This is a genomic window from Hamadaea tsunoensis DSM 44101, from assembly GCF_000428945.1.
In the GTDB taxonomy this organism is placed as follows: Bacteria; Actinomycetota; Actinomycetes; order Mycobacteriales; family Micromonosporaceae; genus Hamadaea; species Hamadaea tsunoensis.
In genome coordinates this window covers 1-57,671 of record NZ_AUAX01000036.1, presented here as the reverse complement: position 1 = coordinate 57,671, position 57,671 = coordinate 1, and the positions used below count along the sequence as shown (strand labels likewise).

Genomic DNA, 57,671 nt, shown 5'->3' with positions numbered 1-57,671 from the left:
GGTGTAGTCGATGAGCAGGGTGTAGCCGAGGTTGCGCGCCTCGCGGATGGCGAACCCCGCCAGCTCCGCGAAGTAGGGGTTGTTCAGCTCCGGGATGGCCAGGGCGATCACCCCGGTACGCCCCCGGCGCAGGTGCCGCGCGCTGAGGTTGGGCGTGTACCCCAGCTCGTCGATCGCCTGCTGTACGCGTTCCCGCGTGGCCTCGCCGACCGGGCGGTAGCCGTTGACCACATTGGACACCGTGGCCAGCGACACTCCGGCGTGCTTGGCGATGTCCTTCAGACTCACGCCCACCGAACGGTAACCCCCATCTTCATCGCAACCGCCGAGCCTTGCTGAGATACGTCTGCGCGACCACCACGACGACGAGGAACGCGCCGCTGACGACCGACTGCACCGACGAGGTCAGCGAGCCGATCTGGTTGATCACGTTCTGGATGACACCGAGCAGGAGAACGCCGCAGACCGTGCCGCTGATCCCCCCGGCCCCGCCGACGAGCAGCGTGCCGCCGATGACGACCGCCGCGATCGCGTTCAGCTCGTCCCCCACCCCGATGATGGTCACACCGCTGCCCGTCCAGGCCGCGTTGAGCACGCCGGCGAGGCCCGCGAGCAGGCCGCAGAGCGTATACGTGAGGATCTTGATGCGCGCGACCGGCAGGCCCATCAGGGCGGCGGCGTCCTCGTTGCCGCCCACCGCGAAGAGCGCCTGGCCGTACTTGGTGCGCTGGAGCAGGACCGCCGCGAGCACCGCGAGCAGCACCGCCGCGTACACCGGGTAGGAGATTCCGAAGAGCTTGCCCTGCGCGAGCCGCACGAAGCCGTCGCCGGCCGGGAAGAGGTAGGTCTTCGAGCCCTCGGTGGTGACGGCGAGCAGCAGGCCGCGGGCGCCGAGCAGGCCGGCGAGCGTGACGATGAACGGCGCCATGCCGGTCTTCGCGATGATCGTGCCCTGGACCAGCCCGAACACCGCGCAGACGGCGAGCGGCAGTCCGATCGCGGCCACCGGTCCCCACTGGCTGGCGTAGGCGGCGAGCACGCCGCCGAGCGCGAAGACCGAGCCCACCGACAGGTCGATGCCGCCGCTCACGATCACGAACGTCATGCCCAGCGCGATGATGACCGGGTAGAACGAGTGCACCGCGATGCCCGCGAGATTGTCGCCGTTCGAGAACGTCGGCCAGATCAGCGAGGCCGCGATCACCACCACCGCCAGCACCGCGAGCGCGCCGTGCCGCTGCGCGAGGCCCGCGAACCGCTCGCTGTTCAGTTCTCTTTTCACCGGTACGCCGGGAGCCGCGCCCGGAACGGTCAGTTCGCTCATCGGGTCCTCCGTTCGCGCGCGACGTAGACGGCGACCAGGATGATGACCGCCTGCACCATCTGGGCCGTCGAGTCGGGCAGGTCGTGCTTGATCAGGGTGGCCCGGACAAGCTGCATGACGAGCGCGCCGGCGACCGTGCCGAGGACGCGTACCTTGCCGCCGGACAGGGGGGTGCCGCCGACGACGACCGCGGTGATGGCCGACAGCTCCATCAGGTTGCCGATCGCCGACGGGTCGCTGGCCCGCAGCCGCGCCGTCGCGAGGACGCCGGCCAGCCCGGCCAGCACCCCGCACAGCACGTAGGTCACGATGAGCACCCGGCGTACGGGCAGGCCGGCGAGTCCGGCCGCCGCGCGGTTGCCGCCGATCGCGACCAGTTGCCGCCCGTAGGTCGTCCGCCGGACGAGCAGGCCGGTCAGCAGGGCCAGGACGGCGGCGATCCAGACCACGACGGGCAGCCCGGCGACGTCGTTCGTGCCCAGCGCGATCAGGTCGGCGTTGTGCACCTGCTTCAGCTGGCCGCCCGCGATGACCAGGGCGATGCCGCGCCCGGCCACCAGCAGCGCCAGCGTCGCGACGATGGGCTGCAGGCCCACCACGGCGACGAGTGTTCCGTTGACCAGCCCGGCGGCGAGCCCGATGAGCAGCGACATGATGATCGCCGGCCAGAGTCCGAAGCCGAGATAGAGCGGGATGACGGCCGCGGCGAGCGCCATGACCGAGCCCACCGACAGGTCGACGCCCTCGGTGCCGATGACCAGCGCCATCCCCAGAGCGACGATGATGACCGGGGCAACCTGGACAAGCTGCGTACGCATGTTGCCCATGTCGACGAAGTTACGCGTGAACAAGGCGTTGTACGCGAGCAGCACGACGACCGCGGCGTACACGCCGTAGTTCTGGACGTATCGCGCGAGTTGCCGCCTGTCCCAGCCGGGCCGGGCCGCGAGCTCACTCATCGGGCTCTCCTTCGTGGGCGGCCAGGGTCGCCATGATCGCGTGTTCCGAGACGTCGTCGCCGGCCAGTTCGCCGACGACAGCGCCCGCCCGCAAGACGACCACGCGGTCCGCCCCCTCGACAAGCTCCTCCAGGTCGGAGGAGATCAGCACGACGGCCAGGCCCTCACCGGCCAGTTCGTCGACGAGCGCCTGCACCTCGGCCTTGGCGCCGACGTCGATGCCGCGGGTCGGCTCGTCGAGCAGCAGCAGTTTCGGGTGCAGGCACAGCCAGCGGGCCAGCAGCACCTTCTGCTGGTTGCCGCCGGACAGCTCGGAGACGCGCTGCTCGGGGCTGGAAGCCTTGATACGCAAGCGCTTCATGAAGGTCTCGACGATCCGGTCCTGCCTGGCCCGGCTCACCACGCCGGCCGTCGTCAGCCGGGGCAGCGCGGCGAGGACGATGTTCTCGCGGACGGACAGGCCGGGAATGATGCCCTCGGCCTTGCGGTCCTCCGGCAGCATCGCGACACCGGCCCGGATCGCCTTCTTCGGGGAGTTGCGGCGCAACCGCTTCCCCGCGATCGTCACGGCGCCGGAGTCCACCGGCAGCGCGCCGACGACCGCCTTGGCCGTCTCCGACCGGCCGGCGCCGAGCAGCCCGCCGAGGCCGACGACCTCGCCCGGCTTCACGTCGAACGAGATGCCGTGCAGGACGTGGCGCTTGGTCAGGCCGTCGGCCACGAGGACCGGCTCCGTCGCGGCCGCGTCGCCGTGGCCGGTGAAGCCGGTGACGCCCTCTCGGCGTACCTGGGCGAGGTCGCGGCCCAGCATGTGCGAGATCAGGGTCAGCCGGTCGAGGTCCGCGATCCGTCCGGTGTGGACGACGCGGCCGTCGCGCAGCACGGTCACGTTGCTGCACAACTGGTACAGCTCGTCGAGGCGGTGGCTCACGTAGAGGATGGCGATGCCGCGCGCGCTGAGCTCGCGTACCACCCGGAAGAGGGTCTCGACCTCGCGCGGCTCCAGGGACGAGGTCGGCTCGTCCATGATGAGCACCTTCGCGTCGGTCGCGACCGCACGGCTCAGGGCCACCATCTGCTGCGCGCCCAGGCCGATCGTCCGCAGCGGCCGGGTCACGTCGGCGTCGATGTTGAACCGGGCGAGCGCCTCGGCCGCCTCGCGGTTCATCCGGCCGGTGTCGATGAGGCCTATCCGCGTACGCGGTTCCCGGCCGAGGAAGAGGTTGCGGGCCACGCTCATCAGCGGGATGAGGTTGACCTCCTGGTAGATCGTGCTGATCCCGGCGGTCTGGGCGTCCAGCGGCCGGGCGAAGGTCACCGGCTGCCCCGCGTACGCGATCTCGCCCGCGTCCGCCTGGTAGACGCCGGTGAGGATCTTGATCAGGGTGGACTTGCCGGCGCCGTTCTCGCCGACCAGCGCGTGCACCTCGCCGGGCGCGAGCGAGAGGCTCACCCGGTCCAGCGCGAGGACGCCGGGGAACCTCTTGACCACGTCGCGCGCCGCGATCACGGGCTCTGTCATCGAGTCTCCTGTCGGTGGGACTTCTGTCCACGGTGGGGCCGGCGGGCCCGGAAGGGTCGGTTGGGGCCCGCCGGCCGGCTGAGCGTGGCCGGGCGTCAGTACGCGCTCGCCACCGAGTCCTTCGCGTTCGTCGAGTCGTACGCGCGGTCCGAGATGATCACGTTCTCCTGGATCCCCGTGCCGCCGTAGAAGCTGGTGGCGGTCTGGAAGGCCAGCGGGCCGAAGCGCGGGTTGGATTCGATCACGGCGTTGATGGTGCCGTCCACGATCGCCTGCACCGCGTTGCGCGTACCGTCGATGGAGACGATCTTGACGTCCTTGCCGGGCTTCTTGCCGGCGGTCGTCAGCGCCGTGACGGCACCGAGCGCCATCTCGTCGTTCTCCGCGTACACCGCGGTGATGTCCGGGTTGGAGGAGATCAGCTGCTCCATGACCTGCTGACCCTTGTCCCGGGCGAACTCGCCGGTCTGCTGGGCCACGATCGAGAGGCCCGGCGCCTTCGCCTTGAGCTCGTCGACGAAGCCGCTCGTCCGGTCAGTAGTAACGTTATTTCCGGATGAACCCAGCAGAATCGCCACCTTGCCGGTGCCGCCGGTCGCCGTGATCATGGCGTCGGCGGCCCGCTTGCCCTGCTCGACGAAGTTCGAGCCGAGGAAGGCGAGGTAGTCCTTGCAGGACGTGGCGTTGATCTTGCGGTCGATGGTCAGCACCGGCACGTGCTTGGCCGCCGCGGCCTGCAGCGCCGGCTCCAGGCCGTCGCTGTTCAGCGGGGCGACGATGAGGAACTGCGCGCCCTGGGCGAGCATGTCCTGTATGTCGCTGATCTGCTTGGTGAGCTGCGAGTTCGCGTTCGTCGTCAGCAGCTTCTTCACGCCGATCTTGGCGGCCTCGTCCTTGATGGACTGCGTCTCGGCGATGCGGAAGGGGTTCGCCTCCTTCTCCGACTGGGAGAAGCCGACGATCGCGTTCTTCAGGTCCAGCGGCGCGGCACCGTACTGCGTCAGCGTGCAGCCGGCGCCCGACGGCGAGGCGGAGGCGACGACCTGCTCACCGCCGCTCGCGGAGGTCGACGGGGAGGCGCCGTCCTCGGACTTGGTGCACCCCGCGAGCAGGGCGGCACCCAGCAGCATGACGGCCGAACCGGCCATGACTCGGGACTTTTCCAGCATTTCGAATCTCCTCTGGCGCAAAGGATGGGAGCGATACGAAAGCAGACGTCCGGGGCTCTCCGACATCCGGTAGGACATCGAGCCCTGGAAATTGATACAGGTATTGCGGGGAGCTCGGCGCAAGCTCTATAACGTTATACAGCCCGGTTCACATGTCGACAAGATTTCGTGACCGCGACGTTATGAAGCCTCCGGACATCCGTCTCCCACCTCTCAGGAGCAGCCCGATGAGACTGGTACGCAACCGAAGTCGACTCACCGCCGCAGTGATTTCCCTGGTCACGGCAGTATCAACCGTCCTGATCGGAGGATCGGCCGCCCGCGCGGCGTACGTGCCGAAGACGCCGCCGCTGTCCACGCCCTGGACCAGCCAGGTGTCCACCACGAACCCGCTGCCCGAGTACCCGCGACCGCAGCTCACCCGGCCCGACTGGCAGAGCCTCAACGGACAGTGGCAGTTCGCCCATGCCACCTCGATCAGCAGCCCGCCCACCGGCCAGACGCTCGGCGAGACGATCCTCGTCCCGTACCCGGTCGAATCGGCCCTCTCCGGGATCATGCGCCACGAGAACTACATGTGGTACCGGCGTACGTTCACCGTCCCGAGTGGATGGTCGGGGCGTCGCGTCCAGCTGAACTTCGGCGCGGTGACCTGGCAGGCCGCGGTCTGGGTGAACGGCGTCTCCGTCGGCGGCCACACCGGCGGCTACGACTCGTTCAGCCTCGACGTCACCGGCGCGCTGAACGGCGGGACCAACGAGATCATCGTCGGGGTCTACTCCCCTGTGGACGCCGCCGGCATACCGCTCGGCAAGCAGCGGCTCAATCCGAGCGGGATCTTCTACACCGCGTCCTCCGGCATCTGGCAGAGCGTCTGGCTGGAACCGACGCCGGCCGCCCACGTCACCCGGCTCGACACCACCCCGGACGTCGTCGCCGGTCAGCTCGACCTCGTCCCGCAGGTCAGCGGGTCGGCGCAGGGCGTCCTCGCCGAGGTGCTGAGCAACGGCGCCGTCGTCGGCAGCGCCACCGGCACACCGGGTACGCACATCCGCGTACCGGTGCCGAACGCGCGGCTGTGGAGTCCCGACGACCCGTTCCTCTACGACCTGCGGGTCACGTTGACCGGGACCGGCGGCGGCGACGTCGTCGGCGGCTACTTCGGCATGCGTTCGATCGCCAAGGCGGTGGTCAACGGCTTCCTGCGACCGGTGCTCAACGGCAGGTTCGTCTTCCAGATCGGTACGCTCGACCAGGGCTACTGGCCGGACGGCATCTACACCGCCCCGACGGACACCGCGCTCGCGTTCGACCTGCAACAGCAGAAGGCCCTCGGTTTCAACACCGTACGCAAGCACATCAAGGTCGAACCGGCCCGCTGGTACTACTGGGCGGACAAGCTGGGCCTGCTCGTGTGGCAGGACATGCCGGCGATGCGTACCGGGGTGAATCCGTCCACTGCGGACCGGACGAATTTCGAGAGCGAGCTGCACCGGATGGTCGACCAGCTCCGCGGAATCACCTCGATCGTGCAATGGCAGCCCTTCAACGAGGGCTGGGGCGAGTACGACTCCGCCCGGATCGCCGATCTGGTGAAGAGCTGGGACCCGACCCGTCTGGTGGACAACAACTCCGGCTCGAACTGCTGCGGCAGCGACGGCGGCAACGGCGACACGATCGACGACCACATCTACGTCGGCCCAGGCCAGACCCAGCTGCCCACGGCCACCCGGGTCGCGCAGCTGGGCGAGTTCGGCGGGCTCGGCCTCATCGTCGCCGGGCACGAATGGCAGCCGGGCGCCGGATTCGGCTACGAGATGGAACCGGACTCCGCCACCCTCACCAAGCGGTATGCCGAAGTCACCGACACATTGCAGGGACTCGTCTTCTCGCGGGGCCTGTCGGCGTCCATCTACACCGAACCCACCGACGTCGAGAATGAGCGCAACGGCTTCTACACCTACGACCGCCAGGTCCTGAAGATGGACGCCGCCCAGGTACGCGCGGCGAACCTCGGCGTACAGGCCGCGGCCGGGGGGCTTCGGCCGAACACGCTCATCTCGCTCGGCGCCACCACGTCCTGCTGCACCGACCGGTATCTCCGGCAGAACCCGCTCGGCGTCACGGTTCCCGTATCGTCCACAAGCGACACGGCGACCAAGCAGGACAGCACGTTCTGGCTGCGCGCCGGCCTCGCCGACTCGGCGTGCTACTCCTTCGAGTCGCGGGACTATCCCGGGCAGTACCTGCGGCACTCCAATTACCGGCTGCAGCGGGCGACCAACGACGGCACGTCCCTCTTCGCCAACGACGCCACGTTCTGTGCGCGTACCGGGCACACGGCGCTGGGCGTCTCGTTCGAGTCGAAGAACTTCCCCGGGCGCTTCATCCGCCACTACAACAGCGAGGTCTACATCGCCGCGAACGGCGGGACGAACACCTTCGACTCCGCCACCTCCTGGGCGGCCGACACCACGTGGCAGGTCGCCTCGCCCTGGTGGCGCAGCGCGGCGACGCTCTCCACCGGATCGGCGGTCTCGCTGCAGGCGGTGACGCCCTGCTGCACGACCCGCTACGTCCGCCACTCCGGCAGCCTGGGCTACACCGAGGTCGTCACCGCCGCCAGCGACGCGACCCTCAAGGCCGACGCCACCTGGATCGTCCGTGCGGGCCTCGCCGACTCGTCCTGCTACTCCTTGGAGTCGCGCAACTTCCCCGGGCAGTACCTACGTCATTCGCAGTTCCGCCTGCGCATCGACGCCTCCGACGGCACCACGACGTTCGCGCAGGACGCCACCTTCTGCGCCCAGCCCGGCCGCTACACCGGGGCGGACGTGACCCTGACCTCCTACAACATCGCGACGCGGGCGATCCGGCACTACGCGTCGGAGGTCTGGATCGCGGCCGAGGGCGGCCCGAACCCGCCCTACGACTCGGCGACCAGCTACCCCGCCGACGTCACCTGGCACATCGCCGCCCCCTGGTCCCCGTAACCCCTCCCCCTCCCCCCTCCTTCCTTCCCCTTCCTCCGCGATCTTGCGCGAATGTTCGGGCTATTCGGGCATTCCGGTCAGATTTTGAGGCATTCGCGCAAGATCGTCAGGGGCAGGGCGCGGGGCGGAGCCCGGGGCGCGGGGGCGCGGCGCGGGGGCGCGGGGATATGGGGCGGGCTGCGGGTTTGTGGGGGTCTGGGTTGTCGGCGGCGGAGGGGCCACGGTGTTCGCGTCTGGTCTCGGCTCGTCGGGCCGGGTCGCGGTTCGTCGCGGGCGGCCACCTCGTGATCAAGTGCCCGGAATCCGTAATAGTGGATCTCCATTGCTTGATCAAGTTCCGTGGATCTGCTGAATCGGCCCGTTTTCGACAGCATCAGGGAGCTTGATCAAGCTTTCGCTCCGCCGCGATCGGGCCGGCCGTCGAGTCGCCCCCTCGGCCGCCCTGTCGCGGGTGATCGTTTACCACTATTACGGCAGACCAGGGCGGATCCTCGTGATCAAATACCGTCTATCCGGCGGGGAAGCGCTCTCCTGCCGAAATGGCGGTATTTGATCAAGGCGATCGCCATCGCGGTGCCGTCATGACGGTAAACGATCACCCGCAACCGGGCGGCCGACCCGAGCCGCCGGCTGCCGAGCCCCGAGACGGGGCCGACGATCATGCGACGCGGGTGGTGGGCCTGGGCGGAAAGTAGGCTGCGAGACATGTTCGAGGTACGCGAGCTCACCACCGAGGATGCCGCCGACGCTTACCGCCTGGGGAGTGTCGCCTTCGGCTACCACGACCGGCCGATTCCGGAGTCGTTCCCGGACCGCCCGGGGCGTACGACATTCGGGGTCTTCGAGGGCACACGGCTGGTGGCGAAGGCCGTCGACCTGGAGCGCGGGCAGTGGTTCGGCGGGCGGGTGGTGCCCACGGCCGCCGTGGCCGGGGTCGCCGTGACGCCGGAGGTCCGGGCGAAGGGCCTGGCCCGGATGGTGCTGACGGAACTGCTGCGGCGTGCCCGCGAGCGCGGCGCGGCGATCAGCACGCTCTTCCCGACCACGCCGTTCCCTTACCGAGCGCTGGGCTGGGAGGAGGTCGGCGCGCTGACCTACCTCGCGATCCCGACCGCCGCGCTCGCCGCGAACCGCGACGGCGGCCCGCTCGCTCGCCTGCGGCCCGCGACCGAGGCCGATCTGCCCGCGATCGAGCGCCTCTACCGTGACGTCGCCCGCGCGAGCACCGGCATGATGGAACGCTCCGGCCCGGACTTCGCCGTCGCTGACGTTCTCACCGGCTTCGACGGAGTCACCGTCGCCGAAGATCAAGATCAGGTCATCGGGTACGCGACCTGGGACCGCAGCTCCGGTTACGACACCAGTTCGCGGGTGAAGGCGTACGACGTGATCGGGGAGCGGCCCGAGGCGACCAGGGCGCTGATGGGGATGCTGGCCGGGTGGCAGAGCGTCGCGCCGACGACGGTGTTGCGGCTGACCAGCCCCGATCCGGCGTTCCTCGGGTTGGCCTCGTCCAGCATGTCGGTGGATCAGCGCAAGCCGTGGATGCTGCGGCTGGTCGACGCCGCCCGGGCGGTCGAGGCCCGGGGCTGGCCGTCCGTTGTGGAGGGTGAGGTCGACCTGGACGTCGCCGACGAAGTCTGCCCGTGGCACGCCGGTCCGCAGCGGCTGATCCTGTCCGGTGGGGAGGGCCGGCTGGAGCCCGGCGGCACCGGCACGGTCCGGATCACGTCGCGCGGTCTCGCCCTCTGGTACGCGGGCGCGGCCACCCCGGCGGTCCTGCGGCGGGCCGGGCATCTCGAAGGTGCCGACGCGAAGACCGGGGAACTGCTGGCCGTCGCGACCGCGGGCCCGGCACCGGCACTACACGACTATTTCTGAGCGCTCTTTCCGAGCACCATTTCCGAACACGGAGATCGGGAGAGAGCTGACCCCGGGCGGTACCGCGACGCCCGGGGCAGCTCTGCCATGAACCTATGAGGATGCCAGTCAAAAGTCCATAGAAGACTGCAAGATTTAGACTGAAGCATGCCGGACACTTGCGATCTTCCTCCGGCGGGCCGGCCGGTTCTATGAACGCGGCCGCTGACCGCCCCAGCGCGCCTGGAGAAGCACGAACAGGTCGTCGAGGTCCGCCTCGAACTCCGCGTCCCAGTCCGGTACGCGGTCCAGCACCTCGGCCAGCGCCCGGTGGGCGGGCACCTCGTCCGGGCCGAACTGCGCCCGTTGCGCGCGGGGGTTCACCCGTCCGGCCGCGAATCGGCCGTTGACCTCGGATGTCGCGTACCCGAGAACGAAGGTGGAGATCAGGCGCTCGACGCGGGGCACCTCGGCGTCCGGGACACCGAGTTCGCTGAGCGCGCCGTAGAGCGCGTCGACCACCCGGACGGCGTCCGGGGTCACCGACGGCCGGGCGAGCAGCAGTGCGTACGCGCTGGGGTGGCGCTGCGCGAGCGCGCGGGACGCCCGGCCGAGCGCCTTGAGCCGCTCCGCGGGCGGGCCTTCGGTGGCCGCGGCCGGCAGCAGTTCGGCGAGCAACCGGTCGACGAGCCCGTCGAGCAGGCCGTCCTTGTCCCCCACGTGCGGATACAGGGCCATCGGCGTGACGCCGAGCCGCTGGGCGAGCGCGCGCATGGTGACGGCGGTCAATCCGCGCTCGTCGGCGAGGGCGAGGGCGGCGTCGAGGATGGCGGTCTTGCGGTCGGCCGAAGTCACCTCTACAGTGTAGATCTATACAGCGTAGATCACAAAGGAAGGCACCCATGCTGGAGGCACACGACCTGGTCAAGCGGTACGCCGACCGCACGGCCCTGGACGGCTTCACGCTCACGATCGCGCCGGCCGAGATCTGCGGGCTGATCGGGCACAACGGCGCGGGCAAGACGACGTTCGTCGAGATCGTCACCGGTCTCGTCCGGGCCGACGCGGGCACGGTCACGATCGCCGGCCTGCCCCCGGAGCGGGCCCGGCACCTGACCGGGGTCGGCCCGCAGGAGCAGGCGCTCTACCTGTCGGCGAGCGTCCGGCAGAACCTGCGGCTCTTCGGCGGCCTGGCCGGGCTCGGCGGGCGGGCGCTGCGTACGGCCATCGACGAGACGGCCACCGCCCTGCGGCTGACCGAGGTGCTCGACCGGCCCGTCGGCCTGCTGTCGGGCGGGCAGCGACGGCGTACGCAGGCCGCGACCGCGCTGCTGCACCGGCCCCGGCTGCTCCTGCTCGACGAGCCGACCGTGGGCGCCGACCCGGAGACCCGGGCGGCCCTGCTCGACCTCATCAAACAGGTCGCCGGCACCGGAACGGCGGTCTGCTACACCACGCACTACCTGCCGGAACTCGTCGATCTCGGAGCCAGCCTGGCCCTCTGCGCGGCCGGTCGCGTCATCGCCCGCGGCCGCCAGGACGAACTGCTCGCCGACCTGCCCGGCCACCTCGACGTGACCCACGCGGACGGGCGTACCGAGCACGTGACCGCGGCCGATCCGGCGGCGGAACTGGCCCGGCTGCTGGCCGACGGCGTACGCCCGGCCTCGGTCGACATCCGGCCGGCCACCCTCGACGACCTCTACCACAGCCTGGCGGTGACCCGATGAACCGTTCGACCGTCCTCATGCGACACAACTTCGCCCTCCTGCGGGCCGAGCCCGGTCCGGTGATCAGCCGGATCGTCATGCCGCTCGTCCTGATCACAGCGCTGCGCCCGCTCTACACCGCCGCGCTCGGCCCCGACGGCACCCCGCAGGCCGTCACCGGCCTGCTCGTCCTCTTCTCGATGCTCGGCCTGTCGATCATCGGTGGCGGCATCCTCACCGAACGCTCCTGGCACACCCTCGACCGGCTCCGCGCCACCCCCGCACGACCGTCGCAGATCCTGCTGGGCAAGGCCGTCCCGCTCGGCGCCGTGCTCCTCGCGCAGCAGGCCGCGATCGTCGCGTACGCGATCCTGGCGTTGAACCTGCACGTGCGGCGACCGGACCTCCTGGCGGTCGCCGGGGTGAGCTGGGCGGTGACGCTGCTCTGCGCCGGCGCCGCCCTGGCCACCCTGGTACGCAGCCAGGGCGAGCTGAGCGCGGTGACCGACCTCGGCGGCATGTTCTTCACCGTCCTCGGTGGAGCAATGGTCCCGCTCGCCCTACTGCCGGGGTGGTTGCGCGGCGTCGCCCCAGCATCGCCCGGCTACTGGGCACTGCACGGCCTGCGCGCCGCACTGGACGGCGATCCGGTCGCGACGCTCCGCTCGGCCGGCGTGCTGCTCGCGCTGGCGGCGGGGTTCGGGGCGCTCGCGGCCTGGCGCATGTCGCGCGGCTGGACCCGCTCCCGCCTCCTCTGACCATCCCGCGGAGGTGACGGGTTTCTACATCCCAGCTGCCGTGGATCACGCCCGAGCCGCTCCGCTGCCGCCGGTCGTCCGCGATGCGGGAAAGATCTTCCGGCAGCTGGACGACGGTCGCCGTTTTCTTGATCGTTTACGGGTGAGGTGTCGTTTCGGCCCACACCGCATGATCATTTACGGTTCTGGGGTGCATATACGGCCACTGGTGACACCTGGCGCGTAAATGATCATGCAGTGGGGACCGGAAATCACACCTCACCCGTAAACGATCACGGCGTAAGTGATCGCGTCTCATGAGCCGGATGATCATTCCCTCATCGCGGGCGGCAGGCGGCGGTGGCGCGAATCGCGCGTGATCCACAGCGGCTGGGATGCAAAAACCCGCCTAGGCCCAAGAGCGAAAGCGCCTCGGATGCGGAAAACGTGCCCAGGCTGCACGTCCGCCGCAATCGATCTAGGCCGGGAGTGCGAAATGACATCCCAGCCGTTCTCGATCACCAGTCGGCGAGCGACCGAGGCGGCTCCCGGTACGACCGAGCGATCTTGCCCGCCGCGACGGATCCCCCGCGTGCGGCCGGAGAGGCTTCAGTCCGCCAGCGTCTCCGCCCAGAGGGGGGATTCGACGTAGTGGTTGTCGAACCAGCCCTCGGTCCCCTTCAGGTCGTCGAGCGTCGCGTGCCCCCGGTGGATGTCGTCGAGCATCCGGAAGTAGTCGAACCGCGGCGAGCCCGGCAGGAACGCGAAGAACACGTCCGCGTCCACGTCCACGGCCGGCGCGAACGCGTGCGGCATGAACGGCGGTACGAGCAGGAAGTCTCCCGTGCGCAGGGTCAGGACCTCGTCGCCCAGCAGGACGCGCAGCGTACCGCCGAGGACGTAGAACAGTTCGTCGGACCGCTCGTGATAGTGCGGCGGAGCACCGGTGGAGCCCTTGCGCAGCAGCGATCGGTTCGCGGTGACGACCCCGCCCGTGGTGGCGGTCTCGGCGAGCAGTGTGATCACGCTCGTCGGGTCGCCGTCGAGGACCTCCGCTTCGCGGGCCCGGACCAGGATGCCGCCGCGGGGCTGCCCGGCCCGGACGGCCGATGCCGGATCGGCTGCCCGCGCGGCCTCGGCGGTGTGGAGTTCGAACATCATGGCTCCCCAGATTCGAGACGAGACGGCTTGTCTCGCCAACGGAGATCAGCGTGCAGCAGAGATCATGGGGATGTCAAGACGAGACGGTCCGTTTCGTCTGGCGTATAGTGCACGGCGTGACGCCACCACCGGATCCCCATCGCCGCAACGAGCAGTCGCGCCAGGCGATCGTGCAGGCCGCCGTCGAGCTGTGCGGCGAGGTCGGCTTCGACAAGACGACCGTCGAGGCGATCGCCGCCCGGGCCGGAGTCGGCAAGCAGACCATCTACCGCTGGTGGCCGTCCAAGGCCGCGGTGCTGCTCGAATTCATGAAGGACCTGCGGTCCAGCCGGGCGGATTTCCCGGACACCGGCGACCTCCGGACGGATCTGCGTACGCAGAACGCCGCCCTGGTGAACCTCTTCGGTTCCCGGGGCGGCGTCGTGTGGCGGGGGCTGATCGCGGCCGCGCAGTCGGACCCGGTCGCGGCGGCCGGCGTACGCGAGGTCATCGACGAGGCGGTCGCGGACTGCTCGGCGCGGCTGGCCAAAGCCGTCAACGCCGGACAGCTGCGCGCCGACGTCGATCTCGAACTCGTCGTCGAGCTCGTGTACGGGCCGTTGTACCACGCCTACCTGCTGCGGCCGGATCGCATAGCGGGCTGGCGGCCGGAGGAGGCGCTCGACGCGCTCTTCTCCGGCCTCCAGCCCCGCTGATCAGGCCCGGCAGCCCCGCTGATCAGGCCCGGCAGCCCCGCTGATCAGGCCCGGCCGAACGGATCAGGCACTCCCCGGAGGGATCAGGCCTCGATCTCCGGCGTGGTGTCGACGGTGGACGTGACCGCGATGCGCTGGGCGTCGGTGCCCGCGTACGCGCCCGCCACCCGGACCGACAGCACGCCGGCGTCGTAGGAGGCGCTCAGCGCGTCGGCCTTGACGTGCGGCGGCAGGCCGAACGAGCGCCGGAACGCGCCGTAGCGGACCTCGCGCAGGGTGCGGCCCTCGGGCTCCGGGTCACGGCGTTCGCCGCGGACGACCAGGCGGCCGCGGTCGAGCTCGACGACGACGTCCTTCTCGGTGTCGACACCCGGCAGCTCCAGGCGGACGACGGCGTCGTCGCCGTCGCGGACGATCTCGGCGGCCGGCGTGAAGCCGGGCCGCACACCCGCGTTCGTCCGCGCGTCCGGCCCGAAGGTACGCCGCACGATGGCGTCGAACTCGGCGAAGGGATCACGGCGGGTCCACAGGGAAACGTTGCTCATCGGGTACTCCTTGGTGGCGTGTGGCGACGTCTGGTACTGGCCACAACTTGAGTCGGGTCGACTCAATTCCATCAAGAGTGGCCTGGTGAGCCACTTCACAGGAGCCCTAGAACAGGGGCGGCAGCGGCGACCCGGCCGGGCCGGGCGGCTGCTTGGCGATCAGCGCCCACAGCTCGGGCGCCTCGACGGCCGCCGCGGCGACGACCGGGTCGGTCGTGACCAGCAGGGCGAGATGGCGTACGGCGTGCGTGGCGACCGCGGCGACGTCGACCGTCGCGGGGCTCGGCATCAGCGGGCTGGCCGAGACCACCATCGCGTCCGACGGGACGGGCAGCACGTCGCGCGGCCACGGATCGGGCAGGGCGGCGTAGGTGAGGACGATGCGGTCGGCGGCGTACCGCCAGGACGTCGAATGCAGCAGGGCACCGGGGGTGCACAGGGTCAGGCCGGAAAGGTCGATCGCCAGGTCGTCCGGGTGCACGCCCGGCGGCCGGTCGGCGGCGGCCGCCCGGTAGCGGAGCAGGCCGTCGGCCTCGGAGAACAGCAGGACCTCGACCGCGGAGGGGTACGACACGAGAGCAAGTGTGCTGTTCTTGCCACTAAGTTGCAACAAGCCACGCGCTCCCGGCTCACCGCCCGCCTGACCTGGCTCGCGACGACCTCAGACCGCCGCCTCCAGCGCGAGCAGCTGCTCCTTGCGCTCGACGCCGCCGGCGAAGCCGGTCAGGCCGCCGTCCGCGCCGAGCACCCGGTGGCACGGGCGCAGGATCATCAGCGGGTTGCGCCCGATCGCCGAGGCCACCGCCCGCACCGACGTACGCGGATACCCCGCCCGCTCGGCCAGTTCGCCGTAGGTGACCGTCTCCCCGTACGCGAGGGTGTCCAACGCCTTCCAGACGCTCTGCTGGAACGGGGTGCCGCTGTCGGCGTACTCGAAACGGAATTCGCGGACCTCGCCCGCGAGATAGCCGGACAGCTGCGCGGTGATCTCGGCGAAGGCGGCGTCGTCGCGCTGCCACGCGGCCTCGAGCACGACGGGCTTGCGCTGCCCGGGGAAGGACAGTGAGCGCAGGGCGGTCCCGCGCGGGGTGCGCTCCCCCACGATCTGGATCTCGCCGAGCGGAGTCTCGAAAATGGTGTAGACCGTCATGTGAACCAATCTAGAGCTGCTCGGGGCCGAGGTCTGGCGGGAATCGGCCGTGACGGCGGCCGGGATTGAGCAGCCCCGCACGCGGGTAATGCCGGTGTCATTCCCGCCTGGGCGTTACGGTGATGCTCGCGTGCTGGGTGCTGGGGAGGCTCGATGAGTGGTGCGTCGTCGGTGGAGCAGCTGAGGCCGGGCGATCACGCCTGCCTGACCTTCTCCGACCCCGAGGAACGGCTCGACATCGTCGCGGCGTTCGTCCGTGACGGCCTGCGGGCCGGCGAGAAGGTGATCTGCCTGACCGAGGCGGTCGCCGAGACCGTCCTGAGCGAGGAGCTGACCCGGCGCGGCCTCGGCGTCTCCGCGGCCACGAGCTCCGGCCGGCTGCAGGTGGCCGGGTGCGGCCCCTTCTTCGTTCCACAAGGGACATTCGACGCCAAGCGTACGATCCGCTCGCTCCAGGACGAGATCGTCCAGGCCCGCCGCGAGGGCTTCCAGGGTCTGCGGGTCACCAGCGACATGTGCTGGGCGCTGCGCCCGGTCAGCGGGCTGGCCGACCTCATGGCCTACGAATCGCAGTTCACGAGCATGCTGGCGGCCGAGAACGCCACCGCCGTGTGCCAGTACGACCGGCAGTGCTTCGACACCGTCACCATCGCCACCGCGGTCGAGGCCCACGGGCTCACCGTCGCGGCCGTGACCTACCACGACGACGCGCTGCTGCGGATCTGCCGGCAGTACGTGCCGCCCGGCGTACGCGTCGCGGGCGAGATCGACTACCGGGCCGTCGAGCCGCTGTCGCGGTCCCTCAGCGAAGCGCTCGCCCTCGACGACCACATCGACGTCAACCTGACCCAGCTGCGCTTCCTCGACGGGGCCGCGGCCGGCGTGCTGATCCAGGCGGCGCTCGGCCTCACCGGCGCCCAGCGCATGACGATCCGCTGCCAGCCCATGGCCTGCCACGTCCTCGACGCGCTCGGAGTCCGGCAGATCGGCGGTGTGACGATGGTGGCGGTCGACGATGGCCGGTAACCCGGGCCTGCCGGTCGACTCCCGGCTCCTGCTCGACCTGCCGTTCACCGAGCGGGAGCTGGTGAGCGTACGCGAGTCCGTCGCCGCCCACGCCAGTCAGGCCGGACTGCCCGGCGACCGGGTCGACGTGGTGGTCCTCGTCGCGTACGAACTGGCCACCAACGCCGTACGCCACGGCGGCGGCCAGGGCCGCATCCGGCTCTGGCAGACGGACGGCACCCTGGTGTGCGAGGTGACCGACGACGGACCCGGGCTGCCGGCCGGCTTCGGCATCCCGGTACGCCCCGAACCCGGCGCCCCCGGCGGCCGGGGACTCTGGCTCGTGCACAGCTTCGCCGAGGAGCTGACGGCGGCACCCGGCGAGACCGGCGGAGCGAGACTGACCGCCCGCATCCGCCGGTGACCGCGCTCTAGTACGGTCGGGTCCGTGGAGACTCTCTGGCTCGACCCCGCCGGTCCGAAGATCGATTCCGAGACGGCCGCCACCGATCTCATCGGCGATGCCTTCGGCGCCGAGGCCGAGCTCGTCGTGATCCCCGTCGAGCGGCTGACCGAGGACTTCTTCACCCTGCGTACCCGGCTGGCCGGCGAGATCGCCCAGAAATTCGTGAACTACCGGCTGCGCCTGGCGATCGTCGGCGACATCTCCGCGTACGAGGCGCGGTCGGAGGCGTTGCGGGACTTCGTCCGCGAGTCCAACCGCGGCCGTCACCTCTGGTTCGTGCCGACCGCCGAGGCGCTGTCCGAGCGGCTGAACGGGTAGTCCGGCAGGTCGATGTTGTTGGTCCGGCTCTCACCGGCCTTCATCATCCACCGCATCATCGCCGGGATGCTCAAAGTCTTGTCCCGCAACGTGATCCCGAGCCGGCTACCCGGTGCGAAGAACCTGCCCGTCGTGTCGCCGCCCTTCTGGCAGCGCTCGGCGTACGGGCGCAGCAGCTCCTCGTAGTGCGCGAACGCCACCCGGTGGTCGCCGTCCGCCGCCCGCAGCTCGTGGGCGAGGACGTAGGCGCCCACCACCGCGGTGCCCGTGCCCATCCCGCCGAGCGTCGCGCCGTAGCCCGCGTCGCCCACCAGCGCCACCCGCCCGGCCGACCACCGCGGCAGGTCCACCCGGTTGATCGAGTCGAAGAACAGGTCCGTCGCCGTCTCCAGGCCCGCGAGCAGGCGGCCCGTCTCCCAACCCATGCCGGCGTACGCGTCGCGGAGGATCCGTTTCTGCTGCCCGGGATCACGGCGGTCATAGGTCAGTTCGGGCGACCGGAACACGAAGAAGGCCGCGGCGTTCCCCTCCCCGATGCCGACTCCCGCCATCCGGCCGGGTTCGGTGTAGAGCAGTGAGCGCCGCTCCCCGCCCCACACGTCGGGCACGTCCCAGCCGGCCACGTAGGCACCGAGGTGGCGTACGTAGGCGGACTCGGGGCCGAAGGCGAGCCGGCGGACTCCCGAGTGGACGCCGTCGGCCCCGATGACCAGGTCGAACCGGTCGTGCCGGCCGGACGCGAAGGCGACGCGTACGCCCTCGTCGTCCTGCTCGATGCCGGTGAGATGGTCGCCGTAGACGTAGCGCGCGCCGAGGGCCTCGCCGTGGCGGCGCAGGACGGCCGACAGATCCGCCCGGGTGACCTCGAGGTCGCCGCCCGCGAAGTCGGCCGGCAGCGCCAGCGTCGGCCGGCCGGCCCGGTCGACGAACGTCATCGGGTGCCCGGCGGTCCGCACGGCCCGGAGATCGTCGAGAACGCCCATCCGGCCGAGCACGGCCATGTGCGTCGAGCCGCGGAAGTCGACGGCGTACCCGCCCTCGCGCGGCCTGCCCGCGATCTCCACGACGGTCGGCTGGTACCCGAACCGCGCCAGCCAGTACGCCAGCGCGGGCCCTCCGATGCTCGCCCCCGAAACGAGTACGCGCATGGTCCTCCCCTTTCGATCGAAACTGCGCCTTCGATAAAACTGTGTCCCTCGGACACGGTTACTACTGTGTACCATAGACGCAGTTTTGGCGGAGGCGCAAGCGGAGGTCGGCGTGACGGAAATCCTGTGGGGCGGCAAGCAGCCCCCGGCCCGGGGCCCGAAACCGGCGCTGACCCTGGCCGCGATCGCCACCGCCGGGATCGCGATCGCCGACGCCGACGGGCTCGGCGCCGTCACGATGCAGCGGGTCGCGGCCGACCTCGGCTACACGAAGATGTCGCTCTACCGGTACGTGCCCGGCAAGAACGAACTGGTCGCGCTCATGGTCGACCTCGGCATGGGCGGCCCGCCGGACCTGTCCGCGCTGCCCGGCTGGCGGGCCCGCCTCGAAGCGTGGTCGCTGGCCCTGCTCCCGCTGTTCCAGGCCCATCCGTGGACGCTGGAGGCGACGGTCGGCGTACGCGCGATCGGCCCGAACGAGCTCGGCTGGATGGAGGCCGGGGTGGCCGCCCTCGACGGCTGCGGCCTTTCCGGGGCGGAGCGGATGGACGCGATGGTCGTCCTCGTCGGCCACGTACGCCAGATCGCGCAGCAGACCGCGCAGCTGGGCAGCGCCGACGGGCCGGAGAACGCGTTCGCCCAGGCGCTCGGGCTGGTGCTGCGCGAGCACGCCGACCGGTTCCCGGCGGTGGCGGCCGCGCTGACCGACCCGGCCGGGGCGGACCACCGCGACCAGGCGCTCGACTTCGGCCTGCGCACCATCCTCGACGGCATCGGCCTGCTCATCGAGCGCCGGCAGATCATCGCCTCGCAGACGCAAGCCTGACGGGCACTTCTGGTTCGAAAATGCGACCGGTAGGGTCGGCGGCATGAGAAGACGCCCCTTCGGTACCGCCCTCGCCGGCCTGGCCGCGGCAATGACGCTCGCGCTGGCCGCCTGCGGTGGCTCGGACACCCCGGCCGCCTCGTCGAGCAGCGCCGGCTCCGGCGTGACGGGCACCGTGAACGTGTCGGCGGCCGCCTCCCTGACCGAGTCGTTCAACCAGATCGGCAAGGACTTCGAGGCCGCGTACCCCGGCACGAAGGTCGTGTTCAACTACGGCGGCAGCTCGACCCTGGCCGCGCAGATCAACCAGGGCGCCCCCGCCGACGTGTTCGCGGCGGCCAGCCCGGCCACCATGAAGACCGTCACCGACGCGGGCAACGGCACCGGTACGCCGGCCACGTTCGTCAAGAACCAGCTCGTCATCGCGGTGCCGAAGGGCAACCCGAAGGGCGTCACCAGCCTTGGCGACCTCGTGAAACCGGGCGTGAAGGTGGCGCTCTGCGCGGTCGAGGTGCCCTGCGGCGCGGCGGCGAAGAAGGCGCTCGACGCGGCGAACGTCAAGCTCACCCCGGTCACCCAGGAGACCGACGTCAAGGCCGCGCTGTCCAAGGTGAAGCTCGGCGAGGTCGACGCCGCCCTGGTCTACCGGACGGATGTGAAGGCCGCGAGCGCGGACGTCGACGGCGTCGAGTTCCCCGAATCGGCCGGCGCCGTCAACGCGTACCCGATCGTCGTGCTCAAGAACGCGCCCAACGCGACGGCGGCGCAGGCGTTCCTCGCGTACGTGCTGTCGGACAAGGCGAAAGCGGTTCTGCTGGCGGCCGGATTCCAGGCACCATAAGAGAATGCGAACGCAACGGCGGGGCACGGGCTCCCGGGCCCCGCTCGTCCTCGTCCTGCCGGCCGCGCTCGGCCTGCTGTTCCTCGTGCTGCCGCTGGCCGGGCTGCTGCTACGCGTACCGTGGACGGACCTGCCCAGCCGGTTGACCGAGCCGTCCGTGCTCGCCGCCCTGCGCCTGTCCCTGCTGACCGCGACCGCGGCGACGGCGGTGTGCGCGGCTCTCGGCGTACCCCTGGCCTGGCTCCTGGCGAGGGTGGAGTTCCGCGGCCGCAAGCTGGTACGCGCGCTGGTGACGGTGCCCCTGGTCCTGCCGCCGGTGGTCGGCGGCGTGGCGCTGCTGCTGGTGTTCGGGCGGCGCGGGCTGATCGGCGAATGGCTGGACCGGGCGTTCGGGATCACGCTGCCGTTCACGACGGCGGGCGTGATCGTCGCGGAGGCCTTCGTGGCCATGCCGTTCCTCGTCATCGCGGTGGAAGGAGCGCTGCGCGGCGCCGACACCCGGTACGAGGAGGCGGCCGCGACCCTCGGCGCCTCGCGCTGGACGACGTTTCGCCGGGTGACGCTGCCGCTGGTCGCGCCGGGCGTCGCGGCCGGCGCGGTCCTGTGCTGGGCGCGGGCTCTCGGCGAGTTCGGCGCGACGATCACCTTCGCCGGCAACTTCCCGGGGCGGACGCAGACGATGCCGCTCGCGGTCTACCTGGCGTTGGAGAACGACCTGGACGCCGCCCTCGTGCTCAGCCTGATCCTGCTCGTCGTGTCGGTCGTCATCCTCACCAGCCTGCGCGACCGCTGGATCGCGACGCCATGACCCACCTCGACACCCGCATCGTCGCCACGCGCGGCACCTTCACCGTCGACATCGCCTTCACCGCCGAGGCCGGCGAGGTCGTGGCGCTGCTCGGCCCCAACGGCGCCGGGAAGACGACGGCACTGCGCGCTCTCGCGGGCCTGCTCCCCCTGGGGGAAGGCCGGATCAGCATCGCGGGCACCACTGTGGACGAACCGTCGACGCGGACGTGGACGCCGCCCGAACGCCGCCGCGTCGGCGTCGTGTTCCAGGACTACCTGCTGTTCCCGCATCTGAGCGCCCGCGAGAACGTGGCCTTCGGACCCCGCAGCCGGGGCGCGTCCCGCTCGGCCGCCCGCGAACAGGCCGACCGCTGGCTGGACCGCGTCGGACTGGCCTCCTACTCCCAGCACCGGCCGCGGCAGCTGTCCGGCGGGCAGGCCCAGCGGGTGGCGCTGGCCCGGGCCCTCGCGACCGAGCCGGACCTGCTGCTGCTGGACGAACCGCTGGCCGCGCTGGACGCGCGTACGCGGCTGGAGACACGGTCGCGGCTGCACAAGGACCTCGTCGGGTACGCCGGCACGACCCTGCTCGTCACGCACGACCCGATCGACGCGCTGGTCCTCGCCGACCGCCTGATCGTCATCGAGGAGGGCCGCATCGTTCAATCCGGTGACGCCGAGGCGATCACGGCCCGGCCGCGTACCGACTACGTGGCCCGGCTCGTCGGGTTGAACCTCTATCGCGGCATGTCGTCAGGCCTGTCGGTGGCAGTGGACGGCTTCGAGTTCGCGGTCGCCGAACCCGTCTCGGGCGAGGCGTTCGTGGCCTTTCCGCCGTCCGCCGTCGCCATCTTCGTGACCCGGCCCGACGGCAGCCCCCGCAACACCTGGCCGGCGACGGTCAGCGGCATCCAGCGCCACGGCGACAACCTCCGGGTCCAGCTGGACGGGCCGGTCAAGGCAGCCGCGGACATCACGCCGGCAGCGGCGGCCGCCCTCAGACTCGAGGCCGGCCAGGCGGTCTGGGCCGCCGTCAAAGCCACCGAAACCCGCACCTACCCCACCTGACCCACCCTCGCTCCCGCGCTCCCACTCCCCCGCCCCGCCCGCCGGCCCCGCCGGCCCCGTCCCGCCCGCTCCAAGATCCCGCTTGGATCAGGGAAAACACCCGAATCTTGGGCCATGATTACGTGGCGATCCCTGATCCAAACGGGATCTTGGGGGCTGGGTCGGGGCTTGGGCGGCGGGATCGTCGTAGTCCAGGTTTGGGCGTCGGCCTCTCATGTCGCCGGCACGACCGTCTTGATCAAGTACCGCTATCTCGGCACTGCGACGCCGATTCCCTTGATCAAATACCGTCATTACGGCGAGAGAACGCTTCCTTGCCGGATAGCCGGTATTCGATCAAGGCTATCCGCCGTGGACTGCCGTAATAGCGGCAACCGATCACCCCGCGACGGACCGCTCGACAGGAGCGTTCGGCCACGACGGGAAAGCATGATCAAGTTCCTGAATCCTGCAGAAAGCGGACCGATTCTGCAGCTCCAGGAAACTTGATCACGCCCTGGAGATCTATTACTACAGAATCCGGGCACTGGATCGAGGTCCAGGACGATCCGAAGACATACGGCGGGAAAGGTGAAGATCGTTAGAATCAAGATTTTTGTCCCGGGTTCGTCGATCTCACCTCCGCCCCTCACGCGGGAGACCGTTCCGCCCCTATCGCTGCGCTCCGGGGACTCCACTGCCAGCACAGTGGGGCGACGCATCATCCACCGCGGTTCGGTCACCGATCTGGGGAGCCGGCCCGGAAACTACATCCCGGCCGCGACGATCACCGGCAGCGGGAACCGGATACGCGCGGACCGGCCTTGATCATGTAAGCCGTATATGTCAAAAGCCGTCCGCTGCGACATATATGCGCTACACGATCACGGGTAGACGATCTACTTCGACATATACATGCGACACGATCAAGGCCAGTGTGACGGTCGGCCGACTGGTCTGGAGAACCGCCGGGCATAGGTGGACTGAGCGGTCATCGCGACCCACACAAGCGACCGGAGCGGCCCCAAGTCCTCCCATGATCGCGTACAAGCCCCCCAACGCGGCGCGGCGCAGGGCGGGAGGGGCTACGGCGATGGATGCTCGCCCCACTCAGCTGGCAGGGCTACCCCCGTCACGTTCTGTGACGGGGGTAGCCCGGTCTCCCGCGGCGACCAGTGGATGCAGCGGCTGTTCGGGCTGATGGCGTACAACGGGCCGATCCCCAACCTGTCCGGCACGTACGACCTGTCGAACGTGATCAAGGCGGTCGTCTACATCGATCTCGACTTCCGCTACGGCTGGGACGGGGTCGACGACGGCAGCTTCGACTTCCAGCCCGACACGACGTGGTTCGTCGACGGCCGGATCACCCGCTACACCAACGCGAAGACCACGTTCTGCAAAGGGCTCGCGGCCAGAGGGTTCGCCGCCCGCTGCGCGTAACGCGCGCTGCGCCCCGCCCCCGGCGCAAGGCTCGCATGATCCCGTTTGGATCAGGGAAACCACCGTAATCACGGGCCATGATTCGGGTGAAATCCCTGATCCAAACGGGATCTAGAGCGGGGTCTGAGCGGCCTGGTGGGGCGAGCCTCAGCGGGTCGACCAGAGGTTGCCGCCGAACCCCGGGAAATCGGGCGGGACCCGGCTCGTGCGGAGCTCCTTGCCGGCCGCGTCGAGTGCCGTGTATGTCGCGGAGGACGCCTGGTCGACCGAGGCCAGCAGGGCCGAGCCCGTCACCGGTTGAGAGGTCACCACACCGGCCGCGGTGACCACACGCAGCGTGGCCGTGCCGTCGGGCACGATCACGAGCACGTCGTGGTCGGCCAGATCGCGCAGGGGTGCCACGACCAGGCTGTCGCGCCGGGAGGGATCGTCGACGGTCACGAAGCCGGGGCCGCCGCCGCCGACGTTCGCGTCCGGCTCGAACACGGCGGCGCCGTTCCAGCCGCCGCCCACCATCGGCGCCGCCACCACGACAAGCTTGCCGGGGCCGTAGCGGGGCCACGTCATCCGGCCACCCCAGACCAGCTTCGCCGGCCCGCTGTAGATGTATCCGGCGGACTCGAAATTGATCAACGCCAGCTCGGCATCGGTGCGGGACACCTGACCCCGGACGTTGTGCAGCTGCGCGGTCAGGTCGGCCGCCGAGTGCGGCGGGACGCTGAACCGGGGGGCCGGCATCGCGTCCTGGACCACGCTGCCACAGACCACCCGGTACCACTCGGCTGGTACCGACTGCGGCGTACGGGCGAGGTATGAGCCGGTGGGCTCCGGCTTCCAGTCCTTCACCGCGGGCCACGCCGCCGTCTGGAACCGGCACGACGCAGGGGCGATCACGACGATGCCGCGGCGTCCGCCGTCGCCGTAGCTGCCCAGGCCCACATCGGCCGAGGTCATGGGCTGCAGGCTGTCGCTGTAGTCGGCCACCGTCCCGGCCAGTTGGGCAGGATCCGCTCCCCGGGCGGCCTTGAAGGTCGCGCTCGCGTACGGCCAGCCGTAGTGCGGCGTGCGCATGTCGAGCGCCACGATCGCCACCCGGAAATCGCCGACATCGTCGACGAAGAGCACGTCGACGGCGCGTACGTCGAACTCAGGAAGGTAGGTCTTCGCCTTGATCTTGTCCATGATCTGGGCCGACAGGGCACGGACATACGTCTGGTCCTGCGCGACACCGCCGCGCGCCGGCGAGGTCGCGAGCCGCGCCGACCAGGTCTTCACCGCGTCCCACGCGATGGGCGTCTCGGCGGGCTGGGGGGCCGCCGTGCGAGGCACTCCGACCGCCCAGGCGGCGGCCAGTGCGACGATCACCGTCAATCCTGCCAGCGTACGCCGTCGGCGTCGGACGAGTCGCTGCCTTACCCGCACCCGCCCGTACGCGTCGGGCAGCGGCCGCAGATCCTCGGCGAGCCGCCGCAACGCCGTACCGACCTCCTCGTCAACCGTCATGACCGGCTCCTTTCCAGCTCCGTACGCGCCGAGGTCGAGGGATCGAGCACCGCTCGCAACCGGGCCAGTCCCCGGGAGGCGTGGCTCTTGACATTGCCGACCGAGAATCCCAGCGCCCCGGCGACGTCCACTTCGGACATGTCGACGACGTAGCGCAGGACCACCACGGCACGCGTACGCGCGGGCAGCGAGCGCAGCGCGGCGTGCAGGGCGATCGACTGGGTGACCAGACCGGCGACGTCCTCGACCGGCCGGTCGGGCGGCATGGCGGTGACCAGTTCCCGCCGGCGCAGCCGCCGCCACAGGCTGATGTGCTGATTGACCATGATCTTCCGCACGTACGCCATCGGATCCTCGACCCGCGACCAGCCGCGGATGGCCCGGACCAGAGCCGACTGCAGAAGATCCTCGGCCTCGTAGGCCGACCCCGTGAGCAGGTACGCCACCCGTAACAGGTCGGCGTACCGCGCCTCGACGAATTCCCGGAATCCGTCGTCGTCCTCCGTCATACCCATCACGACCCGGGAGGCGGGTGGGAGGTTGCAGTGAATTTCGCAGGCGTCAGCCGAGAGGCATCGGGCACGAGCCGAGCGGGATGTCGCGCGTCAGCCGAGAAGGTAGGAGATCTCGGTTTCGAGGAGGGAGACGTCCTCCTGCCAGTGCCCGTAGATCTCCCAGCGCGGGCCGCGCGGCGCCAGCCCGACCGCCTCGCACCAGCGCAGGATCGCCCGATGAGTGGCGTCGATGTCCTCATAGGTGCCACGGTGCACGGCGGTCGCCACCCGGCCGGCCGGCAGCGACGAGCGCACGACCCGCCCGGTGACCGTGGCGGGCCGGTCGAGTTCGACGCCGACCTCCACGTGCGGTACGTCATCCCAGTAGACCATGACGTTACGGCCGGCGCGGCCGCCGTCGTCCCACGTCACGCTCGCGTGCACCTCGTCCAGCAGGGGACCCCAGACCTGGGGGAATTCCTTCCAGGTCGTCGTCGCGGCGAGCGTCGCGATGGGCCGGGCGGCCACCGTCCTGGTCGTGACCTCGGGGCGTGTCGGCGGTCGCATGGTCACCTCCCGAGCCGATCCTAACCGCCGGGGGCGGCGGGACCACCTCGATCGGGCGGGTACACGCTGCAACATCTGTTCGGCCACGCCGCTGATCCAGTGCCGCACGCGACCGAGGATACATGTCCACTGTGGAGAATTCTGCCCCTCCCGGGCCGAAGCGCCCCCGCGGCACCCTATTCCGTACGCAGCGCGCCGACGAGTGCCGACACCGCGTACGCGAGCAGCGCCACCCCGGTACCCACACCCGTGATCGTGCTCGGGGCGACGGCGGTGGTCAGCCCGACGATCAGCGCCACGACCGCGATCGCGGTGACGACGACGCCGAGCGGCACGAGCCCGCGGTCCTTCAGGACGGGCGCCAGCGGGATGAAGTGCACGCCGACGACCGCGCAGATCCAGACCGGGACGTAGGCGGGGTGCCCGGTCGCGCCGAGGATCGCGCCGCCGAGCCCCGCGAGGCCGAACTCGATGCCGACGATGATCCCGTACCGGCGGCCGGACTCCCGGTTGTTCGCGGCGGCGGTCGACGCGGGCGCCCGGAAGCCGACCACCGCGCCCGCGATCGCGGTGAGGATGGCGAGCACGCTGCCGACCGTCAGCCACGGGTCCAGCCACGCCGGCGGGGCCGCATGCCCCCAGCCGAACCAGGCCGACGCGAAGAATCCGAGGATCAGGGCGGTGATTCCGCCGTCGCGGCGCGAACGGCGTACGGGGGCGGTTTCCATGATCGGCAATGTACCCCGCGGCCGCAAAGGTCCTAGGCTGAGGATCATGCAGTACACGCGACTGGGCACCACCGGCATGACGGTCTCCCGGATCTGCCTCGGCATGATGAGCTTCGGCGACCAGGTCAAACGAGCCTGGACCCTCAACGAGGAACAGGCCGAACCCCTGGTACGCCAGGCGGTCGAGGCCGGCGTCACCTTCTTCGACACCGCCGACGTCTACTCCGACGGCGTGAGCGAGGAGATCACCGGACGGCTGCTCGACAAGCTGTTCGACCGCCGGGAGGACTACGTCCTGGCCACCAAGGTCTACTCCCCGATGGGCAGCGGCCCCAACGACCGCGGCCTGTCCCGCAAGCACATCCTCGACGGCATCGACGCGTCGCTGCGCCGGCTCGGCACCGACTACGTCGACCTCTACCAGATCCACCGCTGGGACGACCAGACGCCGATCGAGGAGACCATGCAGGCCCTCCACGACGTCGTCCGCGCCGGCAAGGCCCGCTACATCGGAGCCTCCAGCATGTACGCGTGGCAGTTCGCGAAGGCCCAGCACACCGCGGAACGCCACGGCCTGACGAAGTTCGTCTCCATGCAGAACCACTACAACCTCGCGTACCGGGAGGAGGAGCGGGAGATGAACCCGCTCTGCGCCGACCAGGGCGTCGGGCTGATCCCGTGGAGCCCGCTCGCCCGCGGCCTGCTCGCCGGCAACCGGGAGCGGGGCGGCCAGACCCTGACGGTACGCGCCGCCAACGACGCGTTCGCCGACACGCTCTACGACGACTCCGACTTCGACGTGGTCGACGCCGTCAGGGCGGTGGCCGATTCCCGCGGCGTACCGGCGGCGCAGGTGGCACTGGCCTGGCTGCTCGGCAAGCCGGTGGTCAGCGCGCCGATCGTCGGCGCCACCAAACCCGGCCATGTGTCGGACGCGATCGCCGCCGTCGACCTCCAGCTCACGCCCGAGGAGGTCGCCCAGCTGGAAGCGCCTTACCGCCCGCACACCGTCCGCGGCCACTGAACATCGAGGTTCCGAGCGCGACCGATCCGCGGTGCGGGATGCTCGCCCCACTGTGCCGGCAGCGCAGGCCCCGTCACGAAGTGGCGGGGCCGGAGCGGTCTCCCGCGGGAGGAGCGGAGGTGAGATCGACGGACCCGGGACAAACGACCTTAAAAGATCTTGATCTTATAGCCAGCCGGAGCGGCGGAAAAGGGTGTAGAGGCCGGCGCCGCCGGCGAGCATGATCACCCATACTCCCGCGTAGCTGTAGCGCCAGTGCAGCTCGGGCATGTTGTCGAAGTTCATGCCGTAGATTCCCGCGATCGCCGTCTGCATGGCCGCGATGGCCGCCCAGGCCGCGATCTTGCGCATGTCGTTGTTCTGGTCGATGCTCACCTGCGCCAGCCGCGATTGGAGGATCGAGTTGAGCAGGTCGTCGAGGCCGGCGACCCGGTCGGCGATGCGGGCGAGGTTGTCGTTGACGTCGCGGAAGTAGTTACGCAGTTCCTTGGGGAAGAGTTCCTTCTCCTCGCTGAGGAACGCGAGCGGCCGCTGCAGCGGCAGGACGGCCCGCTTGAACTCCATCAGCTCGCGCTTGAGCTGGTAGATCTGGGCGATGCCGGGGTTGGCGGCCTCGCGGCCGAAGACGCGCTCCTCGACCAGGTCCACGTCCGCTTCGATGAGGTTCGAGACGTCGAGGTACGTGTCGACGAGCCGGTCGCAGATCGCGTGCGCGACCGCCCACGGGCCGAGGGCCAGGCGTGACCGCTTCGCTTCGAGGGCCGCCCGGACGGGCTGGAGGGCGCCGGGGGCGCCGTGGCGAACGGTGATCACGAACTGCGGGCCGATGAACATCATGACCGCGCCGGTCTCGACGACCTCCGACGTCTCGGTGAAGTCGGCGTGCTCGACGTAACCGGTCGTGCGCAGGACGAAGAACGCGACGTCGCCGTAGCGCTCGATCTTGGCGCGGTGGTTGGCCGTGAGCGCGTCCTCCACGGCCAGCTCGTGCAGGCCGAAGACGCGGGCGACGTCGGCCATGGCGGCCTCGGTCGGTTCCAGCAGGCCGAGCCAGACGAACGCGGCGTCGGGATCGTGGGCCGCCGCGGTGATCTGGCGGACCTCCTCGTACGCCTGCGCGTAGCCGAGCCGGCGGTCCTCGCGCAGCCCGTTGCGGTAGACGGCGCAGTCGACGACCGAGGTGTCACTGCCGGGAGCCTCCGGCCCGGGGGCGGGATGCGAACCCCGGGGCAACCGGAGGTTCAGCGGGAGCCGCCAGCCGCGCCACCCCTGTGACCGTTCGAGTCCCACCCGCGTCACGGTACGGCATGCGCCCCGGACCGCAAACCTGGCTCGAATGACGATTCGTCGACATCTTCGCTTCACTACGACACAGGTTCGTAATAACGAACTTGTCGATCAATATTGCACCTTGAACTGTTGATAAACGCCATGAAGATCGCATCCATTATGGACTGTCAGTCAATGACAAGAAGTGAACTGGCCGAAAGGTTGAGTGCGGGCCGTCCTGACGGCGTGTAGACGTCATTCTCACGATCTTCCTCACGATCGAGTAGGGACTTCTGACATGACTCGTGCAAGACGCCTCGGCGCTCGCGGGCGGAGCAGCCTGGCGGGAGCCGCGGCACTCCTCGTCGCCCTCAGCGTCCTCGGCGACGGGGCCACCGCCTCGGCCGGTACCTCCGCCAACCTCGACGGCCGCTTCCGCGCCGCCCCACAGGGCGCCGCCATCACCCACAAGCCGCTCGGCCTCACCAACGCGCCGATGACCGTCGTCGTGCAGCTGGCCGGCGACCCCGTGACGGTCGCCGACGCCGACGCGGCCACGCCGCTGACCACCGCCCAGAAGACCTCCCGCCGCAACCAGCTCAAGGAGCTGCAGGCCCCCGCGGCGGACAGGATCCGGTCGCTCGGCGGGACGGTGCTCGGCAGCTACCAGTCCGCGTACAACGGGATCAAGGTCCGCATCGCCGGCAACAAGACCGGCGAGCTCCTCGACATCCCGAACGTCGTCGCCGTGCACAGGTCGCAGACGTTCACCCCGGACAACGTGCACGGCGTACCGGTGATCGGCGCGCCCGCGGTGTGGGACGGCCTCAACGGCTACCACGGCGAGGGCGTGAAGATCGCCGTCATCGACACCGGCATCGACTACACGCACGCGGACTTCGGCGGCCCCGGCACCACGGCGGCCTACGACGCGGCGCACGCCGTCGAGACCGCGCCGGCCGACCCGGCGCTCTTCGGCCCGAACGCGCCGAAGGTCAAGGGCGGCGTCGACCTCGTCGGCGACTCCTACAACGCCGACCCGGCCAGCGACGGCTACCAGCCCGTGCCGCACCCGGACGCCAACCCGCTCGACTGCAACGGCCACGGTACGCACGTCGCCGGCACCGCCACGGGCCTCGGCGTCCTCGCCGACGGGACCACGTACCGCGGGGCGTACGACGACAGCACGATCAGCTCGCACGACTGGCTCGTGGGACCGGGTGTCGCGCCCAAGGCCGACCTCTACTCCGTACGCGTCTTCGGCTGCGAGGGCTCGACGGACGTGGTCGTGGACGCGATCGAGTGGGCCGTCGACCACGACATGGATGTGATCAACATGTCCCTCGGCTCGCCGTGGGGCAGCGCGGACAGCCCGGACGCGGTGGCCGCCGACAACGCGGCCAAGGACGGCGTCATCGTGGTGACCTCGGCCGGCAACTCGGGCCCGTCGCCCTACATGGTCGGCTCGCCGAGCACCGCCTCGAACACGATCAGCGTGGCCGCGAGCGACCCGACCGCGGCGTACCCCGGAGCGGCCCTGGCGCTCAGCACCGGCACGGCGCTGACTGCGATCGACGCGAACGGCGCGGCGCTGCCGGCCGGCGCCCTGCCGGTCGTGGTGCTCAAGACCGGTGCGAACATCTCGCTCGGCTGCGACGTGAACGAGTACAAGGCGGCGAACGTCACCGGCAAGATCGTCGTCGTCCAGCGCGGCACCTGCGCCCGCGTCGCGCGGGCCGTCTTCGGCCAGCAGGCCGGCGCGGCCGCCGTCGTGATGGTGAACAACGCCGCCGAACTGCCGCCGTACGAGGGCCCGATCACCGGCAACCCCGACACGGGCGAGCAGTACGGCGTCAGCATCCCGCTGCTCGGCGTCAGCAAGAACGACGCGGCCGCGCTACTGGCCGCCGACGGCGGTTCGGTCACGCTGTCCGCGCAGACCATCCCCAACCCCGGCTACCTGGCCACCGCGAGCTTCAGCTCGGGCGGCGCGCGTACCGGCGACTCGGCCCTCAAGCCGGACGTCACCGCCCCCGGCGTGAGCATCTTCTCGGCGGGCGTCGGCACCGGCAACGGCTTCGTCGTCGAGTCCGGCACCTCCATGGCCGCCCCGCACACGACCGGCATGGCCGCCCTGGTACGCCAGGCGCACCCGAACTGGCGCAAGGTGGCGTACTGGAAGGCCGCGATCGTCAACACCGCGGACCCGGCGAAGGTCAACGGATACGAGACGCGGACCAACGGGGCGGGCCTGATCCAGGCGCCCGGCGCCACCCAGACGCAGGTCGTCGCCACGGGTGACAAGGGCACCGCGACGCTCAGCTACGGCTTCGCGGAACTCGACAAGGACTACACCGCGACGAAGACCATCACGCTGCGCAACTTCGACAGCAAGCCGGTCACCTTCACCGCGTCGACCACGCTGGACGCCGGCAGCCCGCACTCCGTGTCGCTGTCCAGCACCAAGGTCACCGTACCGGCCAAGGGCACCAAGGACGTGACCGTACGCCTGCGCGTACCGGCCGCGACCGCGGGCACCTCGGCGGCGTACAACGAGGTCGCCGGCCTGGTCACGTTCACGCCGGCCGCCGGCGCGAACCGGGGCGTCGCCCTGAAGGTGCCGTACTACCTGGTGCCCCAGACGATCTCGAAGGTCTCGACCAGCCTGGACGGCAAGCAGCTGGCCAAGACCGGCTCGGCCGTCGCGACCGTCACCAACAAGGGCGGCGCCACCTCCGGCCTGGCCGACTTCTACGCGCTCGGCCTGGTCGACCGCAAGGACAAGGGCCTGGGCGCCAACGACGTACGCGCGGTCGGCGTACAGGCCCTCCCGGGGGCGCTCGGCATCGCCATCAGCACCGAGAAGCGCTGGTCCAACCCGGCGGCCCACGAGTTCGACGTGTACATCGACGTCGACCGGGACGGCACCGACGACTACGACGTCGTCAGCACGGACTACGGCCTGATGACCGCCGGTGACCCCGACGGCCAGGCGGCCACGTTCGTCTTCAACATGCACACGGGCGCCGGCGCGGTCAAGTACCTCACCGACGCTCCGTTCGACGCCAGCACGATGGTGCTGCCCGTCGAGATCGCCCAGCTGTGCACGACCGGCGCACCCTGCCTGTCGGCGGCCAACCCGCGGTTCGCGTACCACGTCGAGTCGCTTGACCTGCTCGACAGCAGCCTGTCGGACGTCGTCGACGGCACGGCCACGTTCAACGCGTTCACCCCGTCGATCTCGACCGGCATGACCGACGTCGTCGCGCCCGGCGCCACGGCCCGCGAGACCGTGACGATCTCCTCCTCGGAGTGGGCGGCGACGCCGGCTCTCGGCGTACTCGTCATCAGCCACGACAACGCGGCGGCGGACGAGGCGCAGATCATCTCCGTCAAGTAGATCCGCCTTTCACCGGCCGGTGTCCCGATTGTCGGGGCACCGGCCGTTTTCTACCCTGTCCACCATGGAACTGTGGGTGGTCTGGCGGCAGGACGACAACGGGAACAGATACATCGTCGCCAAGCACGAGACTCGGGAGGCGGCTGAGGCCCAGGCCCAGGAGATGGAGGCCCGCGGCCACAAACAGACCTACTGGGTGGAGAAGACCCCCTGACCCACCTCCTCGCCTCCCCCCTCCCTCCGCCTTCCTTGCCGTACGCGGCTCGTCCGACGATCTTGCGCGAATGTCTCGAATTTCGTCCGGTGTGCCTGAATTGCCCGGACATTCGCGCAAGATCGTCGGGCTCCTGGGCTCTTGGGCTCCTGGGCTCGGCGGGTCGGGGGGTCGGCTCATCGGCGGGTCGGCTCGTCGGTGATCGTTCGCGGTGGGGATGTAGTTTTCGGGGGCATCCTCGTGATCCACAGCGGCTGAGGTGTCGCTACGGGCCGCTTCCTACATCCAGACCGTTTTGGATCTTGGGCGAGGACGCGATTTCTACATCCCGAGCGCTGTGGATCACGGCCAAGCCGCGCCGGCGCCAGCCGCCTTCCGCGATGCAGGAACGATCTTCCACCAGGTGGTCCGCAGTCGCCGATCCCTTGATCGTTTACGGCTGAGGCGTAAATTCAGCCCGTTCTGCATGATCGTTTACGCGTCAGGTGTAGCCGGGGACGGTCAGCGCGCCCCGGAACCGTAAACGATCATGCAACCGGCGGCGGAATTCACACCTCAGCCGTAAATGATCACCCTCGACCGGCCGAGCCGAGCCGAACCGAGCCGAGCCGAACCCGACCGAGCCGAACCGAGCCGGCGGCCCCGACCCCCAACCCCGCCGACGATCTTGCGCGAATGTCCGGGCAATTCGGGTACTCCGGACGAAATTTGAGACATTCGCGCAAGATCGTCGGGCACCTCGGGGCACCCCAGGCGAGCGGGCACGTCGGGCGGACGGACGGGCGGGCGGGGCAGGGCGGGCGGGCAGGGCGGGCGGGCACGTCGGGCGGGCGCGACGAGGTCCGGCCCAAGATCGTCGGATGGGCGGGGAGGCTGGATAATGAGTCGGTGCTGATATCCCCGACCGACCCGCTCCCGTGGGAGCCCCGACGGATCCTCGTCCTGGGGACATCGGGATCGGGTAAGACCACTCTCGCGAAGACCCTCAGCGAGGTGAAAGGGCTCCCCCGGATCGAGATGGACGCCCTGCACCACGGCGAGAACTGGCTCCCCCGGCCCACGTTCGAGGAGGAGGTCGCCGCCTTCGCCGAGCAGCCGCGCTGGGTCACCGAGTGGCAGTACACCAACAAGCTCGGGACGCTGCTGACGGGCAAGGCCGACACCGTGCTCTGGCTGGACTATCCCCGAACGCTGGTCATGCGGCGGGTGATCGTACGCACGGTCCGCCGGCGCGTACGCCGTGAAGTGCTGTGGAACGGCAACACGGAAGGTCCGTTGTGGACGGTTCTGCGGGATCCGGATCACATCGTGCGCTGGGCGTGGAGGACGCACCACAAGGCGGCCGACCGCGTACGCGAGCTTCTGGAGTGGCGCGGCGACGAGGTGGCGGTCGTCCGGTTCACCGGCCGCCGCCACCTCGATCGCTGGTTGAGGAACCTGCGCTAGTACGCCCTGCGCTAATACATGGACAGGTGGACGTGGTTCTCGTGCGTCGCCGCGGGATCGCAGCAGCCGCTGTAGGACTTCCAGCCGGAGCCGGGCAGCCAGATCCGGCGGAACCAGATCACGTAGAGCACGCCCAGGTTGTCGGCGTTCTTGATGAAGAAGTTGGCGAGGTTGGTGCCGTACGTCTTGTCGGCACCGGACGCGACGCCCTCGAAGCCGGTCTTCGCGGCCGCGAAGTCGCAGGCCCGGCCCTTCGGGTGCTCGCCTTCGCCGGACGGGCGGTAGCACGAGACGTAGTGCGTGAAGCCGGCCTTCTTGGCTTCCTGCATCGCGTGCAGGGTACGCGGGGTGATGCAGCCGCTGGTGGTCGGATCGTCGACGCTGCAGGACTCCTTCGGCCAGGAGCCGTCGGAGTTGCGGGGGGCCGGAGTGGCCGTCTTCGACAACCCGCCGAACCCCGGTACGCTCGCCCCGCCGCCCGCGGCGATGAGCGCGTCCTCGGCCTGCTTCTTGCGGGCCGCCATCACCTGGACCTGCTTCTGCTGGTCGGCGATGGCCGCCTCGATCTCCGCCTTGGCCGTGGTGACCCGGTCCCGGGCGTCGGTCATCTCCTTGAGTTTGCCGCTGGACGTGACCGCCACGGCGTTGAGCGAGTACGCCCGCTCGATGAACTCCTCCGGTGAGTTCGAGCCGAGCAGGGCCGATATCGTGCCGAGCCGACCGGACCGGTACGCGGCGTCGGCGACCTGGCCGACCGCTTTGGTGGCGTCGGCGTACCGGGTTTGCAGGGTGGTCAGCTGGCTGGTGAGGTCTTTCTGCTTCGCCTGCGAGGCCGCGAGCGCGTTCTTCGCGTCGAGGTAGCCGCGGGTGGCCTCGTCGAGCGCCGTCCGCAGTTTCGCCGTGCCGCCTTCGCTGTCGCCAGGTGCTGCCGCCGCCGCGGGATCCGCCGCGAAGAAGGCCAGCGAGAGCAGGACGGTCAGCACGGCGAGGAGGCGTCGTCCGGGGGTGACCATGCAGCGAGAGTAACCAAGGGCGCCCGAAGCCTCCAATCGATCTCGTCACGCCGGACGATGTCAAGGCGCGTACCGGTACCCCATTCCAGGCTCCGTGAGCAGGTGGCGGGGCCTGGCGGGGTCGTACTCCAGCTTCCGGCGCAGTTGAGCCAGGTATTGACGGAGATAGTGGGTTTCATGGAGATACGTCGGTCCCCAGACTTGCTGCAATAGATAACGCTGCGTGACGAGAGCGCCCGGATTGCGTACCAGGATGTCGAGGAGGTGCCATTCGGTCTTGGTGAGGTGGACGGATTCGCCCGAGTCCGCCACGGCCGTCCGGGCGGCGAGGTCGATCGTGAACCGGCCGATGCGTACGGGGGCGGTGGGCTCGGCTCCGCCCTGCCGGCGGGTGACCGCCCGGATGCGGGCCAGCAGCTCGTCGACGTTGAACGGCTTCGTCACGTAGTCGTCCGCCCCGGCGTCGAGCGCGTCGACCTTGTCCGAGCTGCCGACCCGGCCGGACAGCACGATGATCGGCACCGGCGTCCAGGTCCGCAGCTTGCGGATCACCTCGACCCCGTCCAGGTCGGGCAGGCCCAGGTCGAGCACCACGAGATCCGGCCGGTCGTGCGCCGCCACCTGCAGCGCCGCCGTACCGTCGGCCGCCACCAGCACCTCGTACTGGCGGGCGGTCAGATTGATCCGCAACGCCCGCAGGATCTGCGGCTCGTCGTCGACGATCAGGACCCGCGTCACTCGGTCTCCTCCTCGTTCACCGGCAGCGACACCGGCAGGCTCACCACCATCGTCAGGCCGCCGCCCGGCGTATTCTCCGGCCACAGGGTGCCGTCCATCGCCTCGGCCAGGCCCCGCGACAGCGCCAGGCCCAGGCCCACCCCGACCGCGTTGTCCCGGTCGCCGAGCCGCTGGAACGGCAGGAACACCTGCTCGCGCTCCTCGGCCGGAATGCCCGGCCCGTGGTCGATGATGCGGATCTCCACCCGGTCGTCGTGCTCGCTGGCCGAGACCGTCGGCGGCCGGTCGCGCGGGCTGTAGCGCAGCGCGTTGGCCAGCAGGTTCACCAGGATCCGCTCCAGCAGCGCCGGGTCCGCGAGCACCTCCGGCACCTCGTCGGGCACGCTCAGGGGCACCCCCGCCGCGACCGGCCCGAGTTCGCGCATCACGTGCGCCACGACCTCGGTCACGCTGCATCCCTGCCGGTGTACGCCGAGAGCGCCCGCCTGCAACCGTGACATGTCGAGCAGGTTGTCGACGAGGTGCCCCAGCTTGTCCAGGCTCTCGTCGGCGGCGGCGAGCAGTTCGGCCCGGTCCTCGTCGCCGAATTCGACGTCCGGGCTGCGCAGGCTGCTGATCGCGGCCTTGGCACCGGTCAGCGGCGTACGCAGATCGTGGCTGACCGCCCGCAGCAGCGCCGTGCGGACCCGGTCGACCTCGACCAGCGGTTCGGCGGCCGCGGCCCGCTCGGCGAGCCGCTCCTGGCGCAGCGCGATCGCGGCCTGGGCGGCGAACGCCTCGACGACCCGCTGGTCGGCGGCGGCCAGCGGATGCCCGCTCAGCACCAGCGACAGCGTCTCGTCCACCGGCACCTCCACGTCCCCGTCCGCCGGGCTGAACGCCGGGCGACCGCCCACCGACGCGGCCACCAGCCACTTCGCCGGATCGCGGCGCAGGTCGGGCGAGCGCGGCGTGTCCGGCCGCCGTTCCAGCAGCGTGACGCTGGCCAGCGCGAACGTCTCGCGTAACTGCTCCAGCAACGCCGGAAGGGGCCGTTCACCCCGCAGAACGCTTCCGGCCACCGTGGACAGCGTCTCCGCCTCGGCACGGGCCCGGGCCGCTTCCCGCGTACGCCGGGCGGCCAGGTCCACGGTCAGGCTGACCGCCACGGCGACCAGCAGGAAGACGAGGAGGGCCAGCAGGTTCTCGGTCTCGTTGATCGTCCACTCGTGGACCGGCGGCGTGAAGTAGTAGTTCAGCAGCAGGAACCCGGCGACCGCAGCGGCCACGGCGGGCCAGATCCCGCCGACGAGTCCGATGAGGACGACGGCGGTCAGGAAGATCAGGATGTCGCTCGGCAGGCCCAGCGCGTCCCGGCCGGCGTCCAGCCCGAAGGTCAGCAGCGGCAGCAGGACCAGGGCCAGCACGAACCCGGCGATCCGGCGCCTCGGGTCCAGGCCGCCGCCGGTTCGCGTACGCGGGCGCCCCCGCTTGGTCTCCTCGTGGCTGACGAGGTGGACGTCGATCGGGCCGGACTCGGCGGTGGTGGTGACGCCGACGCCGGGCGAGAAGAGCTGGGCGAACCGGCCGCGGCGGCTGGCGCCGAGGACGAGCTGGGTGGCGTTGACGCCGCGGGCGAAGTCGAGCAGGGCCCGGGGGACGTCGTCCCCCACGACCTGGTGATAGCTCCCCCCGATCCCCTCCGCCAGTACGCGTTGCCGCGCGAGGTGTGCCGGGTCGACGCCGGCGGACAGCCCGTCGCTGCGGGCGACGTGGACGGCGAGCAGCTCGGCGCCCTTGAGCCGGTCGGCGATCCGGCCGGCCCGGCGGACGAGCGTGTCGCCTTCGGGGCCGCCGGTCAGCGCGACGACCACGCGTTCGCGGGCCTCCCAGGTGCCGCCGATCCCGTGCTCGGCCCGGTAGCGTTCGAGCTGGTCGTCGACCTTGTCGGCGAGCCACAGCAGGGCCAGCTCGCGCAGGGCGGTGAGGTTGCCGACGCGGAAGTAGTTGCCGAGCGCGGCGTCGACCTTGTCCGGCGCGTAGATGTTGCCGTGCGCCATCCGGCTGCGCAGCGCCTCGGCGGTCATGTCGACCAGCTCGATCTGGGCGGCCTGCCGGACGATCTCGTCCGGCACGGTCTCGCGCTGCGGCACCTTCGTGATCTGCTCGACGACGTCGTTGAGCGACTCGATGTGCTGGATGTTGAGCGTGGTGATCACGGAGATGCCGGCGTCGAGCAGCTCGGCGACGTCCTGCCAGCGCTTGGCGTTGCGCCCGCCGGGCACGTTCGTGTGGGCGAACTCGTCGACGAGGACCACCGCCGGGCCGCGGGCCAGGACGGCGTCCACGTCCATCTCGGTGAACTCCGCGCCCCGGTACTGCACCGCCTTGCGCGGGACGATGTCCAGGCCGCCGACGAGCGCGTTCGTCCACTTCCGGCCGTGGGTCTCGACGAGGCCGACCACCACGTCGGTCCCCCGCTCGGCCCGACGGTGCCCCTCTTCGAGCATCTTGTAGGTCTTGCCGACGCCGGGCGCGGCGCCGAGGTACACACGGAGGGTTCCGCGTGGCATGGTCTCTCCTCTCGGCGCGCGCCCGGTGTCCTGGTCAGCCGTGGAACGGGTAGGTGCTGTCCAGGTCCAGGTTAAGTTCCAGCACGTTCACCGCGGGCTCACCCATGAATCCCAGGGCGCGTCCCGTGGTGTTCTTCGCGACGAGGGCCCTCACCTGGTCGGTGGTGATGCCCCGGGCCTGGGCGATCCGGTTCACCTGCAGATCGGCGTACGCGACGCTGATGTTCGGGTCGAGCCCGGAGCCACTGGCCGTCACCGCGTCGGCGGGCACGGCCGGATCCGCCGGAGCGTCCCCCCGCACCGGCACGAGTACGCCGCCCGAGTAGTCCTCGCCGAACTTCGCGCATTCGACGGTGACGCCCTCGTAGGTGCCGATGAACGGGGTGGCCGGGCAGCGTTGGTTGACGCTGACCGCCCGGGTGACCGTCCCGGACAGGCCGTCGCTGTAGAAGACCCGCAGCACCGCGCCGAGCCCGTCGGCGGTGCAGTACGGCCGGCTGCCGTCGACGCCTTCGAGTTCACCGACGGCCTTGCTCCGCGAGCAGACCTGACTCAGCAGCGCCTGGCTGCTGCCGTCGCCGTCGGCCGAGTTCGGGTCGAGGGCCGGATCGCCGAGGGTGTCCTCGATGCTCTCCGGGCCGAGGTTGCTCGCGCTGGTCGAGTCCATGTCGTACCCGGCGCCCGCGGCCGAGGGCCGGGACTGGAAGTACTGCTTCAGCGGATTCCCGTCCGCGTCCGTGAAGGCCTGGCCGACGATCGAGCTGCCGACCGTCGTCTCGCCGGTCTTCACCAGGGAGCCGTTCGCGTTGTCCCGCAGGCCGGGCAGCTGCACGATCCCGGTGACGGCGAGGGGATAGAGGATTCCCAACAGGACGGTGAGGACGAGGACCGCGCGCAGGGCGGCGAGGTGCTGAGTGATCCAACTTGGCAGGCGCATGGCGTTACATCCCCGGGAGGAACTGAATGAGAAGGTCGATGAGTTTGATGCCGAGGAACGGCGCGACGATGCCGCCCAGGCCGTAGATCCACAGGTTGCGGCGCAACATCGCGGCCGCGCTGCCGGGCCGGTAGCGCACCCCGCGCAGGGCGAGCGGGATCAGGATCACGATGATGATCGCGTTGAAGATCACCGCCGACAGGATCGCCGACTGCGGGCTGTGCAGCCGCATGATGTTGAGCGTGTTCAGCGACGGGTACACCGCCGCGAACATGGCCGGGATGATCGCGAAGTACTTCGCGATGTCGTTGGCGATCGAGAAGGTGGTCAGCGCCCCGCGGGTGATGAGCAGCTGCTTGCCGATCTCCACGATCTCGATCAGTTTCGTCGGATCGGAGTCGAGGTCGACCATGTTGCCGGCCTCCTTCGCGGCCGACGTACCCGTGTTCATCGCCACGCCGACGTCCGCCTGCGCCAGGGCGGGCGCGTCGTTCGTACCGTCGCCGGTCATCGCGACGAGCTTGCCGCCCTCCTGCTCCTTCTTGATCAGGGCCAGCTTGTCCTCGGGCGTCGCCTCGGCCAGGAAGTCGTCGACCCCCGCCTCCTCGGCGATCGCCTTCGCGGTCAACGGGTTGTCGCCCGTGATCATCACCGTGCGGATGCCCATCGCCCGCATCTCGTCGAACCGCTCCCGCATGCCCTGCTTCACGACGTCCTTCAGGTGGATGACGCCCAGAGCCCGGGCGGGCTGCCCGTCCACGTGCTCGGCGACGACGAGCGGCGTACCGCCCGAGGCGCTGATGCCGTCGACCAGTCCGCCGACGTCGTCGGTGGGCTTGCCGCCGTTCTCGCGTACCCACTTCATGACGGCGGTCGCGGCGCCCTTGCGGATCCGGCGCGTGCTCCCGTTCTCGGACAGGTCCACTCCGGACATACGCGTCTGCGCGGTGAACTCGATCCAGGTGGCGTGGGTCAGCTCGCCCGCCTCCCGTTCACGCAGGCCGTACTGCTGCTTGGCGAAGACGACGACGGAACGGCCCTCGGGGGTCTCGTCGGCGAGGCTGGACAGCTGGGCCGCGTCCGCGAGGACCGTCTCGTCGACTCCGCGTACCTCGATGAACTCGCTCGCCTGCCGGTTGCCCAGCGTGATCGTGCCGGTCTTGTCCAGCAGCAGCGTGTTCACGTCGCCGGCGGCCTCGACCGCGCGGCCCGACATCGCCAGCACGTTGCGCTGGACGAGCCGGTCCATGCCCGCGATCCCGATCGCCGACAGCAGCGCGCCGATCGTGGTCGGTATCAGGCAGACCAGCAGCGACACCAGCACGATCCCGGTCACACCGTGCCCGTCCAGGGCGAGCGTGTCGGGCGCCGCGGCCTGCCAGCCCTTGGCGAAGATCGCCATCGGCTGGAGCGTCACGGTCGCCAGCAGGAAGATGACCGTCAGCGCGGCGAGCAGGATGTTGAGGGCGATCTCGTTCGGCGTCTTCTGCCGGTTCGCGCCCTCGACCAGCGCGATCATCCGGTCGATGAAGCTCTCGCCCGGCTTCTGCGTGATCTTGACGACGATGCGGTCCGACAACACCTTCGTGCCGCCCGTGACCGCGCTGCGGTCGCCGCCCGACTCACGGATCACCGGCGCGGACTCGCCCGTGATCGCCGACTCGTCGACGCTCGCGATGCCCTCGACGACGTCGCCGTCGCCGGGGACGACCTGACCGGCCTCGACCACCACGAAGTCGCCCTGCCGCAGCTCCGGCGCCGCGACCGGCTCCTCGTCCAGGGCACCCGGCCAGGCGGTCAGACGACGGGCCATCGTCTGGGTCTTGGCCTTGCGCAGCGTGTCCGCCTGCGCCTTGCCCCGGCCCTCGGCGACGGCCTCGGCCAGGTTGGCGAACAGCACGGTCAGCCACAGCCACACCACGATCGCCCAGGCGAAGAACGACGGCTTCGCGACCGCCAGGACCGTCGTGAACACCGCCCCGATCTCGACGATGAACATCACCGGGTTGCGCCACAGCGTGCCCGGGTTGAGCTTGCGTACGGCGTCCGGCAACGACTTGATCAACTGTTGCGGGTCCAGCAGGCCGCCGGACACCCGCGAGGAACGTGCAGGCATAGGGGTTTCCTTGGCAGTTCTGGTGGCGGTCCCGCTCATGACAGCCCCTCCGCCAGCGGGCCGAGGGCGAGGGCGGGCAGGAAGGTCAGGGCGACGAGGATCAGCGTGACCCCGACGAGCAGCCCGATGAACAGCGGCTTGTGCGTCGGCAGCGTCCCCGCCGAGGCCGGCACCGGCTTCTGCGCCGCCAGGGAACCGGCGAGGCCGAGCACGAAGATGATCGGCAGGAACCGGCCGAACAGCATCGCGAGGCCGAGCGCCGTGTTCCACCACGTCGTGTTCACCGTGATCCCGGCGAACGCCGAGCCGTTGTTGTTGGCCGCCGACGTGAACGCGTACAGGACTTCGGAGAAGCCGTGCGGGCCGGTGTTGAGCGCGGTCTCGTGGTTCTTCGTCGCCATCGCGGCGGCGGCGCCGATGAGCACGATCGCCGGGGTGACCAGGAAGTAGAGCGAGGCGAACTTGATCTCCCGGGCACCGATCTTCTTGCCCAGGTACTCCGGCGTCCGGCCGACCATCAGCCCGGCGACGAAGACCGTGATCACGGCCAGCACGAGCATGCCGTAGAGGCCGGTGCCGGTGCCGCCCGGCGCGACCTCGCCGAGCATCATGTCGAACATCGTCACGGCCCCGCCGAAGGCGGTGTACGAGTCGTGGAACGAGTCCACCGCACCGGTCGAGGTGAGCGTGGTCGCACCGGCGAAGGTGGCCGAGTTCGAGACGCCGAAGCGCAGGTCCGTGCCTTCGGTGGCCGCGCCGACAGCGGTCGGGACCGTGCCGCCGTGGTGCAGCTGCGCCCAATTGACCAGGACGACGCCGCCGATCGCGAGGATCGCCATCACCGTCACGATCGCGCGGCCCTGGCGCTTGTCGCCGACCATGCGGCCGAAGACGCGCGGCATCGAGAAGCCGACGCACAGCAGCAGGAAGATCTCCAGCCAGTTCGTCCAGCTCGTCGGGTTCTCGAACGGATGGGCGCTGTTGACGTTGTAGAAGCCGCCGCCGTTGGTGCCCAGCTCCTTGATGACCTCCTGGCTGGCCACCGGGCCGCCGGTGATGTGCTGCGCGGCGCCGGTGAGCGTCGTCGCGTCGTGGCCGCCGGTGAAGTTCTGCACCGCGCCGCCGGCGACGAGGACCACCGCCCCGACGATCGAGATCGGCAGCAGGATCCGCCAGCAGACGCGTACGAGGTCGACCCAGAAGTTGCCGAGCCGATCGGTCCGGCTGCGGATGAAGCCCCGGACCACGGCCAGCGCCACGGCGACGCCGACGGCCGCGGACACGAAGTTCTGCACGGCGAGCCCGGCCATCTGGGTGACGTGGCTCATCGTCGCCTCACCCGAGTACGCCTGCCAGTTCGTGTTCGTGGTGAAGCTGACGGCCGTGTTCCAGGCGAGATCGGCCGGTACGCCGACGAAATGCGTACCCAGTTGCCAGAGGTGCCCCTGGAAACGCTGGAGGGCGTACAGGAAGAGCAGGGAGACGGCGGAGAAGGCGAGTACGCTGCGCGCGTACGCGGTCCAGCGTTGATCGGCGTCGGGGTCGACGCCGACGGCGCGGTAGACGCCGCGTTCGACCGCCGTGTGCCGGGCCGACGTGAGGACCCGGTACATGTAGTCGCCGAGGAAGCGGTACGCGAGCGCCAGCGCCGCGATCAGCGACGCGATGAAGAGGATGCCCGCAAGGGTGGGGTTCATGTTAGAAGCGCTCCGGTTTGATCAAAGCGACGACCAGGAAGACGGCCAGGGCGACCGCGACGATCAGCCCGGCGATGTTGGCGGCGTTCACAGCCGTTCCGCCCCCCGGACCAGCAAGGCCATGAGCCCGAAACAGGCCACGGTCACGACGACGAACACGAGATCACGCATGTGGCGAAGTCAACGCCGGCGGGAGTCCGGCGGGCAGGGGCTTTGACGCTCTCCCTACGGGGCCGCCCGGTTTCTTGACGCTTTCCCTACGCGGGGTCCGGGCGGGCGCCAACAGTCCGTCAAGAAGGTCCGGGACGTCGTCAAGAAGTCATCAAGATCAGGTACGCGCGCGCCCGCGCCCGGTGCACTGGAGGTGTGCTGGATCTGAAGAGGGTCGTGGTCGGCCGCCCGTTGCGCAGCGACCGGCTGACGGAACAACTGCTGCCCAAGCGCATCGCGCTGCCCATCTTCGCCAGCGACCCCCTGTCCTCGGTCGCGTACGCCACCCAGGAGATCCTGCTCGTCCTGACCCTCGGCGGGATGGCGTACCTGTACCTGGCGCCCTGGGTCGGGCTCGGCGTCATCGTGCTGCTGGGCGTGGTCGTGCTGTCGTACCGGCAGGTCGTGCGGGCGTACCCGAGCGGGGGCGGGTCCTACGAGGTGGCGAGCGAGAACCTCGGCCGCTCCGCCGGTCTCGTGGTGGCCGCCGCGCTGATGGTGGACTACATCATGACCGTCGCCGTCTCGGTGGCGGCCGGCGTGGACAACATCATCTCGGCGCTGCCGCAGCTGAACCCCTACCGGGTACTGGTCAACCTGGTCTTCGTCGCGCTGCTGGCCGCCCTGAACCTGCGCGGCGTACGCGAGTCCGGCCGGATCTTCGCCGTGCCGACCTACCTGTTCGTCGTCGGCATCCTCGCGATGATCGGTACGGGTCTCGTGCAGGTCGCGATCGGGCGGCCGCCGGTCGCGGAGAGCGCCGGGTGGCACATCATCCCCGCACCCGGGCACGTGGGGCTGACCGGTCTCGCCCTCCTGCTCCTGGCCCTGCGCGCGTTCTCGTCCGGCTGCACCGCGCTCACCGGCGCCGAGGCGATCTCCAACGGCGTACCGGCGTTCCGGAAACCCAAGGGGGAGAACGCCGCCCGGACGATGGCCGCGATGGGGATCCTGTCCATCGTGATGTTCGCCGGGATCACGGCGCTCGCTCTCATCGCGAAGGTGCACTACGTCGAGAACGCCTGCGACCTCGTCGGGTTCACCGGCAACTGCACCACGGACGCGCAGCGTACGGTCATCGCGCAGCTCGCCGCGGCCGTCTTCGGGGGCACCGGCTCGCCGTTCTTCTTCTACATCCAGACGGCCACGGCCCTGATCCTCATCCTCGCGGCCAACACCGCCTTCAACGGCTTCCCGCTGCTCGGCTCGATCCTCGCCGAGCACCGGTACCTGCCCCGCCAGCTGCACACCCGCGGCGACCGGCTCGCCTTCTCCAACGGGATCCTGCTGCTCGCGCTCATCGCGGGGGCGCTGATCTACGCGTACGCGGGGTCGGTCACGAGCCTCATCCAGCTCTACATCCTGGGCGTCTTCACCTCGTTCACCCTGTCGCAGACCGGCATGGTCCGGCACTGGAACAAGCTGCTGCGCGTCGAGCGCGACCCGGCCGCGCGCCGGCGTATGCACCACTCCCGGCTCATCAACGCCTTCGGCGCCTGCTTCACCGGGCTCGTGCTCGTCATCGTCACCGTCACGAAGTTCACGCACGGCGCGTACCTGGTCGTGATCGCCATCCCCATCCTGTACGCGATGATGCGCGGCATCCGCCGCCACTACGACCGGGTCGCGGCGGAGTTGGCGCCCGCTCCCGGCGGCATGGTCCTGCCCAGCCGGATCCGGGCCGTCGTGCTCGTCTCCCGCCTGCACCGGCCGACCATTCAGGCCCTCGCGTACGCGCGCGCGACCCGCCCCGACAGCCTCACCGCGCTGACGGTCGCGATCACCCCCGAGGAGGTACGCCATCTCCAGCAGGAATGGGACGAGCACGACATCCCGGTGCCGTTGACGGTCATCGACTCGCCGTACCGCGACATCACCGGTTCGGTGCTGGGCTGGATCGCCGAGCTGCACCGCGAACGGCCGCGGGACCTCATCGTGGTGTTCATCCCGGAGTACGTGGTCGACCGCTGGTGGGAACACCTGCTGCACAACCAGTCGGCGCTGCGGCTCAAGGCGCGGCTGCTGTTCCAGCGCGGCGTGATGGTGACGAGCGTGCCGTGGCAGCTGGAGTCCGCCGAGCCCGCTGCCGCTCCGGCCGGCTCGCCGGGCACCCCGCCGGACGCTCCCGCCCCGGCGGCCGAGCCACGGCCGGATGTGCCCGCGATCGCCGGGGCCACCCGTTAACTTGGCTGGTATGCCTCTGCCCGCGCGCCGCCCGGCCGCCACCCGCCGGCTGCTCGCCGGCTCGCTGGTCGCCGTGGCCGGCCTGGTCGGGCTGACCCTGGTCCTGCGGGGACTGCCCGTGGGAATCTCGCTGAGCAGCGTCGTGCTGCTGTACCTGGTCGTCGTCGTGGTGACCGCGGTCGTCGGCGGCCTGGCCGTCTCGCTGGCCACGGCCGTCGTCTCCGACCTGGTCGTCAACTTCTACTTCATCCCGCCCTACCACACGTTGAGCGTGGAGAGCCGGGACCACGTGATCACCCTGATCGCGTACGTGGCCGTGGCGGCGACGGTCAGCCTCGCCGTCGACGTGGCGGCCCGGCAGCGGGCGGCCGCCGCGCGTACCGGGATCGAGGCGGAACTGCTCGCCCGGATCAGTGCCGAACCGGTCGGCCAGGGCTCGACGCAGACCCTCCTCGACCACGTACGCGCGTCCCTCCACATGGACACGGCCGCTCTCCTCGACGACGACGGCACGGTCGTCGCGGCGGTGGGCGGTCAGGTCGGCGGGAACCGGGTGCTGTCGGTGGCCGCCGGGCAAGGGCTGACGCTGATCGTCGAGGGGCCGCCGATCTTCGCGCCCGATCCCCGGTTCCTCGCCCGGCTGGCGGCCGCCGCGGCGCGTACGCACCAGGCGGAACAGCTCGCCCTCCAGGCCGCCCACGCGACCGAGCTGGCCGAGATCGACCGGTTGCGGGCGGCCCTGCTCGCGGCGGTCGGCCACGATCTGCGTACGCCGCTGGCCGGGATCAAGGCGGGCGTCTCCGGACTGCGCGACCCCGACCTGGACCTCGCCCCGGCCGAGCAGGCGGAGCTGCTGGAGACGATCGAGGAGTCGGCCGACAAGATGGCCGATCTCGTCGAGAACCTGCTCGCCCTCAGCCGGCTCCAGGCGGGCGCGCTCAGCGTCCACGCCCGGCCGGTCGCGCTCGACGAGATCGTCGCGGCCGCCCTGATGCACCAGGCCGAACCGGTCGCCGTGGACCTCGACGTGCCCGACGACCTCCCCCTCGCGTACGCCGATCCGGGCCTGCTCGAACGCGTGGTGGCCAACGTCCTCGCCAACGCGCACCAGGTCGCGCCGGAAGGCGTACCCGTGCAGGTGATCGGGCGACGCGCGGACCGGAAGCTGCAGTTGCGGATCGCGGACCGCGGACCCGGGGTGCCCGCCGCGGACCGGGAGCGGATGTTCGTGCCGTTCCAGCGCTTGGACGACCGCAGCGCGCGCGGCGGGCTGGGCCTCGGCCTGGCCATCGCGCGCGGGTTCACGGAGGCGATGGGCGGGACGATCGTCGCGGCGGAGACGCCCGGCGGCGGCCTGACGATGATCATCACCTTGCCGGCGGCGCCATGACCCACATCCTGGTCGTCGACGACGACAAGCAGCTGCTGCGGGCGCTGCGGATCGCGCTGACCGCGCGCGGCTACGAGGTGAGCCTGGCGCCCGACGGGACCAGCGGGCTGCTCGCCGCCCAGCGCGGCCCGCTCGACCTCGTCATCGTCGACCTCGGCCTGCCCGACCTCGACGGCGTACGCGTCGTCGAGGCGCTCCGCGGCTGGTCGGCGACCCCGATCATCGTGCTGTCCGCCCGGCTCACCGAGGAGTCGAAGATCGACGCGTTGGACGCGGGCGCCGACGACTACGTCACCAAGCCGTTCGCGATCGGCGAGCTGCTGGCCCGCGTACGCGCCGCGCTGCGCCGATCGGTGCCGGTGGAGCAGATCCCGATCGTGCGTACGGACGCGTTCACCGTGGACCTGACCGCGCGGCGGGTACTCGGCGCGGACGGGACGGAGATCCGGCTGACGCCGACCGAATGGCACGTGCTGGAGATGCTGGTCCGCAACCCCGACCGGCTGATCACCCACCGGCAGATGCTGCACGAGGTCTGGGGACCGCGGTACGAGACGGAGACCAACTACCTGCGGGTGCACATGGCGAACCTGCGCCGGAAGCTGGAACCGGAGCCCAGCCGGCCCCGCCATCTGCGTACCGACCCGGGGCTCGGGTACCGCTTCACCCCCTGACCTTCGCGGGTTCAAGATCCACCCTCGGAACGCCCGACGCTCGGGTCGCGGTCATGCCGCGGCTGTGGTCGGCCTACCCCGGGCTTTGTCGTGACTGTCCGGTACGGGGGTGGGGTGGGCCGGTTCGTCGGTGATCGTTTGCGGCTGGGGTGTGGGTAGGGGGCGGTCTGCTACATGTGGGGCGCTGTGGATCTTGGGTGAGCTGCTTGATCGTCGGCTTTCTCCCGGGGTGTGGGAAGGATCTTCCGGTGGGTGGGCCGGGGTCGCCGTTTTCTTGATCGATGACGGGTGGGGTGTAAATCCGGCCCGATCTGCATGATCGTTTGCGTGTCAGGTGTAGCCAGGGGCGGTCAGCGTGCTCCAGAACCGTAAACGATCATGCACTCGGTGGCCGTTTTACACCTGAGCCGTAAACGATCACTCCTCCGGCCCGCCAGCGAGCACCCATATCGGATAGTCGCGACAAAGGCCAGTCGGCCCAGGAGCCGACCGGGCCGGAGTCGGACGGTAGCGACAAAGCCCGACGGGGCCGGGTCAGGCGGCGCCCCGGATCGTCGAGGCGTTCGGCGATCTTGCGCGAATGTCCGGGCATTTCCGGCACTCCGGACGAAATTCGGGACATTCGCGCAAGATCGCCGGAAGTCCGGGTGTACATATCGGACAGTCGCGACAAAGGTAAGGGCTGAGCGGGAACCCGGGTCAGGCGCGGCGGGGTTTGAGGGGGACGGTCCGGGCGAGGGCGTACCCGGCGGCGACGGCGCCCGCGATGCAGGCGAGCGCGGCCAGGACCGCCAGCGCGTACGGGAGCCGGAGGGCCAGGTTCTGGACCGTGAACGGGCTGGTCGTCCACAACGAGTTGAAGACTCCGTCGGTCAGCCAGGCGGGTGACGTCGTGAACGGCAGCAGAAACGTTGCGTACCAAGGGCCGTAGCGGTAGTACGTCACTCCGATGAGCCAGCCCGCCCCCATGTACGCGTAGTCCGTCAGCAGGTGCGCGAATCCGACCCGGCTGATGAGCGCTCCGTCGAGGCGGCCGGCGAAGCCGAGGTTGACGGTGATGGCGATCATCGAGATCAGCGCGTACGTGGCCCCGATCAGCGCGGCGAACACGGCCGTGCCGGTCATGTAGCGCCGGCGGCTGACCCCGTGCGCCACGTAGACCGGCAGGTTCACGATGACGAACAGCACGCCCATGACCGACAGGAAGTACTTGGGCGGGGCGAAGTTCGTCAGGCCGGCGTACACGGCGTCCTGGTCGGTCGTGTTCGAGACCATGATCTGCGCGGCCACGATGAAGAGGCCCATGATGATCCAGTAGATCAGGAACGTGTACCGGTAGTTGTGCCACATCGAGCGGAGGATCGGGCTCATCGGACGCTCTCCCGGGTGAGGTGGACGAACAGGTCCTGCAGTGCGACCGGACCCAGGTCGAGTTCGTAGGTACGCGCCCGGTCCCGCCGCTCGTCGTCGAGCGGGCCGAAGACCGTCGCCGACTTCGTGGCGCCCAGGGTCTGCGAGTTGAGCACGGTCAGCCCGGCCGTGAACGCGTCGACCTCGGCCGCCCGGCCGGTCACGGTGACGCCCCGCGCGCGTACGTCCTCGGTGTCGCCGGCCAGCACGAGCCGACCGCGGTCGATGATCACGACCTCCTCCAGCAGCCGCGCGACCTCCTCGATGAGGTGCGTCGAGAGGATGATCGTGCGCGGGTGCTCGGCGTAGTCCTCGAGCAGCGCGTCGTAGAAGGTGTATCGCGAGGGCGCGTCCATCCCCAGGTAGGCTTCGTCCAATATGGTCAGTGGGGCGCGGCTCGCCAGGCCCAGGACCGAACCCAGGGCGCTGCGCTGCCCCCGGGACAGCGCCTGCACCCGCCGGCGCCGCGGGATCTGGAAGACGTCGAGCAGGCGATCGGCGTACGCCTTGTCGAACCCCTCGCGTACGCAGGCGGCGAAGCCGACGACATCGCGTACGCGGGCGGAGGAGTACAGGTCGCCGCCCTCCCGGATCAAACAGATGCGGCTCATGACCGAGGGGTTCTCGAAGGGGTCCTGACCGTCGACGAGGACGCGGCCGGCGGCCGGGCGGCGGAACGCGGCCAGCACCGACAGCAGGGTGGACTTGCCCGAGCCGTTGCGCCCGAGCAGGCCGTAGATCTTGCCCGGGGCGAGCGTGAAGCTCAGCCCGTCGAGCGCCGTCACGTCGCCGTAGCGGACGGAGAGGTCGGCGACCTCGACTCCGAGGCTCATCGGGAGCCACCTTTCTCGATGTGCCGCACGATGTCGGCGAGGGGTACGCCGACCGCCTGCGCGTCGGCGATCATCGGATCCACCACGTCGGCGAAGAACCGCTCGCGGCGCTCGGTACGCAGACGCTCCGGCGCGTCGGGGGCGACGAACATGCCGATGCCTCGCTTCTTGTAGAGCACGCCTTCCTCCATGAGCCGCTGGAAGCCCTTGGCGGCCGTGGCCGGGTTGATGCGGTAGTAGGCGGCGTACTGGTTGGTCGACATGACCTGGTCGTCGGGGCTGAGAACGCCCCGGAGGACGTCGTCTTTGATCTTGTCCGCGATCTGCTGGTAGATCGGGCTGCGGTCGTCGAACACCGCGGGCCTCAGTCCGTCGGTTCTTTACTCATGTAATGAACCGTAGCAGTAACCAACCGCTGGGTAAAGCCGTCGTGCTGTAGGCTGGGCGACATGTCACAGGAGCAGCGGCGAGCTAGTCGCGCTGAGTCGGCGGCCGGGGACCTCGTCCTCGCCTGATCACTCGGCCCGGCTCGGCGAGACCTGCCCGCTTCTCCTTTTCTCCGTACGCCCGCAGACGGCCGCGCATCCGCGCGGCGGCGAGGCGCCCCGCGTCCAGCGGGTGCTGCCGGCGTCGGCCCTCTTTCGTTCCGAAAGGCCGACCCATGCGCTCCCAGCAGATCCGCGACACCTTCCTGGACTTCTTCGACCGGCTCGGGCACGTCCGCGTACCGTCGAGTCCACTCATACCCGACGATCCCTCGCTGCTGCTCGTCAACGCGGGGATGGTCCCGTTCAAGCCCTACTTCACCGGCGAACGCACGCCGCCCTGGCAGCGCGCGTCCTCCTTGCAGCGCTGCGTACGCACCGTCGACATCGAGCGCATCGGGCACACCACCCGGCACGCGACCTGCTTCGAGATGCTGGGCAGCTTCTCCTTCGGCGACTACTTCAAGGACGAGATCGTCCCCTGGGCGTACGCGCTGATGACCGAGGGGTTCGGGCTCGACCCGGATCGCTTGTGGGCGACCGTTTTCACGACCGACGACGACGCGTACGCGTTGTGGCGCTCGGTCGGCCTGCCGGACAGCCGCATCCAGCGCCTCGGTACCGAGGACAACTTCTGGTCGACCGGGCTGCCCGGGCCGGGCGGTCCGTGCTCGGAGATCTTCTACGACCGGGGCGAACGGTTCGGCCGCGACGGCGGCCCGGCGGCGAACAACGAGCGGTTCCTGGAGCTCTGGAACCTCGTCTTCATGAACCTGCGGCGCGGCGAGTCCGATGAGGACATCCTCGGCGAGCTGCCGCACCGCAACATCGACACCGGCCTCGGCGTCGACCGGCTGGCGATGGTCGTCCAGGGCGTCGAGCACATCACCGACACCGACCTCCTCCGGCCGACCCTGCTGCGGCTGGAAGAGCTGTCCCGCAAGGCGTACGCGGAGGCGACCGGGTCCGAGCGGGTGTCGTTCCGGATCGTCACCGACCACCTGCGGGCGGCGGCGTTCCTCATCGGCGACGGGATCCTGCCCGGCAACGAGGGCCGCGGCTACGTCCTACGCCGCCTGGTCCGGCGCGCGCTGCGGCACGGCGGCCTGCTCGGGCTCACCGAGCCGTTCGCGGCGGACCTGGTCGCGACCGTGGTCGAGAACCTGGGTGGCGTCTGGTCCGAGCTGTCCACCGGCGCGACCACGATCTCCGAGGTCGTGGCGCGGGAGGAGGAGGCGTTCGCGCGTACGCTGCGCCAGGGCGGCCGGCTGCTCGCGACCGAACTGGCGCGGACCGGGTCCGGCGGACAGCTTTCGGGTTCGACGGCGTTCACGCTGCACGACACGTACGGCTTCCCGGTCGAGCTGACCATGGAGATCGCGGCGGACGCGGGCCTGTCCCTGGACCGCGACGAGTTCGAGCGGCTGATGGGCGAGCAGCGGGATCGGGCGCGGACGCACCGGGGTGAGGGCGGCCAGGGCGGTCCGGTCGGGCTGCCGGCGACCGATTTCCTCGGCTACTCCACTCTGGCGGAGGAGGCGACGGTCCTCGGGCTGCTCGTCGACGGCTCCCCCGTTCCCGTGGTCACCGGCGGCCCGGTGGACGTCGTCCTCGACCGCACGCCGTTCTACGCGGAAGCGGGCGGCCAGATCGGCGACTCCGGCATCCTCGTGCTCCCTGACGGCGGCCGCGTACGCGTGGACTCCACCCGCTCCTCGGGCGGCGTATTCGTCCACTCCGGACGGTTGGACGGCGGGACGATCGCGGTCGGCGACCCGGTCACGGCGCGGGTCGACGCGGACCGCCGGCACGCGACCGAACGGGCGCACAGCGCGACCCACGTGCTGCACGCGACCCTGCGCGAGCACCTCGGCGACCACGCGCGCCAGCACGGTTCGCTGGTCGAGCCGGGCCGGCTGCGGTTCGACTTCGTGCACTTCGACGCGGTTGACCCGGGCCGCCTCGGCGAGATCGAGGACCACGTCAACCGGCGCGTCCTCGACAACCCCGCGGTACGCGTCTGGGAGGCGACCCGCGACGAGGCGCGCTCGGCGGGCGCGACCGCGCTGTTCGGCGAGAAGTACGGGGAGACCGTCCGCATCGTCGACATCGGCGACTTCTCCCGGGAACTGTGCGGCGGTACGCACGTCGGCATGGGCGCGCTCGCGGGCCCGGTACGCCTGCTCGGCGAGTCCTCGATCGGCTCCGGCGTACGCCGGGTGTCGGCGCTCGTCGGCGTGGACGCGCTGCGGCACGCGTCCCGCGAACGGGAGGTGCTGCGCGAGGTGTCCACCGTCCTCAAGTCCGATCTGGACGGTGTGGTTCCCCGGCTGGCCGACCGGCTCGGGGCACTGGCGGACGCGGAACGGCGGCTCTCGGCGTACCGGCGGAAGGAGCTGGACGAGCTCGTGGCGCGACTGACCGGACAGCGGGTGGCGCGCGGGCCCGGGTGGCTCGTGACCGGGACCGTCGCGGACCTGACGCCGGCGGAGCTGCGCGCGGTGGCGACCCGCGTCGCGAGCGACCTCGGTACGCCGGGGACGGTGGTGCTGGGGCAGGTCGTGGACGGCAAGGCGCAGCTGATCGCGGCGGTGAACGACGACCGGGTGGCGGTCGAGCTGCTGCGCGGTCCGGCGCGGATCGTCGGCGGCGGCGCGGGCGGGACGGGACCGGTGGCGACGGCGGGCGGCCGCGACGGTACGCGTCTGCGGGAGGCACTGGCGGCGGTGTGACACAGGAGGGCGGAGCCGATGCGGCTCCGCCCTCCTCCGCCGACCTCGCGGGGTTACGGCGAACCGGAGTTGCGGCGGTTGCGCCAGGCCTGGAAGCCCCGTTTCACCTTTCCGGCCACGATCACACCGGAGATGAGCACGGTGCCGACGATGTCCACGTTCCCGTGCCCGTGATGCACGACGTTGTCGATCCCGGTGTTGATGTTCTTGGCGACCGTCGGCACGCCCTGCTGCTGGCGCTTGCCTTCGTCACTGAGCCGCTTGTAGTCGTTGATCTCGTCCTGCTTGACCGATTCACCCTCTTCCTCCCCGGTACGCTTCGGCGGCCGCACGCGGTCCGGGCAGGTGCACCCGGCCGGGTCGCGACCGGGCAGCGCGGTCGATCCGTGGACCGGGCAGGTGTTCTCGTTGTGCACCAGGATCGGCGTGCCCTCGGCGAGGACGTAGTAGGTGTGCACGCCCTCGATCGTGAGGTCGCGCATCTCCTGCTTGCCCGTCGAGAGCTGGACGTCGACGACTTCCAGCGTGGTACGCCCGGCGGTGTCGCGCAGACGGGTTCCGGCGGTGAGGTCGGCCGCGTCGGACCAGTCCTTGCGGTCGGCGTTCCAGAACGGGTGGTGCTGCGTCGTGTGCAGGACCGTGGTCTTGCCGGACTTCGCGTCCTTCACGGTCACGTCGGCGAGGTCGGTGTCGCGGTTGACGTGGACCTCGGTGACCTTGTGCGGGGTGGTCTTGCCGGTGATCGGGTCGGTCGCCAGGACGACGTCGCCGACCTTGACGTCCTTGATGGCCTTGGACGTCCCGTCGGCCATCAGGACCGAGGTGGTCGGCAGGAAACTGTGGCAGCTCTTGGCCGCCCGGCCGCCGACCGCTCCGGTCATCGCCCCGATGCCGCCGGAGATCGCCACGCCGGTCAGGTCGACCCGGCCGGTGGTGGCGTACTGGGCGCCGGCGTCGGTGACGGCACCGGACACGAATCCGGCGAGCATCCGGCCGCCGAGTTTGGCCCCGAAGCCGCCCATGGCGCTGGCGAGCTTGCCCGCGACCAGGCCGCCGACACCTCCGGTGGCCAGGCCGATCCCACCCTGCAGGGCACCTTGGCCGAGCGACCCCAGCGCGTCGCCGAAGCTGTGGATGTTGCCGGTCGCGGCGTCCTTGCCGAGGTTGATCAGTGCCGCGGCACCGATCGCGCAGGCGGCCGCTCCGACGCCCGCGGTGATGGCGGTGCAGGCCAGTCCGGCCGCCACGCCGGCGACGATCGCGCCGATCTGGATGATCGCGTCCTTGTGTTCCTTCACCCAGGTGGCGCTGGCGTTGTAGGCGTCCTTGACGGAGTGGGCGACGCTCTTGGCGGCCTTGGCCACCCTCTGGACGACATGGGTCGCCGCCTGCTTCACCCGGTGGTAGACCTGCTTGAGCTTCTGCTTGAGGTGGTTGACCTGTTTGCCGACCCAGTGTTTGGCCCGCTGGTAGGTGTGCTTCACCCAGTGCGTGGCCTTCTTCACCACATGCCGTACATAGTGGACGGCTCTGTGCACCGCGCGTTTGACCGCCCGGGCGACCTTGTGGATCGCCTTCTTGACCTTCTTCACGGCCTTCTTGACCGCGTGTGAGACCTTGTGCGCCACCTTGGTCGCCGCGTGCCAGGCCGAGTGGGCGTACATGGAGGCGTAGTTGAAGGACGAGCTCGCATAGTGCGAGACCGCGTGCGAGACCTTCTTGACGGCCTTCTTGATGGCCTTGATCGGGTTCCAGCCCCAGTGCCCGGTCGGGTCCGTGGTCATCAACGGGTCGCCGTCGCCGTACTGGTAGCGGTTGGCGTCGATCGAGTCCGGCAGCGGGTCGTTGTCGGCCGTGTCGGGGTTGTCGAACTGGCCGATCGCCGGGTCGTACCAGCGCGACAGCATGTTCACCCGGGCGGTCGTCGGATCGGTCCACTCCGACTGGAAGCCCAGGTTGCCCAGCTTGCTCGCGGTGCTGACGACATTGCCCAGCGGGTCGTACGCCGTCGAACCGCTCAGCGCCGTCCCGGCCGCCGTGAACTGGCCCACGACGTCCGTGTGCTGGTCGGTCCAGGCGAACACGGCCGTGCCCGCCTTCACCCCCACCACGTCGCCGTCGGGGTCGCGGCTGTAGGTCGCCGCACCGTCCGAGGCGACGTCGTTGCCGGCCCCGGAGTACGCGAGGGTGGTCGAGCCCGAGGTCAGGACCCGGCCGAGGCCGTCGTAGGTGTAGTTCTGCGTACCGATGCGGGTCTGCTGGCCGTACGCGTCGCTGGCGTAGGTCTCCGTCGACCCGCTCGCCACCGCCGAGGCCATCGTCCCGCGAGCGGTGTACGCGTATGTCTTCTGCCCGTCCCCGGTGAGCTCGTCGCGCTCGTCGTAGACGAGGAACCGGCCGCCGATCTGCGTCCGGTTGCCGGAGGAGTCGTACGCGTACGTCGTGGTGGTGGTTCCGTTGTTCCACGACGTCAACCGGCTGGCCCAGTCGTAGGTGTAGGTGTTGGTGCTCGAACCGGTGAAGCCGGTCGTCGTCTTGGACGTCTCCCGGCCGTTGAGGTCGTAGCCGTAGGACACCGACGCGACCGTGGCATTGGCCGACGTCTTCAGCGTGTCCGACGCCAGGCGGCTGGCCGCGTCGTAGGTGTACGCGCGATAGCCGCTCGCCCCGTACGTTGCCTTCGTCAACCGGGACAGGCTGTCGTACCCGTAGGTGACGCTCTGCCCCGTGCTTCCGTCGTTCACCGTGACGAGCCGGTCGGCGTTGTCGTACGCGTACGTGCTCGTCCCGGCGGCGTCCTGGCGACTTGCGACGAGGCCGTCGGCCGTGTACCCGAAGGTCGACGCCCCCGAGTTGCCCGTGGCCGAGGTGAGCAGGCCGCGATCGCTGTAGCCGAACGTCTCCGTCGCGGTGCCGGCCTTGGCCGAGGTGAGCTGGCCGGCCAGGTCGTAGCCGAAGGACCGGTCGGCCGTGGCCGCCTCCGCCCCGGCACCGGTCTGGCTGATCAGGTTGCCCACGGCGTCGTACCCGTTGAGGATCGTGATCCCGCCGGGACTCGTCTGCTTGACCGCCTGCCCGGCGGCGTCGTAGCTCGTCGTCCAGGTGCGGTCGTTGGCGTCCGTGGCCGTGGCCGGTTCGATCTGCGATTCGGTCAGGCCGAGGGTGTTGTAGGTCGTGATGTGCTTGTTGCCGCGGCCGTCGGTGTAGCGGGTCCGGTGGCCCATCAGGTCGTAGCCGAACGACGTGACGATGTTGCCCGTCGCCGAGATCGGCTGCGTCTCCCCGGTGACGAACCCGGTCGCGTCGTAGGTGAACGTCGTGGTGTGCCCGAGCGCGTCGGTCGCGGACAGCTGGTTGCCGTTCGCGTCGTAGGCCGACGTGATCTGCGAGATCAGCGCTCCGGTGGAGCTGTACGCCTTCGCGGCGATCTCGTTGCCCAGCTCGTCGTAGACCGACGTCCGCTTCGACCCGTCGGGCATCGCGACCGCGGACTCGCGACCGAGATAGTCGTACTGGTAGGTCGTCGTGTTGCCGTACGCGTCCGTCGTCGCCGTCGCGTCACCGGCGTTGTTGGTCGTGAACGTCTGGTACGCGCCGGACGCCTGAGTGATCTTCTGCAGGAACCCGGCGGTGGTGTACGCGTACTGGGTGGTGAACGCCTGCCCGGTCGACCGCTCGGTCTGCGTCTGCGACGTCTCCCGGCCCACGAAGTCGTAGGTGGACTGTGCGTACGCACCCAGGGGATTGGTCGTCTGCAGCAGGTTGTCGTCCAGGTCGTACGCGTACCGGGTCACCGCCCCGTTCGGCTCGGTCGACTTCGCCACCCGGCCCAGCTGGTCGTAGACGAACGTCGTCGTCTTGCCGAGCTGGTCGGTCTGGGTGAGCAGCTGGCCGCCCCGGTCGTAGGTGTAGGACATCGTCGGCACGATCGGCGTACCCGATCCCGGCGGCGTGTACGACGGCTGCGTCGACTTGGCGACGCGTCCCTCGGCGTCCCGGGAGATCGTGGTGACCTGGCCGCTGGCGTCCTGGACCTCGACCTCGTCGCCGAAGGTGTCGAAGCCGGTGATGGTGACCGGCCGGGCTGAGACCGGCGTACCGCCGTTGGTCTCGGCGTTGACGGCCGGTCCGGTCGTGATGACGAGGTTGTCGTTCTCGTCGTACGCGTAGTCCGCCCGGTTCCCGAGGGGATCGGTCTCCGACAGCTGCAACCCGCGCTGGTCGTAGGTATACGTAGTGGTGTTGTAGGAATCGCCCAGCGGCCGCCCGGCCAGCCCGTTGCCGTACAGGGTGGACGCTTCGGCCGCGGTGATCGCGCGCTGGTAGACCTGGACGTTGCCGATGGAAC

General features: G+C 70.2%; 49 protein-coding genes (1 of these 49 running past the window's edge). 21 read left to right on the top strand and 28 right to left on the bottom strand.

The features are described from left to right. The 5 genes from G401_RS0134845 to G401_RS0134825 form a co-directional block, all read right to left on the bottom strand. Nucleotides 1-288, bottom strand: partial view of a LacI family DNA-binding transcriptional regulator gene (locus tag G401_RS0134845; protein WP_322787770.1) — the 5' end (the start) only. 723 nt of this gene lie to the left of the window's left edge; the window shows 288 of its 1,011 coding nt (coding positions 1-288); its start codon is at nucleotides 286-288; its stop codon lies off the left edge, out of view. Between the two features lie 25 nt (nucleotides 289-313). Continuing rightward, nucleotides 314-1,324 carry an ABC transporter permease gene (locus tag G401_RS50460; protein WP_051367585.1) on the bottom strand — a complete coding sequence of 337 codons (1,011 nt, stop codon included), beginning with the start codon at nucleotides 1,322-1,324 and terminating at the stop codon, nucleotides 314-316. Further along, nucleotides 1,321-2,283 (bottom strand): ABC transporter permease, encoded by a 963-nt coding sequence (locus tag G401_RS0134835; RefSeq protein WP_027346140.1) that lies wholly within the window; start codon nucleotides 2,281-2,283, stop codon nucleotides 1,321-1,323. Before G401_RS0134835 ends, G401_RS50460 begins: the two co-directional genes overlap by 4 nt. Next, a complete protein-coding gene (locus G401_RS0134830; protein ID WP_027346139.1) occupies nucleotides 2,276-3,805 on the bottom strand; it encodes a sugar ABC transporter ATP-binding protein in 1,530 nt (509 codons plus the stop codon). The genes G401_RS0134835 and G401_RS0134830 overlap by 8 nt, the downstream gene beginning before the upstream one ends. A gap of 95 nt (nucleotides 3,806-3,900) precedes the next feature. Beyond that, on the bottom strand, nucleotides 3,901-4,974 hold the full coding sequence (locus G401_RS0134825) for an ABC transporter substrate-binding protein (RefSeq protein WP_027346138.1): 1,074 nt from the start codon (nucleotides 4,972-4,974) through the stop codon (nucleotides 3,901-3,903). Between the two features lie 227 nt (nucleotides 4,975-5,201). Between G401_RS0134825 and G401_RS58040 the strand changes: the two genes are divergently transcribed. After that, complete coding sequence (locus tag G401_RS58040) at nucleotides 5,202-7,967, top strand: glycoside hydrolase family 2 (RefSeq protein ID WP_034594022.1); 2,766 nt, start codon at nucleotides 5,202-5,204, stop codon at nucleotides 7,965-7,967. Nucleotides 7,968-8,464: 497 nt separating this feature from the next. On the opposite strand, the gene G401_RS56395 is transcribed toward G401_RS58040, so the two are convergent. Next, nucleotides 8,465-8,629 carry a hypothetical protein gene (locus G401_RS56395; RefSeq protein WP_157546696.1) on the bottom strand — a complete coding sequence of 55 codons (165 nt, stop codon included), beginning with the start codon at nucleotides 8,627-8,629 and terminating at the stop codon, nucleotides 8,465-8,467. A 43-nt stretch (nucleotides 8,630-8,672) separates the two neighbouring features. Between G401_RS56395 and G401_RS0134815 the strand changes: the two genes are divergently transcribed. Continuing rightward, entirely contained in the window at nucleotides 8,673-9,848 is a 1,176-nt protein-coding gene (locus G401_RS0134815) for a GNAT family N-acetyltransferase (protein ID WP_034594020.1), read from the top strand. 189 nt (nucleotides 9,849-10,037) lie between these two features. Here the strand turns inward: G401_RS0134815 and G401_RS0134810 are convergent, their stop codons facing one another. Then, nucleotides 10,038-10,682 (bottom strand): TetR/AcrR family transcriptional regulator, encoded by a 645-nt coding sequence (locus G401_RS0134810; protein WP_027346135.1) that lies wholly within the window; start codon nucleotides 10,680-10,682, stop codon nucleotides 10,038-10,040. Between the two features lie 47 nt (nucleotides 10,683-10,729). Here G401_RS0134810 and G401_RS0134805 point away from each other — a divergent pair, with 47 nt between their 5' ends. Both G401_RS0134805 and G401_RS50450 read left to right on the top strand, forming a co-directional pair. Continuing rightward, nucleotides 10,730-11,557 carry an ATP-binding cassette domain-containing protein gene (locus G401_RS0134805; protein WP_027346134.1) on the top strand — a complete coding sequence of 276 codons (828 nt, stop codon included), beginning with the start codon at nucleotides 10,730-10,732 and terminating at the stop codon, nucleotides 11,555-11,557. Continuing rightward, nucleotides 11,554-12,294, top strand: a complete 741-nt coding sequence (locus tag G401_RS50450) for an ABC transporter permease (RefSeq protein WP_034594019.1) — start codon at nucleotides 11,554-11,556, stop codon at nucleotides 12,292-12,294. Before G401_RS0134805 ends, G401_RS50450 begins: the two co-directional genes overlap by 4 nt. Nucleotides 12,295-12,882: 588 nt before the next feature. Here G401_RS50450 and G401_RS0134795 read toward each other — a convergent pair. Further along, the gene (locus G401_RS0134795) at nucleotides 12,883-13,434 is read right to left on the bottom strand and encodes a cupin domain-containing protein (protein ID WP_245601973.1); all 552 of its coding nucleotides are present in this window, start codon (nucleotides 13,432-13,434) and stop codon (nucleotides 12,883-12,885) included. A 116-nt stretch (nucleotides 13,435-13,550) separates the two neighbouring features. Between G401_RS0134795 and G401_RS56390 the strand changes: the two genes are divergently transcribed. Next, on the top strand, nucleotides 13,551-14,129 hold the full coding sequence (locus G401_RS56390; RefSeq protein WP_034594035.1) for a TetR/AcrR family transcriptional regulator: 579 nt from the start codon (nucleotides 13,551-13,553) through the stop codon (nucleotides 14,127-14,129). 83 nt (nucleotides 14,130-14,212) lie between these two features. On the opposite strand, the gene G401_RS0134785 is transcribed toward G401_RS56390, so the two are convergent. From G401_RS0134785 to G401_RS0134775, 3 genes are all read right to left on the bottom strand, one after another. Then, nucleotides 14,213-14,674, bottom strand: coding sequence for an Hsp20/alpha crystallin family protein (locus G401_RS0134785; protein WP_027346131.1), 462 nt, complete (start codon nucleotides 14,672-14,674; stop codon nucleotides 14,213-14,215). A 106-nt stretch (nucleotides 14,675-14,780) separates the two neighbouring features. Continuing rightward, a complete protein-coding gene (locus tag G401_RS0134780; RefSeq protein ID WP_027346130.1) occupies nucleotides 14,781-15,248 on the bottom strand; it encodes a hypothetical protein in 468 nt (155 codons plus the stop codon). A gap of 87 nt (nucleotides 15,249-15,335) precedes the next feature. Beyond that, entirely contained in the window at nucleotides 15,336-15,824 is a 489-nt protein-coding gene (locus G401_RS0134775) for a methylated-DNA--[protein]-cysteine S-methyltransferase (protein WP_027346129.1), read from the bottom strand. Between the two features lie 153 nt (nucleotides 15,825-15,977). Between G401_RS0134775 and G401_RS0134770 the strand changes: the two genes are divergently transcribed. From G401_RS0134770 to G401_RS0134760, 3 genes are read left to right on the top strand one after another with little or no spacing between them, the layout of a single operon-like run. Further along, nucleotides 15,978-16,850, top strand: a complete 873-nt coding sequence (locus G401_RS0134770) for an MEDS domain-containing protein (protein WP_084557955.1) — start codon at nucleotides 15,978-15,980, stop codon at nucleotides 16,848-16,850. Further along, complete coding sequence (locus G401_RS0134765; RefSeq protein WP_027346127.1) at nucleotides 16,840-17,253, top strand: ATP-binding protein; 414 nt, start codon at nucleotides 16,840-16,842, stop codon at nucleotides 17,251-17,253. The genes G401_RS0134770 and G401_RS0134765 overlap by 11 nt, the downstream gene beginning before the upstream one ends. A gap of 24 nt (nucleotides 17,254-17,277) precedes the next feature. Further along, complete coding sequence (locus tag G401_RS0134760) at nucleotides 17,278-17,613, top strand: DUF4180 domain-containing protein (protein ID WP_027346126.1); 336 nt, start codon at nucleotides 17,278-17,280, stop codon at nucleotides 17,611-17,613. Here G401_RS0134760 and G401_RS50445 read toward each other — a convergent pair. After that, the gene (locus G401_RS50445) at nucleotides 17,559-18,761 is read right to left on the bottom strand and encodes an FAD-dependent monooxygenase (RefSeq protein ID WP_034594018.1); all 1,203 of its coding nucleotides are present in this window, start codon (nucleotides 18,759-18,761) and stop codon (nucleotides 17,559-17,561) included. The genes G401_RS0134760 and G401_RS50445 overlap by 55 nt on opposite strands. Before the next feature lie 112 nt (nucleotides 18,762-18,873). Between G401_RS50445 and G401_RS0134750 the strand changes: the two genes are divergently transcribed. The 5 genes from G401_RS0134750 (at nucleotide 18,874) to G401_RS0134730 (ending at nucleotide 23,707) form a co-directional block, all read left to right on the top strand. Next, a complete protein-coding gene (locus G401_RS0134750; protein WP_027346125.1) occupies nucleotides 18,874-19,587 on the top strand; it encodes a TetR/AcrR family transcriptional regulator in 714 nt (237 codons plus the stop codon). Between the two features lie 43 nt (nucleotides 19,588-19,630). After that, complete coding sequence (modA, locus tag G401_RS0134745) at nucleotides 19,631-20,428, top strand: molybdate ABC transporter substrate-binding protein (RefSeq protein ID WP_027346124.1); 798 nt, start codon at nucleotides 19,631-19,633, stop codon at nucleotides 20,426-20,428. A 4-nt stretch (nucleotides 20,429-20,432) separates the two neighbouring features. Continuing rightward, on the top strand, nucleotides 20,433-21,236 hold the full coding sequence (locus tag G401_RS0134740; protein WP_027346123.1) for an ABC transporter permease: 804 nt from the start codon (nucleotides 20,433-20,435) through the stop codon (nucleotides 21,234-21,236). Further along, nucleotides 21,233-22,285, top strand: coding sequence for an ABC transporter ATP-binding protein (locus G401_RS0134735; protein WP_034594017.1), 1,053 nt, complete (start codon nucleotides 21,233-21,235; stop codon nucleotides 22,283-22,285). The genes G401_RS0134740 and G401_RS0134735 overlap by 4 nt, the downstream gene beginning before the upstream one ends. Before the next feature lie 1,158 nt (nucleotides 22,286-23,443). Further along, the gene (locus tag G401_RS0134730; RefSeq protein WP_027346121.1) at nucleotides 23,444-23,707 is read left to right on the top strand and encodes a hypothetical protein; all 264 of its coding nucleotides are present in this window, start codon (nucleotides 23,444-23,446) and stop codon (nucleotides 23,705-23,707) included. Between the two features lie 147 nt (nucleotides 23,708-23,854). Here G401_RS0134730 and G401_RS0134725 read toward each other — a convergent pair whose 3' ends face one another. From G401_RS0134725 to G401_RS0134710, 4 genes are all read right to left on the bottom strand, one after another. Next, complete coding sequence (locus G401_RS0134725; protein ID WP_027346120.1) at nucleotides 23,855-25,210, bottom strand: hypothetical protein; 1,356 nt, start codon at nucleotides 25,208-25,210, stop codon at nucleotides 23,855-23,857. Next, complete coding sequence (locus G401_RS50440) at nucleotides 25,207-25,719, bottom strand: SigE family RNA polymerase sigma factor (RefSeq protein ID WP_034594015.1); 513 nt, start codon at nucleotides 25,717-25,719, stop codon at nucleotides 25,207-25,209. Before G401_RS50440 ends, G401_RS0134725 begins: the two co-directional genes overlap by 4 nt. Nucleotides 25,720-25,815: 96 nt before the next feature. Next, entirely contained in the window at nucleotides 25,816-26,271 is a 456-nt protein-coding gene (locus G401_RS0134715) for a GyrI-like domain-containing protein (protein ID WP_051367605.1), read from the bottom strand. 176 nt (nucleotides 26,272-26,447) lie between these two features. After that, nucleotides 26,448-26,999 (bottom strand): hypothetical protein, encoded by a 552-nt coding sequence (locus G401_RS0134710; RefSeq protein ID WP_157546694.1) that lies wholly within the window; start codon nucleotides 26,997-26,999, stop codon nucleotides 26,448-26,450. A 46-nt stretch (nucleotides 27,000-27,045) separates the two neighbouring features. Between G401_RS0134710 and G401_RS0134705 the strand changes: the two genes are divergently transcribed. Continuing rightward, complete coding sequence (locus G401_RS0134705; protein ID WP_027346117.1) at nucleotides 27,046-28,023, top strand: aldo/keto reductase; 978 nt, start codon at nucleotides 27,046-27,048, stop codon at nucleotides 28,021-28,023. 165 nt (nucleotides 28,024-28,188) lie between these two features. Here the strand turns inward: G401_RS0134705 and G401_RS0134700 are convergent, their stop codons facing one another. Further along, a complete protein-coding gene (locus G401_RS0134700) occupies nucleotides 28,189-29,313 on the bottom strand; it encodes a magnesium and cobalt transport protein CorA (RefSeq protein ID WP_034594013.1) in 1,125 nt (374 codons plus the stop codon). Between the two features lie 277 nt (nucleotides 29,314-29,590). On the opposite strand from G401_RS0134700, the gene G401_RS0134695 reads away from it, so the two are divergent. From G401_RS0134695 to G401_RS0134685, 3 genes are all read left to right on the top strand, one after another. Further along, nucleotides 29,591-32,692: a S8 family peptidase gene (locus G401_RS0134695; protein ID WP_027346115.1), complete on the top strand. Its 3,102-nt coding sequence runs from the start codon at nucleotides 29,591-29,593 to the stop codon at nucleotides 32,690-32,692. Nucleotides 32,693-32,756: 64 nt separating this feature from the next. Next, nucleotides 32,757-32,906: a hypothetical protein gene (locus tag G401_RS56915; RefSeq protein ID WP_169734286.1), complete on the top strand. Its 150-nt coding sequence runs from the start codon at nucleotides 32,757-32,759 to the stop codon at nucleotides 32,904-32,906. A 993-nt stretch (nucleotides 32,907-33,899) separates the two neighbouring features. Next, nucleotides 33,900-34,352, top strand: coding sequence for a P-loop NTPase family protein (locus tag G401_RS0134685; RefSeq protein WP_211240933.1), 453 nt, complete (start codon nucleotides 33,900-33,902; stop codon nucleotides 34,350-34,352). Nucleotides 34,353-34,363: 11 nt separating this feature from the next. Here the strand turns inward: G401_RS0134685 and G401_RS0134680 are convergent, their stop codons facing one another. Genes G401_RS0134680 through kdpF form a run of 7 tightly spaced genes read right to left on the bottom strand, consistent with a single transcriptional unit; the run spans nucleotide 34,364 to nucleotide 43,496 of the window. Next, nucleotides 34,364-35,365, bottom strand: a complete 1,002-nt coding sequence (locus tag G401_RS0134680; RefSeq protein ID WP_027346113.1) for a coiled-coil domain-containing protein — start codon at nucleotides 35,363-35,365, stop codon at nucleotides 34,364-34,366. A gap of 60 nt (nucleotides 35,366-35,425) precedes the next feature. Next, on the bottom strand, nucleotides 35,426-36,103 hold the full coding sequence (locus tag G401_RS0134675) for a response regulator (protein WP_027346112.1): 678 nt from the start codon (nucleotides 36,101-36,103) through the stop codon (nucleotides 35,426-35,428). Continuing rightward, nucleotides 36,100-38,655, bottom strand: coding sequence for a DUF4118 domain-containing protein (locus G401_RS0134670; RefSeq protein ID WP_027346111.1), 2,556 nt, complete (start codon nucleotides 38,653-38,655; stop codon nucleotides 36,100-36,102). Before G401_RS0134670 ends, G401_RS0134675 begins: the two co-directional genes overlap by 4 nt. Nucleotides 38,656-38,689: 34 nt before the next feature. Beyond that, nucleotides 38,690-39,592, bottom strand: a complete 903-nt coding sequence (locus G401_RS0134665; protein ID WP_027346110.1) for a potassium-transporting ATPase subunit C — start codon at nucleotides 39,590-39,592, stop codon at nucleotides 38,690-38,692. A 4-nt stretch (nucleotides 39,593-39,596) separates the two neighbouring features. Next, entirely contained in the window at nucleotides 39,597-41,708 is a 2,112-nt protein-coding gene (gene kdpB, locus G401_RS0134660; protein WP_245601971.1) for a potassium-transporting ATPase subunit KdpB, read from the bottom strand. A gap of 35 nt (nucleotides 41,709-41,743) precedes the next feature. Continuing rightward, on the bottom strand, nucleotides 41,744-43,405 hold the full coding sequence (kdpA, locus tag G401_RS0134655) for a potassium-transporting ATPase subunit KdpA (RefSeq protein ID WP_027346108.1): 1,662 nt from the start codon (nucleotides 43,403-43,405) through the stop codon (nucleotides 41,744-41,746). A 1-nt stretch (nucleotide 43,406) separates the two neighbouring features. Next, a complete protein-coding gene (gene kdpF, locus G401_RS54240) occupies nucleotides 43,407-43,496 on the bottom strand; it encodes a K(+)-transporting ATPase subunit F (protein ID WP_064741926.1) in 90 nt (29 codons plus the stop codon). 275 nt (nucleotides 43,497-43,771) lie between these two features. Here kdpF and G401_RS50430 point away from each other — a divergent pair, with 275 nt between their 5' ends. From G401_RS50430 to G401_RS0134630, 3 genes are read left to right on the top strand one after another with little or no spacing between them, the layout of a single operon-like run. Then, nucleotides 43,772-45,799 (top strand): APC family permease, encoded by a 2,028-nt coding sequence (locus G401_RS50430; protein ID WP_084557952.1) that lies wholly within the window; start codon nucleotides 43,772-43,774, stop codon nucleotides 45,797-45,799. Nucleotides 45,800-45,809: 10 nt separating this feature from the next. After that, nucleotides 45,810-47,189, top strand: coding sequence for a sensor histidine kinase (locus tag G401_RS0134635; RefSeq protein WP_027346107.1), 1,380 nt, complete (start codon nucleotides 45,810-45,812; stop codon nucleotides 47,187-47,189). Continuing rightward, nucleotides 47,186-47,863 (top strand): response regulator, encoded by a 678-nt coding sequence (locus tag G401_RS0134630; RefSeq protein WP_027346106.1) that lies wholly within the window; start codon nucleotides 47,186-47,188, stop codon nucleotides 47,861-47,863. Before G401_RS0134635 ends, G401_RS0134630 begins: the two co-directional genes overlap by 4 nt. Nucleotides 47,864-48,562: 699 nt before the next feature. On the opposite strand, the gene G401_RS0134625 is transcribed toward G401_RS0134630, so the two are convergent. From G401_RS0134625 to G401_RS0134615, 3 genes are read right to left on the bottom strand one after another with little or no spacing between them, the layout of a single operon-like run. After that, nucleotides 48,563-49,234, bottom strand: coding sequence for a hypothetical protein (locus G401_RS0134625; protein ID WP_027346105.1), 672 nt, complete (start codon nucleotides 49,232-49,234; stop codon nucleotides 48,563-48,565). Next, nucleotides 49,231-50,106 (bottom strand): ABC transporter ATP-binding protein, encoded by an 876-nt coding sequence (locus G401_RS0134620; RefSeq protein ID WP_027346104.1) that lies wholly within the window; start codon nucleotides 50,104-50,106, stop codon nucleotides 49,231-49,233. Before G401_RS0134620 ends, G401_RS0134625 begins: the two co-directional genes overlap by 4 nt. Further along, the gene (locus tag G401_RS0134615; protein WP_027346103.1) at nucleotides 50,103-50,462 is read right to left on the bottom strand and encodes a GntR family transcriptional regulator; all 360 of its coding nucleotides are present in this window, start codon (nucleotides 50,460-50,462) and stop codon (nucleotides 50,103-50,105) included. Before G401_RS0134615 ends, G401_RS0134620 begins: the two co-directional genes overlap by 4 nt. Before the next feature lie 305 nt (nucleotides 50,463-50,767). Here G401_RS0134615 and alaS point away from each other — a divergent pair, with 305 nt between their 5' ends. Continuing rightward, a complete protein-coding gene (gene alaS / locus G401_RS0134610) occupies nucleotides 50,768-53,323 on the top strand; it encodes an alanine--tRNA ligase (RefSeq protein WP_027346102.1) in 2,556 nt (851 codons plus the stop codon). Between the two features lie 53 nt (nucleotides 53,324-53,376). Here alaS and G401_RS53695 read toward each other — a convergent pair. Then, on the bottom strand, nucleotides 53,377-57,671 hold a 4,295-nt coding region (locus G401_RS53695; RefSeq protein ID WP_027346101.1), incomplete at its 5' end, for a polymorphic toxin-type HINT domain-containing protein.

Coding starts and splice junctions, on each gene's coding strand:
- G401_RS50460 (WP_051367585.1), bottom strand. CDS start 1,324: ATGAGCGAACTGACCGTTCCGGGCGCGGCTCCCGGCGTACCGGTGAAA.
- G401_RS0134835 (WP_027346140.1), bottom strand. CDS start 2,283: ATGAGTGAGCTCGCGGCCCGGCCCGGCTGGGACAGGCGGCAACTCGCG.
- G401_RS0134830 (WP_027346139.1), bottom strand. CDS start 3,805: ATGACAGAGCCCGTGATCGCGGCGCGCGACGTGGTCAAGAGGTTCCCC.
- G401_RS0134825 (WP_027346138.1), bottom strand. CDS start 4,974: ATGCTGGAAAAGTCCCGAGTCATGGCCGGTTCGGCCGTCATGCTGCTG.
- G401_RS58040 (WP_034594022.1), top strand. CDS start 5,202: ATGAGACTGGTACGCAACCGAAGTCGACTCACCGCCGCAGTGATTTCC.
- G401_RS56395 (WP_157546696.1), bottom strand. CDS start 8,629: ATGATCGTCGGCCCCGTCTCGGGGCTCGGCAGCCGGCGGCTCGGGTCG.
- G401_RS0134815 (WP_034594020.1), top strand. CDS start 8,673: ATGTTCGAGGTACGCGAGCTCACCACCGAGGATGCCGCCGACGCTTAC.
- G401_RS0134805 (WP_027346134.1), top strand. CDS start 10,730: ATGCTGGAGGCACACGACCTGGTCAAGCGGTACGCCGACCGCACGGCC.
- G401_RS50450 (WP_034594019.1), top strand. CDS start 11,554: ATGAACCGTTCGACCGTCCTCATGCGACACAACTTCGCCCTCCTGCGG.
- G401_RS0134795 (WP_245601973.1), bottom strand. CDS start 13,434: ATGATGTTCGAACTCCACACCGCCGAGGCCGCGCGGGCAGCCGATCCG.
- G401_RS0134785 (WP_027346131.1), bottom strand. CDS start 14,674: ATGAGCAACGTTTCCCTGTGGACCCGCCGTGATCCCTTCGCCGAGTTC.
- G401_RS0134775 (WP_027346129.1), bottom strand. CDS start 15,824: ATGACGGTCTACACCATTTTCGAGACTCCGCTCGGCGAGATCCAGATC.
- G401_RS0134770 (WP_084557955.1), top strand. CDS start 15,978: ATGAGTGGTGCGTCGTCGGTGGAGCAGCTGAGGCCGGGCGATCACGCC.
- G401_RS0134765 (WP_027346127.1), top strand. CDS start 16,840: ATGGCCGGTAACCCGGGCCTGCCGGTCGACTCCCGGCTCCTGCTCGAC.
- G401_RS50445 (WP_034594018.1), bottom strand. CDS start 18,761: ATGCGCGTACTCGTTTCGGGGGCGAGCATCGGAGGGCCCGCGCTGGCG.
- modA (WP_027346124.1), top strand. CDS start 19,631: ATGAGAAGACGCCCCTTCGGTACCGCCCTCGCCGGCCTGGCCGCGGCA.
- G401_RS0134740 (WP_027346123.1), top strand. CDS start 20,433: ATGCGAACGCAACGGCGGGGCACGGGCTCCCGGGCCCCGCTCGTCCTC.
- G401_RS0134735 (WP_034594017.1), top strand. CDS start 21,233: ATGACCCACCTCGACACCCGCATCGTCGCCACGCGCGGCACCTTCACC.
- G401_RS0134730 (WP_027346121.1), top strand. CDS start 23,444: ATGCAGCGGCTGTTCGGGCTGATGGCGTACAACGGGCCGATCCCCAAC.
- G401_RS0134725 (WP_027346120.1), bottom strand. CDS start 25,210: ATGACGGTTGACGAGGAGGTCGGTACGGCGTTGCGGCGGCTCGCCGAG.
- G401_RS50440 (WP_034594015.1), bottom strand. CDS start 25,719: ATGACGGAGGACGACGACGGATTCCGGGAATTCGTCGAGGCGCGGTAC.
- G401_RS0134715 (WP_051367605.1), bottom strand. CDS start 26,271: ATGCGACCGCCGACACGCCCCGAGGTCACGACCAGGACGGTGGCCGCC.
- G401_RS0134710 (WP_157546694.1), bottom strand. CDS start 26,999: ATGGAAACCGCCCCCGTACGCCGTTCGCGCCGCGACGGCGGAATCACC.
- G401_RS0134705 (WP_027346117.1), top strand. CDS start 27,046: ATGCAGTACACGCGACTGGGCACCACCGGCATGACGGTCTCCCGGATC.
- G401_RS0134695 (WP_027346115.1), top strand. CDS start 29,591: ATGACTCGTGCAAGACGCCTCGGCGCTCGCGGGCGGAGCAGCCTGGCG.
- G401_RS56915 (WP_169734286.1), top strand. CDS start 32,757: ATGGAACTGTGGGTGGTCTGGCGGCAGGACGACAACGGGAACAGATAC.
- G401_RS0134680 (WP_027346113.1), bottom strand. CDS start 35,365: ATGGTCACCCCCGGACGACGCCTCCTCGCCGTGCTGACCGTCCTGCTC.
- G401_RS0134670 (WP_027346111.1), bottom strand. CDS start 38,655: ATGCCACGCGGAACCCTCCGTGTGTACCTCGGCGCCGCGCCCGGCGTC.
- G401_RS0134665 (WP_027346110.1), bottom strand. CDS start 39,592: ATGCGCCTGCCAAGTTGGATCACTCAGCACCTCGCCGCCCTGCGCGCG.
- kdpB (WP_245601971.1), bottom strand. CDS start 41,708: ATGCCTGCACGTTCCTCGCGGGTGTCCGGCGGCCTGCTGGACCCGCAA.
- kdpA (WP_027346108.1), bottom strand. CDS start 43,405: ATGAACCCCACCCTTGCGGGCATCCTCTTCATCGCGTCGCTGATCGCG.
- G401_RS0134635 (WP_027346107.1), top strand. CDS start 45,810: ATGCCTCTGCCCGCGCGCCGCCCGGCCGCCACCCGCCGGCTGCTCGCC.
- G401_RS0134630 (WP_027346106.1), top strand. CDS start 47,186: ATGACCCACATCCTGGTCGTCGACGACGACAAGCAGCTGCTGCGGGCG.
- G401_RS0134625 (WP_027346105.1), bottom strand. CDS start 49,234: ATGAGCCCGATCCTCCGCTCGATGTGGCACAACTACCGGTACACGTTC.
- G401_RS0134620 (WP_027346104.1), bottom strand. CDS start 50,106: ATGAGCCTCGGAGTCGAGGTCGCCGACCTCTCCGTCCGCTACGGCGAC.
- alaS (WP_027346102.1), top strand. CDS start 50,768: ATGCGCTCCCAGCAGATCCGCGACACCTTCCTGGACTTCTTCGACCGG.